Below are 55,527 nucleotides of genomic sequence, written 5' to 3'. Positions count from 1 at the left end.
AATTTCAATTGACACACCTCAAAAAGCCTTATCAGCCAACACAAAATACAAGCCCACTAATACCCCCAAACAACATTATCGATATACACTAGCTCGGAAGACTCATAATGCCTAAACGATACGTACTCAATGCCCCGCGCACTCTCAATCAAAACCTGCGCCGGCGGCTGAGTAATACCACCATTCCCAGGCCATCTAATGCCGATAGAATCAGGAATACCAACCTCCTTATAGAAATATACCGAATTACTTGAAACGGGTTGCCCAACCATGGAAAACGTAAATAATGAAACTGGAGTTGCAAATTTGAAGCGTACAGAACATTTACGAAGATTGAAGCAACGCTCCCCCCAACTTGGATCAGGGTTCGGCAAAGAATTCAGTGAGGCGCGCGCAATGGCATCAGACTGATAGGACATGCTTTCAATAATCACCCCATCACCCAAATCATATTGGTAAGGTTTTTCTAGAAGATCAAATTCTTCATTGAATTCAGCTCTACCAGTGCCCTCAACCTTCTTAACTGAATAGAAGACCGGAGGAATCTCTACAACGCTGCCTTCATCACTACATAGGGCGATTTCGCTTCTCACACTAAATTCGCTATTTGGTGCAAGTGCCTCGAACCAGCTTCGACGAAGGGCGCTACTCACACCTTCCTTAGCTTCCTCATCCGTAATCACCTCACCACTTCTAACTAGTAGCGGCTTAGCACCTTCGCTTTCAATGCGCACCGTTACACGCTGCCCTTTTTTACCACATGGAGGCCATGGACCAAATGTACAGGTAGGATCTCCGCTGAATGTATCGAGAATTAGTAGATCACCGAAAGCTTCATGAATTCGTGGCATCCAAGGGTAAATTGGTCTCGACGTAATTATCTGTTCTTTTACTTCAGCATTCTGCTTCATATAAAAAGTCCTTTGTGATAGCAACACCGACAAAGGTAGGTGTGCAGGCCACATTGAACTGCCACTATCATTTCTTCGTCTACTGTCATATATGACAGGTTCGACAAATGGTAGAAATCTCCTATTTAGGCGTTCTCTCTGGAACTCATGCTCACTCACATCCACTCAGCAATATGAGCTCTCCGATGTTTTCATGCTCTAATCCAACCCGTCGCGTCTTACAGAAGAATCGTTTTTGCCCATGGATATCAAACAGCTCTGGCTCAACGCCCAAGACCTTTGGGGTGCCCTTGACCAGCATCCGCTCGTGCATGCCAGCCTGGCACTGATGGTGTTGTTGGTCATTGCGCTGGCCCTCGGACGAGTGGCGCGCTACCTGATCCTGCACGCCAGCAAAATACTGGGCCGTCAGCCGGCGCTGCACTGGATCAACGATTTGCGTCACAACAAGGCCTTTCATCGACTCGCGCAGATCACGCCGTCGCTGGTGATCCAGTTCGGCCTGCACCTGGTACCGGAGCTGAGTAAAACCGCGATGGTATTTCTCGGCAATGTGGCGCTGGCGTTCACCATTCTGTTCCTGCTGCTGTCGATCGCGGCCCTGCTCAATGCCCTGCTGGACATCTATGCCCGCACCGAACACGCCCGCACGCGCTCGATCAAAGGCTATGTGCAACTGGCGAAAATGGTGTTGTACGTGTTTGGCGCGATCATCATCGTCGCCACATTGATCGACCGTTCGCCGCTGTTGCTGCTATCGGGCCTGGGCGCCATGTCGGCGGTGATCCTGTTGGTCTACAAGGACACCCTGCTGTCGTTCGTCGCCAGCGTGCAGCTGACCAGCAACGACATGCTGCGGGTCGGCGACTGGATCGAGATGCCACAGGTCGGTGCCGATGGCGATGTAGTGGACATCACGCTGCATACGGTCAAGGTGCAGAACTTTGACAAGACCATTGTTTCGATCCCGACCTGGCGTCTGATGTCCGAATCATTCAAGAACTGGCGCGGCATGCAACAGTCCGGTGGCCGGCGGATCAAGCGCAGCCTGTTCATTGACGCCAGTGGCGTGCGGTTCATCCGCAATGATGAGGAGCTGAAGCTGTCCCAGGTGCATCTGCTGACTGACTACATCAGCCGTAAACAGGCCGAACTCAAGGCCTGGAACGAAGCCCAGGGCAATGTCGCGGCGATGTCGGCCAACCGCCGGCGCATGACCAATATCGGCACTTTTCGCGCCTATGCACTGGCGTATCTGAAGAGCCACCCGGAGGTCCAGCCGAACATGACCTGCATGGTTCGGCAAATGCAGACCACGGCGCAGGGCATACCGCTGGAAATCTACTGCTTCACCCGCACCACGGCGTGGGCCGATTACGAGCGGATTCAGGGGGATATTTTCGATTACCTGCTGGCGGTGTTGCCGGAGTTTGGGTTGAGCCTTTATCAGCAGCCGAGTGGGACAGATCTTCGCGCCGGACTTTTGCCGGCGGTGTTGGGCGCGAGCCACATCCCCGAGCCGGAAAAACACGTCATGTAACACCGCAATCCCTGTAGGAGCGAGCTTGCTCCCACATGGGCTTAGTGTGCGATTGCTGGTTGGCGTACACCCAACCGGCTAATCCACACCGCCATCAGAATCACCGAACCACCCAGCAACAACCGACCCAGCTCTTCATGCTGATTCCAGATCAGCAGGTTAATCAGCAGCCCCACCGGCACATGCAGGTTGTTCATCACCGCCAGCGTCCCGCCGTTGACCAGACACGCGCCCTTGTTCCACCAGTACAACCCCAACGCGGTCGAGACCAGGCCGAGGAACAGCAGCACGCCCCATTGCAGCGGTGCTTCAGGCAGGAAGTTCTGTTTGCCGAACAGCAGGAACGCCGGCAACGCCACCGCCAATGCGCCCAGGTAGAAATAACCGAAGCGCCGGTAATGCGGCAGATCGCTTGGATGACGCGCCACCAGGTGTTTATAAAGCACCTGCCCGGCGGCGTAGGTGAAGTTGGCCAGCTGCAGCAACAGGAACCCCATGAAGAAATCCGGGTTGATCCGGTCGAAGCGAATCACCGCCGCGCCCATTACCGCCACCAATGCCGCCACCAACGCCCATGGATTGAAGCGCCGGTTCAGCGCGTCTTCGATCAGGGTCACGTGCAGCGGCGTGAGGATGGTGAACAGCAGCACTTCCGGTACCGTCAGCACGCGAAAGCTCAGGTACAGACAGACGTAGGTCACACCGAACTGCAACGCACCGATCAGCAACATGCCGCGCATGAACGCAGGCTCCACCGAACGCCAGCGGGTCAGCGGGATAAACACCAGTCCCGCCAGCAGCACGCGTATCAGCACTGCGAAGTAACTGTCGACATGACCGGCCAGGTATTCGCCGATCAGACTGAAGGAAAACGCCTGGATCAGCGTGACAAAAAGTAGATAGCCCATGCTCGCCTCGTTTCGAATGGCGGCGAAGATAACGGGTTTTGCCAGTTATCGCGAACAGTCAACCGATACAAAATCCCAGGCAAAAAAAAGCCCGATCTCGCTAAAGCGTTCAATCGGGCTAGAGCACTCAGGTGCAACAAGTGCAAAGGGAGGTTCGATGCGCGTGCAGGCTTGAAGGGTTGCGCGCCAGGTCACTAGACCATCCGGTGATTATCTGGCGATTAACGGCTCAGGCCACCTGGGAAAGCTTGGCGTTCGCCTGGTTCAGGCCTTTCTCCTGGAAGTCGCCGCCCAGGTTCATGCCTTCGGCGTGGATGAACGTCACGTCGTGGATGCCGATGAAGCCCATGACCTGACGCAGGTAGGGTTCCTGGTGATCCGCGGTACTGCCGGCGTAGATCCCGCCGCGAGCCGTCAGGACATAAGCGCGCTTGCCACTGAGCAAACCCTGCGGGCCGGTTTCGGTGTACTTGAAGGTCACACCGGCACGCAGCACATGGTCGAGCCAGGCTTTGAGGGTGCTCGGGATGGCGAAGTTGTACATCGGCGCGGCCATCACCAGCACGTCGGCGGCGAGCAACTCGTCCGTCAGCTGGTTGGAGCGTTCCAGGGAAATCTGTTCGATGTCGCTGCGCTGATCGGCGGGTTTCATCCAGCCGCCCAACAAGCTGATGTCCAGATGCGGCACCGGGTTGACGGCCAGGTCACGAACGGTGATCTGGTCGCCGGGGTGAGCGGCTTGCCACTGGCTGATGAAGGTCTGGGTCAGTTGACGGGAAACCGAATCTTGCTGACGGGCACTGCTTTCGATGATCAGAACGCGGGACATGGGCTGTAGCCTCCATCTGAGAATGCTGTAAGTCGATGGAGTGAAGGTTAAACAGAGTTATATCGATTAAAAAGCGCAAATAACTGCTATAACCGATCAAGAAATTCGTTTATAAGCGGAGCATCAGCGATTGGCGTGCTCCGCTGGATGTCATTTCGGCTTGCAGGTCATGGTGATGTACAGCTTGATGATCTTGCGGTTGAACTTGGCTGAAAGATCCGCGCTTCTACCCGCGTCGAGATTGACTCTGCGGGTTTTTGGCGATTCAGGACCGTTGCGAAACACCACCGCGCATTCGGCAGCGGTGTCGCCGTAGTTGTTCACGGTGATCGAGCCCATGTCGTAATCGGAGGCGTAGGTGGTGTAGTCGATCTTCAGTCCATTGAGCTCTTTCTGTACGTCGATCGGATAAGCAAACGCAGTCAGGGGCATCATCGCCAGTAACACACTACAGATTTTTTTCATTCAGCAGTCTCCAATAAGAACTGCGCAGCTTAGGACAACAGGAGCCCATCATGAAAGCGCCCCGCGTGACCCTTGATCAATGGCGAACGCTTCAAGCCGTGGTCGACCACGGCGGCTTCGCCCAGGCCGCCGAAGCGCTGCACCGCTCGCAATCGTCGGTCAGCTACACCGTGGCGCGCATGCAAGACCAGCTCGGCGTGCCGTTGTTGCGCATCGACGGGCGCAAAGCGGTACTCACCGAGGCTGGCGGCGTGTTGTTGCGCCGCTCCCGGCAGCTGGTGAAACAGGCCAGTCAGCTCGAAGACCTGGCCCATCACATGGAGCAAGGCTGGGAAGCCGAAGTGCGCCTGGTGGTCGATGCCGCCTACCCGAGCGCCCGTCTCGTCCGCGCGCTGACCGCGTTCATGCCGCAAAGCCGTGGCTGCCGCGTGCGTCTGCGTGAAGAGGTGCTGTCGGGTGTGGAGGAGGTCCTGCTCGAAGGTGTGGCCGACCTGGCCATCAGCGGTTTCAGCATTCCCGGTTACCTGGGCGCGGAATTGAGCGACGTCGAGTTCGTCGCGGTCGCCCATCCGGAACACCCCCTGCACCGCCTCAACCGCGAACTGAATTTCCAGGACCTGGAAAGCCAGCTGCAAGTGGTCATCCGCGACTCCGGGCGCCAGCAACCGCGGGACGTCGGCTGGCTCGGTGCCGAACAACGCTGGACCGTCGGCAGCCTGGCCACCGCCGCCACTTTCGTCGGCAGCGGCCTGGGGTTCGCCTGGTTGCCAAGGCACATGATTGAACGGGAACTCAAGGAAGGTACTCTCAAGCTGCTACCGTTGGACCAGGGCGGCAGCCGCAACCCGAGTTTTTACCTGTACTCGAACAAAGACAAACCGCTCGGCCCGGCGACGCAGATTCTTATCGAGCTGCTGCGCACGTTCGACACCGCACCACTGGACGCACCGTTCGCCGCCCCAGAACAAGCCTGACACGGAGGTAACGCATGGCCTACTTCGAACACGAAGGTTGCAACCTGCACTATGAGGAATATGGCCACGGCACGCCGTTGCTGCTGGTCCACGGCCTGGGTTCCAGTACCCTGGACTGGGAAGAACAGATCCCGACGCTGGCCGCCCGCTACCGGGTGATCGTCCCGGATGTGCGCGGCCACGGGCGCTCGGACAAACCCCGCGAGCGCTACAGCATCGCCGGGTTCAGCGCCGACCTGGTGGCGCTGATGGAGCACTTGAACCTGGAGCCCGCCCATTACGTAGGGTTGTCGATGGGTGGCATGATCGGCTTTCAACTGGGTGTGGATCAGCCGCAATTGCTCAAGAGCCTGTGCATCGTCAATAGCGCACCCGAGGTCAAGTTGCGCAGCCGCGACGATTACTGGCAGTGGTTCAAGCGCTGGAGCCTGATGCGTGTACTCAGTCTTCACACCATCGGCAAGGCCCTGGGTGGCAAACTGTTCCCCAAACCCGGGCAGGACGATTTGCGACAAAAGATGGCCGAGCGCTGGGCAAAAAACGACAAACATGCTTATCTCGCCAGCTTCGATGCCATTGTTGGCTGGGGGGTTCAGGAACGACTGTCGAAGGTCACCTGTCCAACCCTCATCGTCAGCGCCGACCGCGACTACACGCCGGTCGCGTTGAAGGAAAACTACGTAAGACTGCTGCCGAATGCGCGGCTGGCAGTGATCGCCGATTCGCGTCACGCCACCCCGCTGGACCAGCCCGAACGCTTTAACCAGACGCTGCTGGAGTTTCTCACCGCAGTCGACACCACCCATCAGGATCACTGACCCATGCTGAAAAAAATCGCCCTAGTCGCTGGCTCCGTTCTGTTTGCCGCCAACCTGATGGCGGCAACGCCTGCCAAGGCGCCGCACGTACTACTGGACACCACCAACGGCCAGATCGAAATCGAACTGGACCCGGTCAAGGCCCCGATCAGTACCAAGAACTTCCTTGAGTACGTGGACAGCGGCTTCTACAACAACACGATTTTCCACCGCGTGATTCCGGGCTTCATGGTCCAGGGTGGCGGTTTCACTCAACAGATGCAGCAAAAAGAAACCAAGGCGCCGATCAAGAACGAGCACAAGAACGGCCTGGTCAACGTTCGTGGCACCTTGTCCATGGCCCGTACTTCGGTACCTGACTCGGCCACCAGCCAGTTCTTCATCAACGTCAAGGACAACGATTTCCTCGACCAGGGTGATGGTTACGCGGTATTCGGCAAAGTGGTCAAGGGCATGGACGTGGTGGACATCATCGTCAACTCGCCCACCACCGTGCGTAGCGGCATGAAGGATGTGCCCGCCGACCCTGTGTTCATCAAGTCGGCCAAGCGCATCGACTGAGACTAAGCTGGACAAGGATGTCCGAGCCGTTGCCGGTGTTGCCGGCAACGCTCAAACCGTTTGAAGGAGAGCCCGTTCGCGGGTGAATAACCGATGCTTTATCGCCGTTTTGAAAAACTGATCGACGTATTCCGCGACGCCCCGACAGCCGCACCGCCGGATCGGGTCCTGCCTTTCTATACCTACTACCTCAAGCAGGTCTGGCCGAGTTTCGCCGCCCTGCTGTTCGTCGGCCTGTTCGGCGCATTGATCGAAGTGGCGCTGTTCAGCTACCTGAGCCGCATCATCGACCTGGCCCAAGGCACGCCAAACGTCGACTTCTTCAAGGAACACGGTCTCGAACTGACCTGGATGGTGGTAGTGGCGCTGTTCCTGCGTCCGCTGTTCGTCGGTCTTCATGACCTGCTGGTGCACCAGACCCTGAGCCCCAGTATGACCAGCCTGATCCGCTGGCAGAACCACAGCTACGTGCTCAAGCAGAGCCTGAATTTTTTCCAGAACGACTTCGCCGGTCGTATCGCCCAACGCATCATGCAGACCGGCAACTCCCTGCGCGATTCGGCGGTGCAGGCGGTGGACGCGCTGTGGCATGTGCTGATCTACGCCATCAGCTCGCTGGTGCTGTTCGCCGAAGCCGACTGGCGCCTGATGATCCCGCTGCTGACCTGGATCATCGCCTTCATCAGCGCGCTCTACTACTTCGTGCCACGGGTCAAGGAACGTTCGGTGGTGTCCTCCGACGCGCGCTCCAAACTCATGGGGCGGATCGTCGACGGCTACACCAACATCACCACCCTGAAGCTGTTTGCCCACACCCATTTCGAGCAGCAGTACGCCCGCGAAGCGATCAAGGAGCAAACCGAAAAAGCCCAACTGGCCGGCCGTGTCGTCACCAGCATGGACGTGGTCATCACCAGCATGAACGGCTTGCTGATCGTCTGCACCACCGGCCTGGCCCTGTGGCTGTGGACACAGTCGCTGATCACCGTGGGCGCCATTGCCCTGGCCACCGGGCTGGTGATCCGCATCGTCAACATGTCCGGCTGGATCATGTGGGTGGTCACCGGCATCTTCGAAAACATCGGTATGGTCCAGGACGGGTTGCAAAGCATTTCGCAGCCGGTCAGTGTCACCGACCGTGACCAGGCCAAGCCGCTGGCGGTGGCCCGTGGTGAAGTGCGTTTCGACAATGTGGATTTCCACTACGGCAAACAGAGCGGGATCATCGGCGGACTCAACTTGACGATTAAACCTGGCGAGAAGATCGGCCTGATCGGTCCGTCCGGCGCGGGCAAGTCGACCTTGGTCAATCTGCTGCTGCGCCTCTACGACGTTGAGGGCGGGCGCATCCTCATCGATGGCCAGAACATTGCCGACGTCAGCCAGGAAAGCCTGCGCGAACGCATCGGCATGATCACCCAGGACACCTCGCTGCTGCATCGCTCGATCCGCGATAACTTGTTGTACGGCAAACCCGACGCCACCGATGCCGAACTCTGGGAAGCGGTGCACAAGGCCCGGGCCGACGGGTTCATCCCGCTATTGTCGGACGCTGAAGGCCGCAGCGGTTTCGATGCCCACGTCGGGGAACGCGGGGTGAAGCTTTCCGGCGGCCAGCGCCAGCGCATCGCCATCGCCCGCGTGCTACTCAAGGACGCGCCGATCCTGATCATGGACGAGGCTACGTCGGCACTGGATTCGGAGGTTGAAGCGGCCATTCAGGAAAGCCTGGAAACCCTGATGCAGGGCAAGACCGTGATCGCCATCGCCCACCGGCTCTCGACCATCGCCCGGATGGACCGGCTGGTGGTGCTGGAGAATGGCAAGATCGCCGAGACCGGCACTCACGCCGAGCTGCTGGCCCATGGCGGTTTGTATGCGCGGTTGTGGCAGCACCAGACGGGCGGGTTTGTCGGGATCGACTAAGTTTCAGGTCCACGTCCCTGTAGGAGCGAGCATGCTCCGGGCGGCGCTCCGACGATGGTCGTCAACGATGACGCGGGGTGCCTGACACCCTGTGGTGATCTCGAGTTCATCGCGAGCATGCTCGCTCCTACAGGGGACTGGCGTTCAAGCTTGGCGATAAGGCAAGGCTGTCCTCGCATCCTCGGCATAGGCCAGCACACCCAGGCGCTCCTGGTGGAGGAAGTCCTTGACCGCGGCTTTCAACCCAGGATGGCGCAGGTAGTGCCAGGAATGGGTGATCACCGGTTCAAACCCGCGAATCAACTTGTGTTCGCCCTGGGCTCCGGCATCAAAGCGCTGATAACCGTTGGCAATCGCGTAGTCCATGCCCTGGTAGAAACACGTCTCGAAATGCAGGCGATCGAACTCCGCCAGGCAGCCCCAATAACGACCGTAGAAACTGTCGCCGCCGACCAGGCTGAAAGCCATCGCCACGGGACGTGAGCCTTGTTTGGCCAACACTACTCGAATCGCCTGTGGCATGCGTTCGGCCAACAGGCTGAAAAACTCCCGCGTCAGATAAGGTCGTTGCCGGCGAACTGCGTAAGTGTTGGCGTAGCAGGCGTAGACGAAATCCCACAGCGACTCAGTCAATTCCCGGCCTTCGAGCCATTCAAAATCGATACCCTGCCCCGCCACTTGCTCGCGTTCCTTGCGCATCTGCTTGCGCTTGCGTGAACTGAGTACGTCGAGAAAATCCTGGAAATCCCGATAGCCACGGTTCTGCCAGTGATACTGACAGCCGATGCGTTGCAGCCAGCCAGGTTGTTCGGCCAGTGCGGCGTCGGTGAACGGATCGCTGAAGTTGATATGGGCACTGGAGAGTTGTTCGATCTCCAGGTAGCCCGGCAGACTCTTGAGTAATTCGAAACCGTCTTCGACCCTGGCCGCCAGCAAACGCGGGCCGCTGACCGGGCTGAACGGCACGGCAGTCAGCAGTTTGGGGTAGTAATCGATCCCCGCACGCTCACAGGCATCAGCCCAGGCGTGATCGAACACATACTCGCCGTAGGAATGCCATTTGCGGTAGCTGGGCAACGCAGCGATCAGTCGATCGCCTTCGACGTGTAGCAAATGTTCGGGTTGCCAGCCGGAATGGGGGCCGACACTGCCACTGTCTTCCAACGCGCCGAGAAACCCATGACGCAGAAATGGCTGATTCTCGGGTACCAGCGCGTCCCACGTTTGCGGCTCGATTTCGGACAGACTTTGCAGGCGTTGCAACGGCATCACCATTCTCACTCTTCATGGCGTGAAAGCCCCGCGAGTATCGCCTATTGGTGCGCTTTGCACACGGGCGTTTGGACGACAGCGCTCTAGATCAATAGTTCGCAACGACTTTGTATCGTCACAGACATGCCATCATCTTGCCACCGCACTGTCATAAACCATCGCGATACTGGCGCCTGTTTTTAGAGCGCCGGGTTATATCCGGCCACTGTTTTCCGTCCACTCCATGGTCGGTTGTGCCCAGGATGGTCCAGCCATCCACTCTCATCTTCGGAGATTGATATGCGTCTTGCTTCCACGAAAACTGCGGCGGCCTTGTGTGGCGGCCTGCTGCTGGCCATGAGTGTTCCGGCCAGCGCCGCAGTCGACGCCAAACTGCTCGACATGCTCAAGGCTAACGGCTCGATTACCAACGCCCAGTACAGCGAATTGCAAGCCGAACTGGCAAGGGATCAGAAAGACCAGCAAATCGCCCGTCAGGCTCAGCAAGAGACCAACGAGCAGATCGCGGCCACCGCGAAGAAAACCAATGAGCTGAGCACCTTCGACCAGAAACTGGCGTGGGCTGCCAAGACCCAATTCAAGGGCGACGTGCGTTTCCGTCAGGAAAACGTTCACAACGATGGTGTTTCCAACAACAAAGACAGCGATCGCCAGCGCATTCGTGCCCGCCTGGGTGCGTTCAGCGAAATCAACCCGCAAGTGGACACCGGCATCCGTATTGCCACCGGCAGCAGCGACGACGCTCGCTCCACCAACCAGGACCTGAACAACTACTTCGACAAGAAGCAGATCTGGCTGGACCTGGGTTATGTCGATTACCACCCCAACGCCATCAAGAACCTGCACGTGATCGGCGGCAAGATGCTGCAACCGTGGGTGAGCATGGGCGACATCATCTGGGATAGCGATATCAACCCCGAAGGCCTGGCCCTGACTTACAAATACCCGCTGGGCAACACCGAACTGTTCGGTAGTGCCGGTCACTACACCCTCAAGGACAACGTCGACGGCGAAGGCGTGCAATTCAAGCACGACCTGCGTCTGTACGCTGGTCAGTTGGGTGCGCGTTTCGCCATTACCGACAACCTGAAAATGACCGTGGGCGGCAGCCTCTACAACTACGACAACGACGAAGACAGCACCTGCACCGCGACCACCTCGCCATGCGCACTGGCCGTCAACGGTAACAGCCCGGGCGAAGAGTTCCGTCTGTGGGAAGGTTTCAGCCAGATCGACATCGGCGGCCTGCCAATGCCGCTGTCGCTGTACGGCCAGTACGTACACAACGCCGAAGCCAGCAACGATCGGGACACTGGCTGGCTGGCCGGCGTCAAGACCAAGATCTACGGCTTCGGCCTGGACTACAACTACCGCGACGTGCAGCAGAACGCGGTGGTGGGTGCCTTCACCGACTCTGACTTCGCCAACGGCTTCACCGGTTCGCGCGGCAGCAAGCTGAAAGTCAGCTACGAGCTCGACAAGAACTTCACCCTGGGTGCGACGTACTTCATGGCGAACTCCGACTACACCAACGCCAGCGTCAACCTGAAAGACTCCGACATCAACACCCTGCAACTGGATGCCGAAGCGAAGTTCTGATTTACCCCGCTACACGACTCCGGCAAGGATGCCTGAGTTGCTTTTACAAACTCGCGTTGCTGTATCGGTCCCCATCATCCGTCCGATACAGCAACGCGAGTTTTTTCTGCGCAAAAAAAGATCGCAGCCTGCGGCAGCTCCTACAGGGGATTACGTAATCCTGTAGGAGCTGCCGCAGGCTGCGATCTTTTCAAGCCGCGAAATCAGCGTTTGCGCAACAGCACGCTACCAATCGAATAACCCGCGCCGAACGAGCTGAGCACCGCCAGCGAGCCGGCGGTCAGATCGTCCTGGTGCTTGTGGAACGCAATCACCGAACCTGCCGAGCTGGTGTTGGCATAGGTATCGAGAATTACCGGCGCTTCCTGCTCGGTGGCTTCACGGCCCAGCAGCTTCTTGACGATCAGGTGGTTCATGCTGAGGTTGGCCTGGTGCAGCCAGAAGCGCTTCACGTCGTTGACGTTGAGTTGATTCTCTTCCAGATGCGCAGCGATCAGCTCGGCGACCATCGGGCAGACTTCCTTGAACACCTTGCGGCCTTCCTGCACAAACAGTTTGTCCTTGGCACCGATGCCCTCTTCCCCTGCGCGGTTGAGGAAGCCGAAGTTGTTGCGGATGTTGTTGGAGAACTTGGTCAGCAGCTTGGTGCTGACAATGTCGAACTGGTGACTGGAGGTGGCCAGGTCGGCGCGCTCGATGATCACCGCGGTCGCGGCATCGCCGAAGATGAAGTGGCTGTCGCGGTCGCGGAAGTTCAGGTGACCGGTGCAGACTTCCGGGTTGACCATCAGGATCGCCCGGGCCTGGCCCAGCTGGACGCTGTTGGCGGCGGCCTGGATGCCGAAGGTGGCCGAGGAACACGCCACGTTCATGTCAAAACCGAAACCCTGGATGCCCAGCGCTTCCTGGACTTCGATGGCAATGGCCGGGTAGGCGCGTTGCAGGTTGGAGCAGGCGACGATCACGCCGTCGATGTCCGCGGCGGTTTTGCCGGCACGTTGCAAGGCTTGTTCGGCTGCGCCGATGGCCATCTGGCAAAGCACCGACCAATCGTCGTTGGAACGCTCCGGCAGGCGTGGCGCCATGCGTTGCGGGTCGAGGATGCCCTCCTTGTCCATGACAAAGCGGCTTTTGATACCGGAGGCTTTCTCGATGAACGCTGCGCTGGACTCGGTCAACGCCTCGACTTCACCGCGGGCAATAGCCTGGGCGTTGTCGGTGTTGAATTGAGCTACATAAGCATTGAAAGACTGCACCAGCTCTTCGTTGGAGATGCTGTTGGCCGGGGTGTAGAGGCCGGTGCCGCTGATGACGACGTTATGCATGGTCGTGTCTCTAATCTGTTCAAACAGAAAGCATTGGTACAGGCGTACCAACACACAAAGGGTCTATTTCCATCCGGGGGGACGCAAACCTGGCATCGCTTTATTCCGACACGAGACCTGGCCGAAGGCTGTGGGTCACGAAACCGGCGTTTATGGTCGCGAAGTTTGCCATAAACCTTGGGTTTCCGCCCCTTTTGCGAGAACAATTACATCCCCTGTCGGAGCTTGTGTGGCGAGGGGATTTAGCGAAACGTCGCACCGCCCCGTTCGGCTGCGAAGCAGTCGTAAAACCAGCGCACTCGTTGTAACTGATACATCGAGTACGGAGGTTTTGGGGCGGCTCCGCCACCCAGCGGGGATAAATCCCCTCGCCACAAAAAGCCAATTCCCACAGGGTCAGGGCTCGACTTGCGACCACTGTTTGTTCAGGCGCTTGTCGGAGATCGGCACCTTGGTCCCCAGCTGCTGGGCAAACAGCGAAACCCGGTATTCCTCCAGCCACCAGCGATACAGCTCCAGCTGCGGATCGCGCTTGCCTTCCTGGGCGTGTTTGTTGGCGCGGGTCTGGTATTGCGTCCAGAGGCCGGACAACTCGCCGCTCCAGACCCGATCCCTTTGCACCTGGGCGCCGATTTTTTCGAAACGCTGTTCGATGGCCTTGAGGTAGCGCGGCAGTTCCTTGAGCCACTGCATCGGCGTTTCCCGGACAAACCCCGGATACACCAGATGGCTGAGCTGCTGCTTGATGTCGTTCAGGGCCACGGCTTGCGCCAGGTCGATCTTGCCCTTGAAGCGTTTTTGCAGGCCGTGCCAGTGCTTGAGGATTTCCAGGGTCAGCCTGGCCACGCGTTCGGCATGTTCGGTCCAGGCGCCGCGCTTGCGTTCAGCCAACGATGCCAACCCGGCGCCGTCGCGTGGCAAGGGGTCTTCACCGTCGAGGATGCAGCTGTCGAGGCTGGCCAACAGTATGTCTTCGACCAGTGCATCGACACGCCCCAAGTCGCGATACAGCAGGCCCAGTTCGGTCAGGCCCGGCAACTTGCCGCGCAGGAACTTCGCCGGTTCCGCCAGTTGTTGCATCAGCAAGCGCTGCAGGGCGCGGCGATGTTGGAACTCGGCTTCGGCCGGTGTCGAGAAACGTCCTTCCTTGACCGTCCCCGCCTCTTCCACCAGCGCCGGATAGACCGTCATCGACAAACCGGCGATCTTCTGCTGGGTTTTCTCGGCGACGGCGGCAAACACTTTCGGTTCGACCGGCTGCTGGCTTTTCGCGGTTTGCGGCACGGCCAGGGCGGCCTGACTGGCCTCGGCGAAACGGGCAGTCAGCTCGGCCAGGTCGCGCCCTTCGCCGAGGAACTTGCCCTGGGCGTCGACGATTTCCAGGTTCATCCGCAGATGGCTTTCGACCTGCTGCGCCGCCTCGCTCCAGGCTTCATCGCTGACACGGGCGCCGGTCATGCGCAGCAACTCGCGACCCAAGGCCTGGGGCAACGAGCCTTCAGCGAAGGTTATGCGCTGTAACGCGGCTTTGACAAAATCCGGCACCGGCACGAAATTCTTGCGCAAGGCCTTGGGCAGGTTGCGCACCAGCGCAATGCACTTGGCTTCGATCACCCCCGGCACCAGCCACTCCAGGCGTTCCGGCGGCAGCATCGGCAACAGCGGTGCCGGTACACGCAGGGTCACGCCGTCGCGCGGATGGTTCGGTTCGAAGTGGTAGCTCAGGGCCAGTTCCAGGTCGCCGATGTGCAGCGTGTCCGGATAATGCTGGGCGGTGACTTCACTGGCTTCGCGGGCCAGCACGTCTTCTTCGCGCATGATCAGCAGTTGCGGGTCTTTCTGACTGTTGATCCGATACCAGCTGTCGAAGGTCGCGGTCTGGTGGATCTCTGCTGGCAACCGCGCATCGTAGAAAGCGTAGAGGGTTTCTTCGTCCGCCAGAATGTCCCGTCGACGGGCCTTGGCTTCCAGTTCGTCGAGTTGTTCCAGCAACTGCTTGTTGGCCGTCAGGCACTTGGCTTTCGACTGAATCTCGCCTCGCACCAATGCTTCACGGATGAACAGCTCACGGGACACCACCGGATCGACCGGACCGTAATGCACCGGCCGGCGGCCGACCACGATCAGCCCGAACAGGGTGATCTGCTCGAATGCCACGACCTGGCCACGCTTCTTCTCCCAATGGGGTTCGAAGTGGTTTTTCTTGATCAGGTGCCCGGCCAGCGGCTCGATCCAGTCGGCATCTATCTTGGCCACCATCCGTGCATACAGCTTGGTGGTTTCCACCAGTTCGGCGGTCATCAGCCATTGCGGGCGCTTCTTGCCGATACCCGACGACGGGTGAATCCAGAAACGTCGCTGACGCGCGCCGAGGTAATCGCCGTCTTCGGTTTTCTGGCCGATCTGGCTCAGCAACCCCACCAGCACCGCTTTATGCAGCTTCGGATAGTCCGCCGGCTCTTTATTGAGGCTTAACTGCATGTCGCGGCAGATCAGGCTCAACTGACGGTGGGAATCACGCCATTCGCGCAGACGCAAATAATTCAGGAAATTCTTGCGGCACCAATTGCGCAGCGGGCTCGCAGTCAGCGCCTGGCGCTGCTCTTCGAAACCGCGCCACAGGTTGACCAGCCCGGCGAAGTCCGAGTCGGTGTCCTTCCATTGCGCGTGGGCCTGATCCGCCGCTTGCTGGCGCTCTGGCGGACGTTCGCGCGGATCCTGGATCGACATGGCGCTGGCGACGATCAGCACTTCCTGCAGGCTGCCGAGTTTCGCCGCTTCCAGCAGCATGCGGCCCATGCGCGGGTCCACCGGCAGTCGCGCCAATTGGCGACCGAGCGGGGTCAATTGGCTATTGCGGTCCACTGCCGAGAGTTCTTGCAGCAGGTTGAAACCGTCGCTGATCGCCTTGCCGTCCGGCGGCTCGATAAACGGGAACGCGGTGATTTCGCCAAGGCGCAGATGCAGCATCTGCAAAATAACGGCGGCGAGGTTGGTCCGCAGGATTTCCGGATCGGTGAATTCCGGGCGCCCGAGGAAATCCTCTTCGCTGTAAAGGCGCACACAAATGCCCGGCTCGACCCGTCCGCATCGGCCTTTACGCTGGTTGGCGCTGGCCTGGGAAACAGCTTCGATGGGCAGGCGCTGGACCTTGGCGCGGTAGCTGTAGCGACTGATGCGCGCGGTGCCGCTGTCGATCACGTAACGGATGCCCGGCACGGTCAGCGAGGTTTCCGCAACGTTGGTCGCCAGCACCACGCGACGGCCCGGGTGCGACTGGAAAATCCGCTGCTGCTCGGCCGGCGACAGGCGCGCGTACAACGGCAGAATCTCGGTGTGCTTGAGCTGGGCCTTGCGCAGCATGTCGGCGGCGTCGCGAATCTCGCGCTCGCCGGGCAAGAACACCAGCACGTCACCGGGGCTGCGACGTTCGCTGCGCTCATAGGCGGCAATTTCGTCGAGGGTGGCGAGGATCGCCTGATCCACGGTCAAGTCGTCCTCGACACGGTTGCCCTCCTCGTCCTGTTCCAGGGTCAGCGGGCGATACCAGGTGTCCACCGGAAAAGTACGGCCGGACACTTCGACAATCGGCGCATCGTCGAAATGTTTGGAGAAGCGCTCCAGGTCGATGGTCGCCGAGGTGATGATGACTTTCAGGTCTGGACGACGCGGCAGCAGGGTTTTCAGGTAACCGAGCAGAAAATCGATGTTAAGGCTGCGTTCGTGGGCTTCGTCGACGATGATGGTGTCGTAGCGTTCCAGATAACGGTCGTTCTGGGTTTCCGCCAGCAGGATGCCGTCGGTCATCAGTTTGATCAGGGTATTGGAATCGCTCTGATCCTCGAACCGCACCTGATAACCGACCAGGGCGCCCAACGGCGTGCCGAGTTCTTCGGCCACCCGGGCGGCCACGCTGCGTGCAGCAATCCGCCGCGGTTGGGTGTGGCCGATCAGGCCATGTTGGCCGCGCCCGATTTCCAGGCAGATCTTCGGTAACTGGGTGGTTTTACCCGACCCGGTTTCGCCGGCAATGATCAGCACCTGATGCTGTTGCAGGGCCTTCTTGATTTCGTCGCGCTTGGCGGCGATTGGCAGGCTGTCGTCGTAACGAATCACCGGCAGGCTGGCCTTGCGTGCCAGCACCTGGTCACAGGACGCCTGCATCCGCGCCACCCACTGGGCCAGTTTGGCCTCGTCGGGTTTCTTGCGCAGCTCAAGCAACTGCCGCCGCAGCCGGTGGCGGTCGGCGAGCATGGCGTGATCGAGGTTTTTCAGCAGTTTGTCGATGGAGGGCGATTCGTCGGTCATCGGGTACGCAATTCAGTCGTCTAGTGGCGCAAGGGGGCGGATTGTCGCAGATTTGGTTGCGTCCCGACGAATGCAACCTGCTTTTGTGGCGAGGGGATTTATCCCCGTTGGGTGGCGAAGCCGCCCTAAAACCAGCACAATCGGTGTGTCAGTAACACCGAGCGTGCTGGCTTTACGACTGCTTCGCAGCCGAACGGGGATGAATCCCCTCGCCACAGAGTGTTCACTCAGGTTCGCTATTCGCTATCCAGACCCTTGCGGCGATAGGGGAATACATCGATTACCTTGCCGGCGCGAATGGCCTCTTGCAGGCTCTTCCAGTAATCGGCGTTGTACAACTCGCCATGCAGTTGATCAAACAACTTGCGCTGCCCCGAATCAGCAAATAGAAACGGCGGGAACTCCTCAGGGAACACATCCAGCGGCCCGATCGAATACCAAGGCTCAGAGGCCATCTCATCTTCCGGCGTACGCGGCTGCGGAATGTGGCGGAAGTTGGCTTCAGTCAGGAAGCAGATCTCGTCATAGTCATAAAACACCACCCGCCCATGACGCGTGACGCCGAAGTTCTTGAGCAGCATGTCACCGGGAAAGATGTTCGCCGCCGCCAGTTGCTTGATCGCCAGGCCGTAATCCTCCAGGGCCTCGCGCACTTGCGCCTCGTTGGCGTTTTCCAGGTACAGGTTCAGCGGCGTCATCCGCCGCTCGGTCCAGCAGTGACGGATCAGCACCGTGTCGTCTTCCACCGACACTGTGGACGGCGCGACTTCCAGCAGTTCCTCCAGGCACGCCGGGGCGAACTTGCTCAGCGGGAAGCGGAAGTCGGCAAACTCCTGGGTGTCGGCCAGGCGCCCGACACGGTCGACGCTCTTCACCAGCCGGTACTTCTCGATCACCGTGGCGCGGTCGACGTTTTTCGACGGCGAGAAGCGGTCCTTGATGATTTTGAACACGGTGTTGAAACCCGGCAGGGTGAACACGCTCATGACCATGCCGCGCACGCCGGGGGCCATGATGAACTGGTCATCGGTGTTGGCCAGGTGGTTGATCAGCGCCCGGTAGAACTCGGACTTGCCATGCTTGTAGAAACCGATCGAGGTGTACAGCTCGGCGATGTGCTTGCCCGGCAGGATGCGCTTGAGGAAGCCGATGAACTCCGCCGGCACCGGTACATCCACCATGAAATACGAACGGGTGAAGGAGAAGATGATCGACACATCCGCCTCGTCGGTGATCAGTGCATCGATCTGGATGCCCCGCCCCTCGAGGTGCAGCAGCGGGATCGCCAGCGGCCATTGCTCATCGGCGGTGTAGATGCGCCCCACCAGGTAGGCGCCCTTGTTACGGTAGAGCACCGAGGAAAACAGTTCGACGCTGAGTTGCGGATCCTTGCACACCCAATCCGGCAGGTTCTCGCGCAGTTGCGCTTCAAGGCGGCGCAGGTCGCCGGGCAGGTCGGCGTATTCCTCGCTGAAGCGATAATCGGAAAAGATGCTCGCCAGCATGCCCGACAGCTGGCCCTGGGGCTTGTAGGTGCGGGTTTGCGCGGCGCGGGCCCGGCGCAGGCTCGGCCGCGTGGTGTGGATGAACATGCAGCCGTCGCTGATCAGGTCATGGCTGAACAGCCCGCAGAAAATCGAGTTGTACCAGGTCTCGGACAATTCATCGTCGAAGCGCAGGTCGATCAAGGTGATGTACGCGCTCTTGACCAGCGGCCAGCAACTGACGTCCAGCGTGTCGGTGTCAAAGGCGGTGCGCAGTCGCTCCACCGTTTCACTGACTTTTTCTTCGTAGAGATTGATCCGCGCCGCCGACGCCGACTGCGTCTCCTGCCACTTGGCCTGCTCGAAGCGGGCCCGGGCGCCGTCGGTGATCTGGCGGAAATGCTCGCGGTAATCGTCAAAGCCATCGAGGATCAGGCGGGCGATGTCGGCGGCTGGCCATTGCTGCGGCATGGTGAGACCTCTGCGGGAATTCGTGAGCCCTGAGCTTAGCCAGTGAAGCGGGTGCAGGAGAAGTGTAATTTTCCAGACCAATGAAATGCTCGTTTTGCGGTTGCCATCATCCGGAGGCTCGGCAACACTCTCGCCCCCATCAAGCAAGGAACACGTCGTGAACCCCGTCGATCTATTGCGTTTACTGTCACTGGCGGCCATTTGGGGTGCGAGCTTTCTGTTCATGCGCATCATCGCCCCGGTGATTGGCACGATTCCCACGGCCTTTTTCCGCGTTTCGATCGCGGCGGTCGGGCTGCTGGTGATTCTCGGACTGATGCGCATCAGCTGGGACTTCAAGGGCAAACTCAAAACCGTGATGCTGCTCGGGGTGATCAACTCAGGGATTCCGGCAACACTCTACTCGGTGGCCGCGCAAGTGCTGCCGGCCGGTTATTCGGCGATTTTCAATGCCACCACACCGATGATGGGCGTGTTGATCGGCGGCCTGCTCTTCCATGAAAGACTCTCTGGCGCCAAGCTCGGTGGTGTGTTCCTCGGGCTGTTCGGCGTCGGCGTGCTGACCCGCGCAGGTCCGGTAGCGTTCGATCCGGAACTGTTGATGGGCGCCCTCGCCTGCCTGCTCGCCACCACCTGTTATGGCTTTGCCGGATTTCTTGCACGCCGCTGGCTCGATCAGGCCGGTGGGCTCGACAGTCGCCTGTCGGCGCTGGGCAGCATGCTCGGCGCCACGCTGTTCCTGCTGCCGTTGTTCGGCTACAGCGTGATCAGCCAGCCACCGGCGAGCTGGGGCGGCTGGAATGTCTGGTTGTCACTGTTGGGATTGGGGCTGGCGTGTACCGCGTTTGCCTACATCATCTACTTCCGCTTGCTCAGCGCGATCGGCCCGGTAAAGTCGTCGACCGTGACCTTCATGATCCCGCCGTTCGGTGTGTTGTGGGGGGCGATGTTTCTCGATGAACCGCTGTCGATGGCGCATATATATGGTGGGGTGTTGATTGCGGCGGCGTTGTGGTTGGTGTTGAAGCCGGGGGTGGTGAAGATGGCTGGCAAGTAGATTTGTGGCGCCTCAAGGGATGCAGGCATTGGGCTGATCTTTTTTGAGAGGTCGAGAAAGCAGGTCATGGAGACCTGCTTGTGCTGACTATCACCAGAGCTCGACACTCTTGGCAATGCGTTGGAAGGCGTGGCAGCATCAACCCGCTTGCAAAAGACGGTTGAGGTATTGGCCGTAACCATTTTTTGCCAAGGGTGCCGCCAGTTTTTGCAGCTGATCGGCATCAATCCATTTCTGCCGGAAGGCAATCTCTTCAGGACAAGCGACTTTAAGGCCCTGGCGACGCTCGAGCGTGGCAATGAACAGACTGGCATCGAGCAGTGAGTCGTGAGTCCCGGTATCCAGCCAGGCGTAACCGCGCCCCATGATTTCTACCGACAGACTGCCCTGTTCCAGGTAAAGACTATTGATATCGGTGATTTCCAGCTCACCACGCGCAGATGGCTTGATGCTCTTGGCCATCTCGACAACGTCCTGGTCATAGAAATACAGCCCGGTGACCGCAAAGTTCGACTTGGGCTTGAGTGGCTTTTCTTCGAGGCTGATCGCCTTGCCCTGGCCGTCGAACTCGACCACGCCGTAACGCTCCGGATCATTGACGTGATAGGCGAAGACACTCGCCCCAGCCTGACGCGCCATGGCACTTTGCAGAATATTGATGAAGTCGTGGCCGTGATAGATGTTGTCACCCAGGACCAGGGCGCTGGGGTCGTTGCCGATAAAGTCTTCGCCAATGATGAAGGCCTGCGCCAGGCCATCGGGCGAAGGCTGCACGGCATAGGAAATGTTCAGGCCCCAACGGGCGCCATCCCCCAGGAGCTGTTCGAAACGCGGAGTGTCCTGTGGCGTGGAGATGATCAGGATATCGCGAATACCCGCCAGCATCAGGGTGCTCAGTGGGTAGTAGATCATCGGCTTGTCGTAAACCGGCAGCAGCTGCTTGGAGATGGACAATGTCGCCGGATGCAGTCGAGTACCAGAGCCGCCGGCAAGGATGATGCCTTTACGATTGAGCATGTTCATTTCTCCAGTATTTCTGCGAGCATCCGTGTCACGCCAACTTTCCAGTCAGGCAAGCTCAGCGCAAAGGCCTTTTGCAGTTTTTGAGTATCGAGTCGGGAATTGCATGGCCGTCGTGCCGGCGTCGGGTACGCCTCGGTGCCGATCGCGTCGACCAAGGCCTGGGTAACCTTGAGGTTCATGCCTGCCCGCTCGGCTTGTTCGAGTACAAAACGAGCATAGCGACACCAGGTGGTTTCGCCAGTGGCGGCAAGATGGTAGATCCCGCCCAATTGTGGGTCGGCCATTACGCTACGGATGGCATGGGCGGTCACATCCGCCAGCAATTCGGCACCGGTTGGTGCGCCGAACTGGTCATCGATCACGGCCAGGCTTTCACGTTCCCGGGCCAGGCGCAGCATGGTCGTGGCAAAGTTGTTGCCCCGTGCGGAATACACCCAGCTGGTACGCAGGATCAGATGCGCACAGCCACTGGCGGCAATCGCCTGTTCGCCGGCCAGCTTACTGGCGCCATAGACACTCAATGGCGCTACCGGATCGTTTTCCTGCCAGGGCCTGTCGCCAAGCCCTGCGAACACATAATCGGTGGAGTAATGCACCAACAGTGCCTTTAGCCGTAACGCCTCTCGAGCCAGCACTGCCGGCGCATCGGCATTGACCCGATGGGCCAGTTGCGGTTCGCTTTCGGCCTTGTCGACAGCGGTGTAGGCCGCTGCGTTAACGATAACGTCAGGCGCGAAGCGCTGCACGGTCGCGGCCAGCCCCGGCAGATCATTCAGATCGCCGCAGTACTCCTGGCTTGCGGAATCCAGTGCCAACAATTCGCCAAGGGGCGCAAGGCTGCGTTGCAGCTCCCACCCCACCTGGCCATTTTTGCCGAGCAAAAGCAGTTTCATGCGCTGCGCCCGGCATAATTTTTCTCAACCCATTCGCGGTAGGCGCCGGACTGGATATTGCGCACCCAATCCTGGTTGTCCAGGTACCACTGGACGGTTTTGCGAATGCCGGTCTCGAAGGTTTCTGCCGGCTTCCAGCCCAGTTCACGTTCGAGTTTTCGGGCATCGATGGCATAACGGCGGTCGTGCCCGGGCCGATCGGTGACGTAGCTGATTTGTGCATGGTAGGGCTGGCCGTCGGCACGCGGACGCAGCTCATCGAGCAAGGCGCAGACGGTGTGCACGATCTCCAGATTGGTCTTTTCGTTCCAGCCACCGACGTTGTAGACCTCACCCACGCTGCCGGCCTCCAGCACGCGACGGATGGCGCTGCAGTGGTCCTTGACATACAACCAGTCGCGAATTTGCTGGCCATCGCCATAGACCGGCAATGCCTCGCCGGACAGCGCGTTGACGATCATCAGCGGAATCAGCTTTTCCGGAAAATGATAAGGCCCGTAGTTGTTCGAGCAGTTGGTGGTGAGTACGGGCAGGCCGTAGGTGTGATGATAGGCGCGCACCAGGTGGTCGCTGGCAGCTTTGCTGGCCGAGTAAGGGCTGTTGGGTTCATACGGGTGGCTTTCGTTGAACGCCGCTTCTTCTTTAGCCAGCGAGCCATAGACTTCGTCAGTGGAAACATGCAAGAAGCGAAAGGCTTGCCCCGCATCGGGCGCCAGGCCCTTGGTGTAGGCGCGCACGGCTTCCAGCAAGCGGAAAGTGCCAACGATGTTGGTGTCGATGAATGCTTGCGGCCCGTGGATGGAGCGATCGACATGCGACTCGGCGGCAAAATTGAGAATGGCACGGGGCCGGTGCTCTTCGAGCAAGCGCTCGACCAAGGCACTGTCACCGATATCGCCATGCACGAATACATGCTGCGCATTGCCCTTCAGGCTGCAGAGGTTATCCAGGTTGCCGGCATAGGTCAGCTTGTCCAGATTCACTACGGTTTCATCGGAGTGAGCCAGCCAATCCAATACGAAATTTGCCCCAATGAAGCCTGCACCGCCAGTTACCAGGATGGTCATGGATTCAGACCTTTTTTCAGTAAGGTTGCGAGGATCGGACCCAGGTTCTCAAAGACGGATTGCCCATTCAAACCGGCATGCTTGAAACCCGCGCAGCCCGGTTAAAACCCAATGGCGTTGCTGCCAAGGAAATTCTGTTGTGGCAAGGGTTGGATAAGGTTTTGAACATTCAGCGCACGCCAGCTCTGCGACCGGCTCTATATAGACTCCCCGACGCCCTGACGGCATTTGCGGGCGACATTCGTAATATAGCAAAGCTCCCAAAAATAAAAAAAAAGATCGCCTGATGGCGATCTGTTTTTCACCCGTGTAACCCAACATTCAGTCTTAAGGAATGCGTAACAAAGCTTTTTTAACACAAGGTGCCTGAACCATTCAGACTTCACCCAGCCGTTACTGCTGGTTCTCCTGCTCGGTAAACAAATCGCTGAACAGCATGCTCGACAGATAACGTTCACCGGAATCCGGAAGGATCACCACAATGGTCTTGCCCTGCATTTCCGGGGTCTCCGCCAGGCGTACCGCCACCGCCATCGCGGCGCCGCAGGAGATACCGCACAGGATGCCTTCTTCCTGCATCAAGCGCAGGGCCATGGCCTTGGACTCCTCGTCGGTGACCAGCTCCACCCGGTCGACAATCGACAGGTCGAGATTTTTCGGCACAAAACCGGCGCCTATGCCTTGGATCTTGTGCGGGCTCGGCTTGATTTCTTCACCAGCCAACGCCTGGGAAATCACCGGTGATACGGCGGGCTCCACCGCTACCGAGACGATAGGTTTGCCTTGGGTATTCTTGATATACCGTGAAACGCCGGTAATGGTTCCGCCTGTTCCAACACCTGCCACTAATACATCCACGGCACCGCCGGTATCGTTCCAGATCTCGGGCCCTGTGGTTTTTTCGTGGATGGCGGGGTTGGCCGGGTTGTCGAACTGCGCCGGCATGAAATAGCGCGCCGGATCACTGGCGACTATTTCCCCGGCCTTCTCGATCGCGCCTTTCATGCCCTTGGCCGGCTCGGTCAGCACCAGTTCTGCCCCCAGCGCCTTGAGTACCTTGCGGCGCTCGATGCTCATGGATGCCGGCATGGTCAGCATCAATTTGTAGCCACGTGCGGCGGCAACGAAGGCCAGGCCGATGCCGGTGTTGCCGGAAGTCGGCTCGACGATGGTCATGCCCGGCTTGAGTCTGCCTGTGCTTTCGGCGTCCCAGATCATGTTGGCGCCGATCCGGCACTTGACCGAGTAGCCGGGGTTGCGCCCCTCGATCTTGGCCAGGATGGTGACGCCGCGCGGGGCGATTCGGTTGATCTGCACCAACGGCGTATTGCCGATGGAATGGGCATTGTCAGCGAAGATACGGCTCATGGCTGGGTCCTTAACGACAGCATTGAATAGGGCATCAAGGTAAGCCTCTTGCCCGTAGGCGTCCAGTCAGGTCGAACGTCCGGTTACAAACGCAGTCAATGGTTTTAGATCGCCAGAGAATTACCACCATGAAGCGTCGTTACCGCTGGCCGTTGTGGAGCTTCGCCGGCCTCGTTGTGCTGCTGATTGCCCTGCACTTCGCCCTGCCCTACCTGGTGCGCGACTACCTGAATGACAGGTTGGCGAACATGGGCGATTACCGCGGCCAGATCACCGACGTGGACCTGGCCCTGTGGCGCGGTGCCTACAAGATCAACGGCCTGAAAATCGTCAAGGTCGAGGGCAAGGTGCCGGTTCCCTTCGTCAATGCGCCACTGATCGACCTCTCGGTCAGCTGGCATTCCCTGTGGTACGACCACGCGGTGGTCGCCGAAGTGAAGTTCGTCAAGCCTGAGGTCAACTTCGTCGATGGCGGGGCCAACAAGAAAAACTCGCAAACCGGCGAAGGCACCGACTGGCGCGCCCAACTGGGTAAATTGCTGCCGATCACCCTGAACGAAGTGCGGATCGACGATGGCAAGATCAGCTTTCGCAACTTCAACTCCAAACCACCGGTGAACATGAATGCCACCAACGTCGACGCGAGCATTTACAACCTGACCAACGTGGTCGATACCAAAGGCAAGCGCGACGCCCGCTTCGAAGGCAAGGCGCTGCTGCTGGGGCACGCCCCCCTGGAAACCACGGCCACTTTCGATCCACTGAGTAACTTCGAGGATTTCGAGTTCCGCATGCGGGCCCGGAACATTGAGCTCAAACGCATGAACGACTTCGCTTCGGCCTATGGCAAATTCGATTTCAATGCCGGCCACGGCGATGTAGTGATCGAAGCCCAAGCCAAAAAAGCCAAATTGACGGGTTACATCAAACCGCTGCTCAGGGATGTTGACGTGTTCAACTGGCAACAGGACGTGGAAAACAAGGACAAAGGGATTTTTCGTTCCATCTGGGAGGCTATCGTCGGCGGCTCCGAAACCGTGTTGAAAAACCAGGGCAAGAACCAGTTTGCGACCCGAGTCGAGCTGCGCGGCAATGTCCATCAAAAAGATATCAACGCGTTCGAGGCGTTTTTGCAGATTTTACGCAATGGTTTCATTCAGGCTTTCAATGCCCGCTATGAACGACCCAAGCCGGATGCCGATTAACGTTTGCGCGTGACGGTGTAACGACCGGTTTCTTCGGCTGCCCGTAGCGGATTGGCTTGCTGTTGCAAGAAATCCCATCCCAGGCAGGCCAGGGCCAGTGATCGCGGTACCGCCTCTCGACCACTGCTGTAGCGGCTGATGCTGCGGGCGCTGACCCCCAACGCCTCAGCGGCCTGATTCAGCGGCAATCCGGTGCGAGCGCGCCAGTCGATGAAGATTCGGGTATTTTCGTCCGAAGCGTTTTGCGCGAGGGCATCCAGATACAAGGTATCGGCACCGATTTGGATGTCCAACTCAGGCCACTCTACACACCAGCCATCATCACCTAGCGCAGCACCCTCGAAAGCGCTTCCCTGCAAGGGTTGCAAGCCCGCGAAGGCCTGCAGGTCGCGACTCAGGTCCAGGGTCAGTTGTTGACCATCGATAAACGCAAGCGCCAGCCGATAGTCCGGCAATGCCCGCACCGCCGATAGCCGTGGTCGTTTCATGGGTAACATCGTTTCCAATCCTCCAGCAATTGCGCCTGATGGGCCCTGACCCACTGCAGCGCTTCCTTGATAATCAGCGGCGGTGCCTTGCCTACCATCACTTCGACGGTTTCCAGGCTCAGCATGACGTCCAACCCGCCACCCGTCAGATGAACGTGGGGCGGCGGATGATCCTTCTCGCGCAACTGGATGCGGTACGTATCTCGAAATCGATATTTAGTAGACATGCCCGACAAGCTATCGCCAAAATGGCGATAGCTCAATACTGGCCAGCCGCCGAGTCTGAGTCAAGATGTGACGCTCCATTCAGAGACTGAATAAGCCATCTGCGTTCACAGTCGACCGGACTGCGCGTTATAGTCGGGGCTGACCATTTTATTGCACCTTTATTGCACCCCGCGCCCTGCCTCGCTCAGGCCGGCGTTACCGTTCGAGGATTAGCAGATGAAGTTCGAAGGCACCCAGGCCTACGTCGCCACCGATGACCTTAAGCTGGCGGTCAACGCCGCCATCACCCTGGAGCGGCCGCTGCTGGTCAAGGGCGAACCAGGCACCGGCAAGACCATGCTCGCCGAGCAACTGGCCGAATCCTTTGGCGCCAAGCTGATCACCTGGCACATCAAATCCACCACCAAGGCTCACCAGGGCCTGTACGAGTACGACGCGGTCAGCCGCCTGCGCGATTCGCAACTCGGCACGGAAAAGGTCCACGACGTTCGCAACTACCTGAAGAAGGGCAAGCTCTGGGAAGCTTTCGAGTCCGAAGAGCGAGTGATCCTGCTGATCGACGAAATCGACAAGGCCGACATCGAGTTCCCCAACGACCTGTTGCAAGAACTCGACAAGATGGAGTTCTACGTCTACGAGATCGACGAGACCATCAAGGCCAAGAAGCGCCCGATCATCATCATCACCTCCAACAACGAGAAAGAGCTGCCGGACGCCTTCCTGCGCCGCTGCTTCTTCCACTACATCGCGTTCCCGGATCGCACCACGATGCAGCGGATCGTCGACGTGCACTACCCGGACATCAAGAAAGACCTGGTCAGCGAAGCGCTGGATGTGTTCTTCGACGTGCGCAAGGTGCCGGGCCTGAAGAAGAAGCCATCGACCTCCGAGCTGGTGGACTGGCTGAAGCTGCTGATGGCCGACAACATCGGCGAAGCGGTGCTGCGCGAGCGCGATCCGACCAAGGCCATTCCGCCGCTGGCCGGTGCGCTGGTGAAAAACGAACAGGACGTGCAACTGCTGGAGCGTCTGGCGTTCATGAGCCGTCGCGGCAGTCGTTGATCATCTGGGGCAAAAGCCATGCTGCTCAATCTGTTCAATGAAATGCGTGCAGCCAAGGTGCCGGTCTCGGTGCGCGAGCTGCTGGACCTGATCAACGCGCTGAAACAGCGCGTGACCTTCGCCGACATGGACGAGTTCTATTACTTGTCCCGGGCGATCCTGGTGAAGGACGAAAAGCATTTCGACAAGTTCGACCGAGCGTTCGGTGCCTATTTCAATGGCCTGGAAAAGCTCGACGATCACCTTCAGGCCTTGATTCCGGAAGACTGGCTGCGCAAGGAATTCGAGCGCTCGCTGACCGATGAAGAGCGGGCCGCTATCCAGTCCCTCGGCGGCCTGGACAAGCTGATCGAAGAGTTCAAGAAACGCCTGGAAGAACAGAAGGAACGCCATGCCGGCGGCAACAAGTGGATCGGCACCGGTGGTACCAGCCCGTTCGGTTCCGGTGGTTTCAACCCGGAAGGCATTCGGGTCGGCGATGCCGGCAAGCGCCAGGGCAAGGCCGTGAAAGTCTGGGACCAGCGCGAGTACAAGAACCTCGACGACTCGGTCGAGCTGGGCACGCGCAACATCAAGGTCGCCCTGCGCCGCTTGCGCAAATTTGCCCGTCAGGGTGCAGCGGAAGAACTCGATATCGATGGCACCATCGACCACACCGCCAAGGATGCCGGGTTGCTGAACATCCAGATGCGTCCGGAACGGCGCAACACGGTCAAGTTATTGCTGCTATTCGACATCGGCGGCTCGATGGACGCTCACGTGAAGATCTGCGAAGAGCTGTTCTCGGCGTGCAAGACCGAGTTCAAGCATCTGGAGTATTTCTACTTCCACAACTTCATTTATGAATCGGTGTGGAAGAACAACATGCGTCGCAGCTCCGAGCGTACCTCGACCCAGGATTTGCTGCACAAGTACGGCGCCGACTACAAAGTGATCTTCATCGGTGACGCCGCCATGGCGCCCTACGAAATCACCCAGGCCGGTGGCAGCGTCGAGCACTGGAACGAAGAGCCCGGCTATGTGTGGATGCAGCGGTTCAAGGAGAAGTACAAGAAGCTCATTTGGATCAACCCGTACCCGAAAGATACCTGGGGTTACACCTCGTCGACCAATATCGTTCGCGATTTAATTGAAGACCAGATGTATCCGCTGACCCTTCGCGGGTTGGAGGAAGGGATGCGGTTTCTCTCCAAGTAAGACGCCGATCGTTCCCACGCTCTGCGTGGGAATGCATCAAGTGACGCTCCGCGTCACAGGGACGCGGAGCGTCCCGGGGGGCATTCCCACGCAGAGCGTGGGAACGATCATTGTGAGGCAAATCGGCGCAAATACTCGACTTGTTCACGATGCGCGACCTCCTGCACCACCGGCCGCAACCGCACCTGCGCCCCCGGCAGGCATTGCGCCAATCGCGCCAGCGCCAACGGCGTCAACGCCCCCAAGCGTGGATAACCGCCAATGGTCTGCCGATCATTGAGCAGCACAATCGGCTGCCCGTCCGGCGGCACCTGAACGGCCCCAAGCGGAATGCCTTCGGAAATCATCGGATTTCCCTGGTACTGCAAGGGTGTGCCCAACAAGCGAATGCCCATGCGGTCGGCCCGGCTGTCGAGGCTCCACACGCTGTTGAACGCATCGAACAGACTCTGCCCGCTGAACTCACCGACCTGCGCACCGAGTACCAGGTCCAACGGAGCATCGAGATTCAGGTCCGAACGCTGCTCTGCGGTCAATTCGCGCAGCAACATCACCGAATTGCCCGAATAACACAAACACTCGCCTTTGCTCAGCGCACGCCCCATGCCATCCAGTCCGCCGAGTTCCTCACGAACCACCGTCGCGCTGCTGCCCAACACCTTAGGCGCATCGAAGCCACCCGGCGCGGCCAGATAGGCCCGGGCGCCGAGCAATGGCTGGGTGAATTGCAATTGCTGGCCCTTATGCAGCCTGAAGCTGCGCCACGGCGCCAGCGGCTCGCCGTCCACCCGCGCGCCAAGATCCGCTCCGGCCAGGGCCAGCACGCAATCTTCCTCGGCCACTACGGTGAACCCACCGAGGGTGATTTCGATCACCGGCGCATCCAGCCTGTTACCCAGCAACCAATTGGCCCACGACATCGAACGCCAATCAGCCGCGCCGCCCTGGGTCACGCCCAGATGCCGCACGCCGAATCGGCCAGCGTCCTGCAACAGGCACAGCGGTGTACTCGCTTCAATCGTCAGACGGCTCATGCCTGGGCCTCCTGTGGCGTGTCGTCACCGCCCAGGTTGATGAACTCGGCATGGCCGACCGCTTCGAAACGCACGGTGTCGCCCGGTTGCATCAAGCTGTAGCCGTCACGGTTGCGGTCGAACAAATTGGCCGGTGTGCGGCCGATCAGGTTCCAGCCGCCGGGAGATACCACCGGATAGGCGGCCGTCTGCCGTTCGGCGATGCCGACACTGCCCGCGGCGACCTTCTTGCGCGGCGTGCTCAGGCGCGGTGCGGCGAGTACTTCTTCCACCAGGCCCATGAACGCGAACCCCGGTGCGAAGCCCAGGGCGAACACCTGATACTCACGTTCGCTATGACGGCGGATCACCTCTTCCACCGCCAGCCCACTGCGTTGCGACAACAAGCTCAGCTCCGGGCCGACACTCAAGTCGTACCACACCGGCAGCACATGACATTTGCCACGGGTGCGAGCATTGGGCGACAGATCGATCAGCGCCTGGGCAATCAACTCCCGGGCCTGAGCCGGGCTCAGCGCGGTCAGATCGTAATGCACCATCAAGGTTGTATAGGACGGCACCAGATCGATCAGCTGCTCACCGAACGCCGCCCGCAGACTTTCACTGGCGGCGAGCATCCAAGGCATGTTGGCTTCGGCGATCTCATCGAACAGGCGCACCATCAGGCAATCGAGCGCGACCACTTCTACCCGCAGTTTCATGACGCGCTCTGCTGATTCAAGGCTTCACGAATGCGCCGCACGGCGGCCACCGAACTGGCATTGTCGCCGTGCACGCACAGGGTGTTGGCCTGCAAGTGCAAGGCGCTGCCGTCACTGGCGGTGAGGTGATCGCCACGGGCAATGATCAACGCCTGCTCGATGATTTTCTCCGGATCGTGATGCACCGCCCCCGGCAGTTGCCGCGAGACCAGCATGCCGGCGCTGTCGTAGGCACGATCGGCGAAGGCTTCGAACCACAGGGTCACGCCGTACTCTTCGCCCAACTGCTGCGCGGCACTGTTGTCGCGGGTGGCCATCAGCATCAACGGCAGGCTGCGATCATAGGACGCCACCGCTTGCAGCACCGCGCGCAGTTGCGCTGGGTTGGCCATCATGTCGTTGTACATCGCGCCGTGGGGTTTGACGTAACTGACCCGCCCGCCCTGGGCCCGGCAGATGCCGTCGAGGGCGCCGATCTGGTAATGCAGGATGTCCTGCAGTTCCTGGGTGGCATAGGCCATGGAACGGCGGCCAAAACCGACCAGATCCTGATAGGCCGGATGGGCCCCGATCTGCACACCGTGGCTGAGGGCCAGGCTGACGGTCTTGCGCATGATGCTCGGGTCGCCGGCATGGAAACCGCAGGCGATGTTGGCGCAATCGATGAAGGGCATGACTTCCGCGTCCAGACCCATGGTCCAGTTGCCAAAGCTTTCGCCAATGTCGCAGTTCAATAGCAGGCGGCTCACGCTGAACACTCCTGTAGGCTTTATTCTTTTTAGCTGCGGGACATATCCGTAGGACGTGCCCGCAGGTTATCAGTTACTGGGCGTCGAGTTGCTTGCCGCGGGTTTCCGGCAAACTCAGGGCCGCGAGGATCACCACGCCGTAGGACACCGCCGCAAAGGCACCGATGCCGACGCTCAGCGGCACCGTCTGGCTGAGCAGGCCGATCAGCAGCGGGAACAGCGCCGCCAGCGCCCGGCCGATGTTGTAGCAAAAGCCTTGGCCAGAACCACGAATCCGCGTAGGGAACAGCTCGGTCAGGAACGAACCCATACCGCTGAAAATCCCCGAAGCGAAGAAGCCCAATGGAAAGCCCAGCCACAGCATCACGCCGTTGCTGACCGGCAATTGGGTGTACAGCAAAACGATGGTGAACGAGCCGACGGCGAACAAGATGAAGTTCTTTTTGCGACCGAGGATGTCGGTCAAATAGGCGCTGATGACATAACCGACGTAGGAACCGACGATCACCATCGCCAGATAACCGCCAGTACCGAGTACGCTCAAACCGCGTTCGTTCTTCAGGAACGTCGGCAGCCAGGACGTGATGGCGTAGTAGCCGCCCAATGCACCGGTGGTTAGCAGCGAAGCGCGAATCGTGGTGAAGAGCATGCCAGGAGCGAAGATCTCGTAGAACTTCGACGGATTGCTCGGTTCCTGTTTGGCTTTGGCCTCACGGTAGATTTCCGGGTCCTTGACCAGTCGACGAACGAAGATCACGAAAATCGCCGGCACGATGCCAAGGATGAACAGCGCGCGCCAGGCGTCTTCCGGCGGCATTATCGAGAACAGCAGCGCATACAGGATTGCGGTCAGGCCCCAGCCCAGCGCCCAGCCGGATTGCACCATGCCCACCGCCTTGCCGCGGTCCTGGGCGCGGATGACTTCGCCGATCAGCACCGCGCCAGCGGTCCACTCGCCGCCGAAACCGAAGCCCATCAGGGTGCGCGCAATCAGCAGTTGTTCGTAGTTTTGGGCGAAACCGCAAAGGAAGGTGAAGAAGGCAAACCAGAGCACGGTCAGTTGCAAGGTGCGCACGCGACCGATGCGATCAGAAAGAATCCCCGCCACCCAGCCACCAATGGCCGAAGCGATCAGCGTGCTGGTGTGAATCAGCCCGGCCTGGCCGGTGGTGATGCCCCACATGGCAATCAGGGTCGGCACCACGAAGCTGAGCATCTGGGTGTCCATGCCATCCAGGCCATAGCCGATCTTGCAGCTCCAGAAGGTGCGGCGTTCCTGCTGATTGATGTTGCGATACCAGTCGAAAGGTCCCGGGCGAGCCGTGGTTTTCGGAATGAAGGGGGTGTCGGGCGCACTCATGGCAATTCTCCGCGCTGATTTTATTGGTATTGTTCTGAGCCCCGACGACGCCTATCGTGGGAACCGGATGTGTCGATTTTTGGACGCGCCAGCCCTCAGCGTCCAACTAATAAAAACCCGCCCTAGCCATAAGAAAAACTTGATCACATGAACCTGAAGTTTCTCGAGACATTCGTCTGGGTCGCCCGGCTCAAGAGTTTCCGCCTCACCGCCGACAAGCTCTTCACCACCCAGGCGTCGATTTCCAGCCGCATCGCCGTACTCGAAGGCGAGCTTGGGGTGAAGCTGTTCCTGCGCGACTCGCGCGGTGTGAGCCTGACCCCGGAAGGCTTGAAAGTGCTCGAATACGCCGAGCAGATGATGGACACCATGCAAGCGCTCAAGCAGTCGATCGAGACCCGTTCGAGTAAGGCCGGTCGCGTGCGCATCGGTGTGATGGACACGGTGATCCACACTTGGCTGAGCCCGTTGGTGGCGCAGATGACCGATCACTACCCGCTGGTGGAAATCGAACTGGTGGCCGATACCTCGCTCAACCTCTGCGATCAGCTGCAAAAAGGCTTTCTCGATGTGATCCTGCAAACCGATCTGCTGCGCCAGGAAAGCGTGCGCAGCCTGGAACTGGCCAGCCACCCCATGGGCTGGATCGTCGCCAGCAATTCGCTCTACAACCGCGACTACTCAGGCATCGCCGACCTTGCGAATGAGCGGATCATTACCTACTCGAAAAACTCCCATCCCCATCAGGAAGTGCTCGCGCTAATGCAGGCCAACGGCGTCATGGCGCCACGGCTGAACTGCGTGAACTCGGTCTCGGCGATCACCCGGTTGCTGCGCGACGGCTTTGGCATCGGTGCATTGCCGCCGGTGCTGGTGGCCGAGGAACTGGCACGGGGTGAATTGACCTTGCTGGATATCGACCAGCGACCGCCGGACCTGCAAGTGGTGGTGTCGTGGCGGGTGGGCGTGGAATGGGTCGAGGAGATTGTGGCGTTGTGTCAGCAGGTGCTGGAGGGGTATGCGCGTCGGGTGGGTGAGCATTACATCATCCTGGCTGGCTGACCGCATCCTGTGGCGAGGGGATTCATGTGGTAATGGGATTTTTGTGGTGAGGGGATTTATCCCCGTTGGGTTGCGAAGCAGCCCCAAAACCTGCCACCCCGGAAACTCAGGTAAATCGCGTTCGCCAATTTTACGGCTGCTGCGCAGCCGAACGGGGATGAATCCCCTCACCACAATCGTTACAACCCGCGCAAATCCCGCTCTTCGATCGGCCGGCTCTGGCGCAATCGCTTGCCGCCCAACACCACCCAATCGATCAGGCGGAACAGGCACTCAATCCCGAACGACAGCAGCAACGCGCCGCTCATGCCCCAGATCATCGCCTCCGGGGTCAACAGGATCTGGTAGCTGTAGCCATTCCAGGTTTCCTTGCGAATGTCCGGATCCGCGGCCAGCACCACTTGCAGGAAGCGGATGTACCACGGCCCTTGCATCGCCTGGAACTGCTTGTCCAACGCCACCTGGCGAGTCAGCAGGTTGCCCAGGCTGTCGGCGTCGCTGCGAAAGATCGGGTCTTCACTGGCGCGATAGTGGGCGACCAGGGCCTGCATGTCCCCCTTGAAGAATTGATTGGCGGTGTTCTGGAATCCACTCAGCCCGGCCTGCGCTTCAATCAGGTGCGCTTCGACCCGCTTGGCGTAATCATTGATGAACCCCGGCACCTGGACACCGATCAACAGGCCCGCCGCAAACAACACCAGCCGTAGATAACTGAGCAACATGGGGGATGATCCTTATTCGGTCTTGCCCTGACTGACGCATTCACCGCGTCGCCACAGGCTCCATTGGCCTGGCTCATAGCGGGTCCAGGTTTCATTTTCGGTCAAGGGCTCGGTGGCGATCACCGTGACCACATCGTTGGGCGTGGTTTCGGCCTGGAAGTCGACGATCACATCGACGTCCTTCAGGCGCGCCGGGCCGAACGGGGCACGACGGGTGATCTGCGCCAGTTTGGTCGAGCAATAGCAGAACAGCCAGTCGCCATCGCTGAGCAGGCAGTTGAACACGCCCTTGCTGCGGTATTCGGCGCAGGCAGCGACCAGGTCCGGCAGCAGTTCTTCGACCTCCACTGGCTCGGGAAACGCGGCCCGTACGCGGTTGAGCAAGTCACAGAACGCCGCTTCGCTGTCGGTATCGCCAACGGGGCGGTAGAAACTGGCGGTTGGCTGCAGATCCGCCAACTGGCCATTATGGGCGAAGCACCAGTTACGCCCCCACAACTCGCGCACGAAGGGATGGGTGTTGGAAAGGCAAACCTTGCCGACGTTGGCCTGACGGATATGCCCGATCACCACTTCGCTCTTGATCGGGTAGCGTTGCACCAGGTTCGCGACCTCCGACTCGCAGCTCGCCGCCGGGTCCTGAAACAAGCGCAAACCCCGGCCTTCGTAGAAAGCGATGCCCCAACCGTCCCGGTGCGGACCGGTACGCCCACCGCGCTGCATCAGCCCGGTGAAGCTGAACACGATATCGGTCGGGACATTGGCGCTCATGCCCAATAACTCACACATGCTCGGACTCTCGCTTTATGGCAGGGGCACGGTTACAGACGGGGTTCGACGCGCATGCGCTGGGGGTTGCCCGGCACTGGCGGACGACCGTAACGATCGTCACCGGCACCGCCGAAAGGATGTTCCTCTTCCGGTTCATCGGCGTGGGCAGCGGCGTGGGCGGCGACCGCCTGTTCCTTGCGGGCCCTGGCGCCACGCTCGAGGACGAAACGAATCGCCACGAACACCAGGTAGAGGCCGAAAGCGATCATGCCGTACATGAACAGGTCGGAAATAGCCCGCCACGCGTTGTTGCCGACCTTGAACAACAGGTCAAGGGCGGTAATGGCAAGGGCCGGGGCCACTTTTTCCTTCACCGGGTCGATGATGGTCGGGCTGAACAGCAGCACCGCCACCAGTAAACGCAGGGGTTCGCGCAGCCAACGCCACATCCAGCGGGTGATGCGCATCCACACCAGCAGGCAGCCCAAAGCGGCAAAGGCGTAGAGGCCCCAAGCGATCAGATAGTCGTTCTCGGTCATGGTGTCCATGGCAAGGCAGGCAAAGAGGCGCTTATAGTAACGACTTTTCGCCCGTCAGGCTGCTTCAATGCCAGTCGGGCAAAACACAAACCCTGTGGGAGCGAGCCTTTGTGGTGAGGGGATTTATCCCCGTTCGGCTGCGAAGCAGTCGCAAAGCCAGTGCACGCGGTGTATCTGATACTCCGCTGTTGCAGGTTTTGGGGCCGCTGCGCGACCCAACGGGGATAAATCCCCTCACCACAAAAGCTCGCTCCCAGATTATCAACCCCGTTTCGTACATTGTTCGAGAATCCTTCATGCCCCTATCCGCCAACGTTTCCGACGCCCCGATTGCCCGCAAGGCCGAAGGATCCGACCCGTACGCCTGGCTGCAGGAGCGCGACAGCGCTGCGGTGCTCGACTACCTCAACGCTGAAAACCGTTATCAGGAGGCGCAAACCGCCGATCAGGCCGGGTTGCGTGAAACCCTGTTCGAGGAAATCAAGGGCCGGATTCTCGAAACCGACCTGTCCCTGCCCTCGCCGTGGGGACCGTACCTGTACTACACGCGCACCACAGCGGGTGACGAATACGCCCGCCACTACCGCTGCCCGCGCCCGGCCGACGACAGCCTGGTCCTCGACCAAAGCCGGGAACAACTGCTGCTGGACCCTAACGAACTGGCCAAAGGCGGCTTCTTTTCCCTCGGCGCGTTCAGCATCAGCCCCGATCACCAGCGCCTGGCCTACAGTATCGATTCCACGGGAGACGAGGTTTACACGCTGTTCGTCAAAGAGCTGTCCGATGGTCGCGTGAGCGAACTGGAGTTCCAGGACTGCGACGGCAGCATGACCTGGGCCAACGACAGCCTGACCCTTTTTTTCGGCGAGCTGGACGACACCCATCGCCCGCACAAGCTGTTGCGTTATCGCCTGGACGGCACGGCGGCCGAAGAAGTGTTCCATGAAACGGACGGCCGCTTCTTCATGCACTGCTACCGTTCGAGCTCCGAACAGCAATTGCTGCTGTCCGTGGGCAGCAAGACCACCAGCGAAGTCTGGGTGCTCGACGCCAACCACCCGCAACGGCCCTTTAGCTGCATAGCGCCACGATTGGAAAACCATGAGTACGACGTCGACCACGGCGCGCTCGATGACCAATGGACCTGGTTCATCCGCACCAATCGCGACGGCATCAATTTTGCCCTGTACACCGCCGTTGATAGCGGCGTGGCGCCAGCCGAGGCCGACTGGCAGAACCTGATCCCCCACAGCGACACAGTGATGATCGATGGCATGAGCTTGAACGCCGGCGCCATGACCCTGAGCTTGCGGGTCGGCGGTTTGCCGGTGATCGAAGTTCACCCGCAGGACCTCCCGAGCTATCGTGTGCAGCTGCCGGACGCGGCCTACAGCCTGCATGTGCAGAACAGCCTGGAATTCGTCAGCGAGCGGATTCGCCTGCGCTACGAAGCGTTGAACCGTCCGGCACAAATCCGCCAGCTGGAACTGGTCAGCGGCGAACAGAAAGTGCTCAAGCAAACCCCGGTGCTTGGCCCGTTCGACGCCGACGCCTACGTCAGCCATCGCCTGTGGGCCACGGCGCCCGATGGCACGCAAGTGCCGATCAGTCTGGTGGTCAAGCGCGAAGCGCTCGGCAAGCCGGTTCCGCTTTACCTGTACGGTTACGGCGCCTATGGCGAAAGCCTCGACCCGTGGTTCTCCCACGCCCGCCTGAGCCTGCTCGATCGCGGCATGGCGTTCGCCATCGCTCACGTGCGCGGCGGCGGTGAACTGGGCGAAGCCTGGTATCGCGCCGGCAAGCAGGAGCACAAGCAGAACACCTTCAGCGACTTCATCGCCTGCGCCGAACACCTGATCGCCAATGGCTTGACCACTGCGCCACAATTGGCGATCAGCGGCGGCAGTGCCGGTGGCCTGTTGATCGGGGCGGTGCTCAACCAGCGCCCGGAGCTGTTTGGCGCGGCGATTGCCGAAGTGCCGTTCGTCGATGTGCTCAACACCATGCTCGACCCGGAGCTGCCATTGACCGTCACTGAATACGACGAGTGGGGCAATCCTCAAGAACCGGACGTCCATGATCGGATCAAGGCCTACGCCCCTTACGAAAACGTCACCGCGCAAGCCTATCCGGCGACGCTGGTGATCGCCGGCTACAACGACAGCCGCGTGCAGTACTGGGAAGCGGCCAAATGGGTGGCGAAATTGCGCGCCACCAAGACCGACAGCAATCCGCTGCTGCTCAAGACCGAACTGGGCGCCGGGCATGGCGGGATGAGCGGTCGATACCAGGGATTGCGTGACGTAGCGCTCGAATATGCATTTTTGTTCAAGGTATTGGGTGTTGCCTGAGGAACTTGGTGTGGCGCGTCGGTCTTAAGGCTAGATGCAAGACACCCCTTGTAGGAGCAAAGCTTGCTCGCGATAACGCCACAACATTCAAACTCAATGTTGACTGACACACCGCCATCGCGAGCAAGCTTTGCTCCTACAGGGCGATGCCAAATCCCGGAAACAGACATAACAAAAAAGACCGCACGACATGTCAGAACCCACCTTACTGAACAACGAAATTCGCAACTGGCTGATGGACTGCGGCCTGTTCAACCAATTGCTACCGGCGGAATTCGCCGCGGCCTCGGGCTATTTCAGCCTCAGCACCATTGCCCAGGGCGAAGAAATTTTCCACGAGGGCGATGCCGGCAGCTTCATGTGCATCATCCACACCGGCCAGGTGGCAGTGCAAAAGACCGCCAGCGACGGCCAGCAGGTGACCATCGCGACGCTGCGCAGCGGTCGTTCGTTCGGCGAAATGGCCGTGCTCGACGGCGAACGGCGCTCGGCCAGTTGCGTGGCCGCGAGCAACTGCCAGTTGCTCAACCTGGGCAAGGATTCGCTGGAAAAGATGCTCAACGACGCGCCGAAAATCGCTGCCAAGATCATCCGCGCCCTCGCCGTCTCGCTCTCCAGGCGCTTGCGCATGGCCGACGGGCAATTGCTGTCGCAGCAGGTTTAACCGCCGGGCGACTTGACCTTCGGCGGGTTCTGCTCGATCCCCGGAACCGGCTGGTCCTTGGTCGGCGGACTCGGCATCTCGATCGGCACCAACGGAGGGCCACCACTGCCCGGGCCCACTTTCGGCAGCGGTGCCGGGCTGATCTGCGGATACGGCGTGGGCGTTGCGGTGCCCGGCGAACCGGGCATTGGCGCGGGACTGATCGGCGTTATCTGTAGCTGCTGGGCCTGCACTGCAGTTATCGAGAGCGCGGCCAGGGCAATGGCCGTTAGAATGGTGCGCTTCATCAATGGCTCCGTTGGCCTTGTGGTCGTTTGCAGGCTACTCCCAACCGCGCCCGTTTGCCTTCCCCTGTGCTGCCATTTTTCCTCAAGTGAGCCCCATGAAACGTTTTGTTCTGCTCGATACCGCCCCTATTCCCGAGAACGGCGGTGCCCTGTGCCTGTTCGAGTACGGCGAGGATTTCGTCATCAAGATCCAGGGCGGTGACGGCGGGCAATTGATGAATACGCGCATGCACGGCTCCGAGGATGCCCTGGCCGAAATCCCCTGCCGCAAGGTCGCAGGACGGCCGAACTCGCGGGTGTTGATCGGTGGCCTGGGCATGGGCTTCACCCTTGCCTCGGCACTCAAGCACCTGGGCAAGTCCGCCGAAGTGGTGGTCGCCGAACTGGTGCCGGGCGTGGTGGAGTGGAACCGCGGAGCGCTGGGCGAAAAAGCCGGAAACCCGCTGCAAGACCCGCGCACGGTGATCCGCCTGGAAGACGTGGCTAAGGTCCTGCAGGCAGAGCCGCAAGGTTTCGACGCGATCATGCTCGACGTCGACAACGGCCCCGAAGGCCTGACCCAGAGGGCCAACAGCTGGCTCTACTCCGCCGGGGGCCTGAGCGCCTGCGCCAAGGCCCTGCGCCCCAAAGGCGTGCTGGCGGTCTGGTCGGCCAGCGCCGACCGACAGTTTTCCGACAAACTGAAAAAAGCCGGTTTCAAGGCCGAGGAAGTGCAGGTCTTCGCCCACGGCAACAAGGGCACCCGCCACACCATCTGGATTGCCGAGAAGCTCAAGGGCTGAGCTAAACTGCGTTTATACCGTCATTAGTCATTCAACAAAGGTGAACCCATGAGTTCGTCCACCCCGACCAACACCTCGAAGCTGGACCGCATCCTCGCCGACAACCAGCGCGACAAGGAAATGGGCTACCGCGACAAGGCCCTGAAGATGTACCCGCACGTGTGCGGCCGCTGCGCCCGTGAATTCTCCGGCAAGCGCCTGAGCGAACTGACCGTGCACCACCGCGACCACAACCACGACAACAACCCCCAGGACGGGTCGAACTGGGAATTGTTGTGCCTGTACTGCCACGATAACGAACACTCGCGTTATACCGACCAGCAGTATTTCGGCGAGGGCTCGCTGAGCACGCCGAAAATCGCCAAGGCGACGCACAACCCGTTTGCTGCTTTGGCCGGACTGATGAAGAAAGACGAGTAATCTTCATTTCCTGACCCGGCCTCTTCGCGAGCAGGCTCGCTCCCACATTGGATCTATGTTGCACCGAAGATCTCCTGTGGGAGCGAGCCTGCTCGCGAAAGCAATTGCCCAGGCACCACCAATCTGTGAACTGACCGCTGCCGCCCAATCCCCGTATAATCGCGCTTTTTTCCCAAAGGCACCCCGCTCGTGGCAGACAAACGGTACAGCTGCATTGGTTTGTATAACCCCAAGTCACCGGAGAACGTCGGTTCGGTGATGCGCGCCGCTGGCTGTTATGGCGTGGCGTCAGTGTTCTACACCGGCAAGCGCTATGAGCGCGCCGCCGACTTCGTCACCGATACCAAGCGGGTCCATTACGACATCCCGCTGATCGGCATCGACGACCTGAAGAAAATCCTGCCTCTCAACTGTGTACCCGTTGCCGTGGAACTGGTCGAAGGCGCCCGCCCGTTGCCGGAGTACACTCACCCGGACCGTGCGCTGTACATCTTCGGCCCGGAAGACGGCTCGCTGGACAAAGAGATCCGTGACTGGTGCGAAGACGTGGTCTACATCCCGACCACCGGCTGCATGAACCTCGCTGCCACGGTCAACGTCGTGCTCTACGACCGCATGGCCAAGGGCCTCAACACCCGTTCGGGGCCGAAATTCCGCTGAATCGCCGCACATCCGATGGAACAAGTGGCCTGCTCCGGCAGTCATCTGATCTATCCATTACTCAAGCCTGGAGTCAGATCATGAGCGAACTCAAACACGTAGAGCGCGTCGAATCCACCCCGTTCCAGACCCCTTCCGATCAGAATGTCCATGGCTGGGAACGCATCGGCTCACTGGCTGGCGGCGTAGTAATGGTCGGCAAGGGGTTGCGTCGCGGCGGCCTGTTCGGCCTGATTCAGGTGGCCATCGGCGGTGTGGCCCTGGCCCGTGGCATCACCGGCCACAGCTCGGCGAAAAGCCTGCTGGAAAAAAGCCGTCAGGACATGAATAACGTGCGGGCGAAGATTCAGCGTGCGGGGGAAGAGTTGAGCCAATTGAAGGCTAACGCAGAGGCGGCGACCAAAACTGCAACCGTGACTGGGAATGATTCTTTGAAATCGCCTAAAACCGGGGTTTGATCCTGAATTTTCGCGGGGGCTGATGACCTCATCGCGAGCAAGCTTTGCTCCTACAGGAGTTGCGTCGTTCACACATGTTGCAATCGACTCCTGTAGGAGCAAAGCTTGCTCGCGATAGCGGTATTACTGAAGCAACCCGGTATCAAGAACTTTGGAAGCCTCGCCAATAACGCTCTCACTGAGCTGCACGAATTCCTTGGTATCAATGCTCCCCAGATGCATCGCCCCGCGCAACACATCATCCAGCGAACGCTTGTTACGGGTCTTCAAGCGAATCTCGCGATCCAGCTCCTGTAGCAACACCACCGCTTTGGCCACCTGCGCAGAATTGATCTGCTCGCCCCGCAAACTGGTGACTTTCTGGCTGTCCTTGAGCAGCTTCTTGTGCAGGTCCTCATACCGCTCATCACTCATACCGCCGGCCCGGCGCACCAGTTCGATGGCGTAGTATTCGGCAAACCCTTCGCTGATCCAGTCGCTGCGCTGCTGATCGTTGATCCGACCGAATACTTGGGCCAACTCGCGCACCAACGCACTCGTACCGCTTTCACTGACCAGCGGCAGGTGGGTATTCAGGTAAATCGATTCATGCGCCGACAGGCTACCGCGCCACATCGGATCGTTGGCGCCGACAATCAGCAACTTGGTCGGGTGACGAGGAAACACGGCCTGCACCTGCGGCCAGACAAATGTCAGCAGCGTCAGCACGTCCATGCGCCGCATGCCCTGGCCTCGTGGTGAGGTGACAGTGACTTCGGTTTCGCCCAGTCGGGTGCGTCGACTACCGAGGTGCCCGGCGAGCATCCAGCCCGTGGGCCGGTCGAACAAGCGGGAAACGTTATCGATGCGAAACTTGTTCTTGCCGATGCGCGGCCAGGCGGTTTCGACGCTTTGCCAGCCATTGGGCAACTCGAATTCAAGGCGTGACACCAGCTCGATGCCGTCCTGCTGATCGAGTTTGGCGGGCGGCACCAAATCCTCGCCGCGCATCAGCGCCCAGGCCGGGGTCATGCGCGTGTCGAAGCTGCCACTCTTGCGCCCATGGCTGATGCGCACGCGGAAAGTCAGGCTGGCCTTGTCCTCGGCCGGGCGCCATACGCCACGGGTGAGTTTGCCCGATGTCAGCTGCCATTGGCCGTCAGCCTTGAAATCGCTGTAATGGCTGCCGTCGCCGAGGTTGAAATCCAGGCTGCGTACGGCCGAGCCCTTGGACAGGGTCAGGCGCACCTCAGCCTGATCGCTTTGCGGCAACAGGCGCACGTGGTAATCCAGATCAATCTTCTTCGTCGCCGCCCACACGGGAGAACTCAGGGTCAATAACCCAACGGCCAGCGCCCGCCGCCATCCCACAGCCATACACACTCCTTTGTAAAACCCTAACCCGCGCGGAAAATCAGATGATCTTCCCAATCATCTTCAGCCACGCTGCCTTCGGCAAGCATGCGCCCGGACTGGGAAATACGTTCGTGGTGCACCGCGTCGCGATCACCGCACACCAGGTGATGCCACAACGGCAGGTCCTTGCCCTCGCTGACCAGGCGATAGCCGCAGGTCGGTGGCAGCCATTTGAACTCGTCGGCCTTGCCCGGTGTGAGCTGGATGCAGTCCGGCACCGAGGCGCGACGGTTGGGGTAATCGCTGCACTGGCAGGTTTTCAAGTCCAGCAGTTTGCAGGCGATGCGCGTGTAATAGACGCTGTTGTCGTCTTCGTCTTCGAGCTTTTGCAGGCAGCACAGGCCACAGCCATCGCACAGCGATTCCCATTCCTGCTGATCAAGTTGATCGAGGGTTTTGCGTATCCAGAACGGTTCTACTTTGGCGGCCATCGTTCGAGCATCGACATCAGGTGGTGAAAAGGCCGCCAGTCTAGTGCCCGCAGCCCCGCGGGCCAAGCATTGGCGACTGTCGGTAGAACACGCTTGTCAGTTATCGCGCCTCCAAGTAGGGTTTTGCATCGCTCCCACTTTCAAACCTAGCAAGGAATCTCTTGATGAGTGCAAACCCACGCATTGCCGATCATGCCATCCATCCTCAGTTTACCGATCGTTGGTCGCCCCGTGCCTTCACCGGCGAAACCATTCCTGAAGAAACCCTGCTGAGCTTCTTTGAAGCCGCGCGTTGGGCACCGTCGGCGTACAACTCGCAGCCTTGGCGGTTTCTCTATGCCCGTCGCGATACGCCGAACTGGGAGCGTTACCTGGGCCTGCTGAACGAATTCAACCGCAGCTGGGCGCAACACGCCTCGGCACTGGTGATCGTGATCTCGAAAACCACCTTCGCCGCGCCCGGCGCCACTGAAGAAACCCCGGCGCTGTGGCACACTTTCGACACCGGTTCCGCCTGGGGGCACCTGGCGCTGCAAGCCAGCATCAGTGGCTGGCATACCCACGGCATGGCCGGTTTCGATCAGGAACTGACCCGCAAGGAGCTGAACATCCCTGAAGGCTACGCCCTGCATGCAGCCGTGGCAGTGGGCAAATTGGGGGATAAAGCGACGCTGGCGGATTACCTGCAAGCGCGTGAAGAGCCAAGCCCGCGGCGTCCGCTGAGTGAGTTGGCCGCCGAAGGCGATTTCACCCTCTAACCGTGCTGAACCTGATCGTTCCCATGCTCTGCGTGGGAATGCCTCTTGTGACGCTCTGCGTCACGCTGTTGGGACGCGGAGCGTCCCGGGCTGCATTCCCACGCAGAGCGTGGGAACGATCAGCGTGGGAACGATCATTCAATACCCGCGATTGAAATCCACTTCCCCGCGCAACGCTTCACTCGCCTGATACGCCCGCAGGTTCTCGACAAACAGATTCACCATCAGCGATGGCGAGGTCGGTGCCGAGCTGTGGCCCGTCAGCAACAGGCCGAAGGCCGTCCAGAACGGATGACGTTGCGGCAGAGGCTCCTGGCGACAAACGTCGATCACCGCACCCACCAGATGCCCTTCCTTCAAGGCCTCTACCAGATCCGCGTCCACCACCGCCACACCCCGCCCGACGTTGATGAACAGCCCGGTCGGCTTGAACTGCTTGAACAGCGCCGCATCGTAGATATCGTGGGTGTTCGGGGTATTTGGCAGCAGATTGACCACGTAATCCACTTCACCGACCAATCGTGGAAGATCCGCCAGCGAACCGACTTCGATAAAGGGTGCCTGCTCACGGGACTCACTGGCGATGCCATACAACTGCACACCAAAAGGTACGAGAAACTGCGCCACCGTCTGCCCGATATCACCGGTACCGACGATCAATACCTTGCGCCCCGCCAGACTCTGGCCGTGACGGCTGTCCCATTTGCGCTCGACCTGGCTGACCAGCCGTGCCAGCACCTCACGTTCGTGGCCGAGCATGTAGGTGAGCACATACTCGGCCATGACCTGTCCGAAAATCCCCACCGCGCGGGTCAGGCGATAGTGCCGAGGCAAACCATCGGCCAGCAGTGGCGTGATCCCGGCCCAGGTCGATTGCAGCCATTGTGGCTGATGACCCTGACGCAACAGGGTCGCCAGCAAGTCGGGTTGGCCGAGCCAGACCGGGCAATCGGCAGCCAGACGCGCCAGTTCGGCGGAATCGCCGCTGGTCAGTACTTCTACGTCGGGCGCCGCCTCTTGCAACAGTCGGGCGTACACCGGGTGGTCGTGTTCAGCAATCAGAACGCGCATGCTTCAAACCTTTCGAAAAACAGTGCAGACGGCCGCCGACAGAGTCCTGCTCCGTCCATGCGGCCATCGCCAAAATCATTCCAATGTTCATCCAGGCTTTGAACAGAGCCTGTCTGTCGATCACATGGGGTCGTTGCGTCGCAGCAATTCTTCCGGCAAGTGTTCGATGTATTCCTCTTCCGCTGGCGGCATTTGCAGGTGATAGCCCTGCTTTTCGAGGTTTTCCAGCACGACGGTGATGTCCTCGCGCGACAGTTTGCGCTCGGGGCTCAACACCAGGTCGAACGCGTGGATAGCTTTGCCGAAGGCGGCCATCAAGGGTTCCGGTACACGCTCCAGAGCATCGCTCTTGAGCACATAGAGGTACATCTCGTTTCTCTTCGAACTGCGGTAGATGGAGCAAATACGTTTCAAGGCTGTTCTCCGGCGGTGGCCAGGCTGTCGAGCAGCGCCTGGCCCATCAATTCGCGGCGCCAGCCACGCAGCGAATCAGGCAATTGGTAGGGACCATTGGGGAAGCCGCTTTTGAGCAGGGCTTCCAGGGTTTTCTTGCGCAGCATCAGTTCAGGCGCGATGTTCAGGCGCTCGGCCTCGGCCTGGCCGATGGCTTTGAGCCGCTTGAGCAGCGCGGCGGCGTCCACTGGCAACGGCTCAGGCACGGCGGGCGGCCATTGCTCTGGCGACACACTGCCAGAGCGCTTGATCAGATCAAGCAGGAACTCGCCGTCCTGACGCACGGTACGCGGGTGCATGTCTTCGATTTTCGCCAATGCGCCGAGATTGTCCGGTTGCGTGCGCGCCAGCGGCCACAGCGAATGCTCGCGGATGATGCGGTTGCGCGGCAGGTCACGGGCACGCGCCTCTTGCTCGCGCCAGGCGCAGAGTTCACGCAACACGGCGAGCTGCGCGCGGGACAGTTTCCAGGCCAGCTTGGCGTCGCGATAGACCTCGAACGGGTCGATTTCGCGGCGCAGGTTGGCCACCAGCTCCGCACCGTCCTCCAGGACCCAGGCGTATTTGTCGTCCGAGAGTTGCGGACGCAATTTTACGAAAACTTCCGCCAGGTGCACGGCATCTTCGGCGGCGTAGCTGATCTGGGTCTCGGAAAGCGGACGTTGCAGCCAGTCGGAACGGGTTTCGCCCTTGGGCAGGTCGATACCCAGCACTTCCTGCACCAGCCGCGAATAGCCCATGGAGAAACCCAGGTTCAGGTAAGCGGCGGCCAGTTGCGTATCGAACAGCGGTGCCGGCAGGCTGCCGGTCAGGCGTAGCAGGACTTCGAGGTCTTCGCTGCACGCATGGACAACCTTGACCACCGCCGGATTTTCCAGCAAGGCGGCCAGGGGCTGCCAGTTGTCGATGGTCAGCGGATCGATCAGGTAGGCACGTTCGCCATCGCCGACCTGCAACAGGCCTGCGATCGGGTAGAAGGTGTCAACCCGCATGAATTCGGTGTCGAGGGCAACGAACGGCAGCTGCTGCCACTCGGTGCAAAACCGACCGAGGCTATCGTTGTCGCGAATCCAGTGAATATCGATGGCCACACGGCTCTCCCTTGAAGAATGGCGCGCAGTATATATCGCCCCCGACGATTTCCGCGCATTCACTGAACAAGAGCTTTAGCGAAAATGCCTGCCTGACAGTAAGAATAGTCCGACAAACACGGCCTAACCGACCTTACCCAGCACGTAAACCCGCCTCGGTGCGCAACCGGGCAGAAAATCCTGATGGCTGAGCACGCGCAATCCCGCCTGCTTGAATTCAGCCTCGACCTGGGTCTTGCTGACCAGCGGCCCCGCTGCGGCCCCCTGCCCGTCGGTGCGCCATCCCTTGAAACGGCCACCGACACGCACCGCCACAATCACCGTATCGCGACTGACCCGGTAAAATTCGCCCAACATCGCTAAACGAAGCTCGGGACAGGCAATATGCTGAAACAGCTGCATGCAAAAAATGCAGTCAACCGCATTCTCCGACAAACCAATGTTGAAGGCGGAGCTTTGAAAGGTCCTGACTCGCTTCATCAGGCTCTGCGGATGGTGGGTCCGGGCATGTTCGAGAATGCCTTGGGACGGATCCATGGCAAGGATCACCCGGTTCGCACGCTCGCCCAGCACCGACCAGAAGCGCCCGACACCGCAAGCCACATCGAGAATCAAACCCGGTTCGCCGGCGACCTTGAGCGCCCGGCGCACCATTTGCTCGTCACGCCAGAACGCCAGGCGCTCGCCCAGGCTTTGCGCTCGCGGCTGCAGGCAGACGCGGGCGTGCTCCTGGTGATAATGCCGGGCGAACTCGAGCTCGATGGCGGAAGGGGACTGAGCAGTCATGTGCAAGGGCTCTTGAGCGTAGATGTGCCGGCCGCGGGCCGTCGTATGAATAGAGGTCGCAGCACTCAATCTTTGGCCAGTACGCCGTCAATCGCTGCCCTGCGGCACCCGGAAAACATATCCAGGTCCTGGTTATAAACCTTGCTGTTGACCTCCAGCAGCCCCAGCACCGAATGGAACAGGTTGTCCTGGCTCAAGGGCTTTTCACGACTCAGTTGCAGGCAATGGGTGTCCACCGAGAACGACTTCTGATAGCTGTCGGAGAACCAGGCCAGCATCGCCACATGCTTCTGCTGTTCCGGTGCCAGCATGTAAGGCGTGCCATGGAGGAACAGGTTGTATTCGCCCAGGGATTCGCCGTGGTCCGACAGATAAAGCATCGCGGTATCAACTTTGTCCTGGTTGCTGCGCAACAGATCGATCAGGGTCGACAGCACATGGTCGGTATACACCAGCGTGTTGTCATAGCCATTGATGATGCTTTCGCGGCTGCAATTGTTCAGTGCATTACTTTTGCAGACCGGAGTAAAGCGCTCGAACTCCTTCGGATAGCGTTTGTAGTACTCCGGACCGTGACTGCCCATCTGGTGCAATACCAGTACCGTGTCTTTATCCAGGGTATCGATGAAATGTTGCAAACCTTGCAGCAGGATTTCATCGCGGCATTCACTGTTGGCGCACAGCACCGGGTCTTTCAGATTGCTGACGTCGTCGAGGGTGACGCGATCGCAGGTACCCTTGCAGCCAGACTGGTTATCACGCCAGATCACATCGAGGCCGGCACGCTTGAGTACATCCAGCAGGCCTTCTTCGTTCTTGGCCTTGCTTGCGTTGTAATCCTTGCGCCCCATATTGGAGAACATGCAGGGCACCGACACCGCTGTTTCAGTGCCGCAAGATTTCACATCGGTAAACGCGATCAGCCCGGCTTCCTTATCCAGTTTCGGCGTGGTGTCGCGGTTGTAGCCGAGGACGCCGAAGTTCTCTGCCCGGGCACTTTCGCCCACCACCAGCACGGTCAGGGATTTACGGCCATGGGTTTGCCAGGCCGGATTGCGCTGCGCATCTTCACCGACTTTGACAAAGGGCTGGTGTGCTGATGCGACCTGCTCGCGCAAGTAACCGGCGGATGCACCAATGTAGTTGCTCGGAACCACCATCAGGCGCAGTTCATGGTGATTACGAAACAGCGAAGAAAGGCCCTGATAGTTAACCAGCGCGACACCACCAATGACCGCCGCTGAGGCAAACGTCACCAGTGCCTTGCTCAATAACTCACGATGCCAGCGGCGATAATTAACCGGGGTTTTCCACAACAACCAGGAAGGCAGCACACCGAGGAAAACAATATACGCAAGCAACTTGATTGACAGTAAGTCACGCACTTCCGTGGCATTGGTTTGAGCGAAGTTGCGCAACATGCCTATGTCGATCAAGACACCGTATTGGCCCATGAAATAAGCCACACCCGCACTGATCATGAACAGCAGGGTCAGCACGAGTTTCAGCACCGGCCGGAAAGCCAGCAGGGTCAGGATAATGTTGAAAGCCGCGAGGATCATCGCTCCGAACGCCACGCGCATGACGATGCCTTTACCGTCCGCTGCGGTGATTTCGAAGAGGTGCTGCCACAATACAAAATTGAAGGCAGTCAACAAAAAGGCGCTGGCAATCAGTGTCACCCATTCCGGGCGCACGGCTTTAATCTTCAACATGGTGATCGGCTATCCCTGAAAAGAAGTGCCCTCGATAAATGTGAAAATATCATTTATCGCGACAGCACTAACTCTAGGCAGCCGTCCATCAATTTTTCGTGAAAAAGAAGCCAACGATTAGTTGACCACCTTACACTCGATGAAACTTTCTACTTATTTGAGAATGGTTCAGGTCTGGTTCAGCAAGGTCAGAAACTGAACATCTCAAGGGTGCTCGATGTTGGCCATGCCAGCCCTATTTAATTTCCCGATACTGCCCAAGACTTTCTGATTTGCCCCCTGCCAACTACTCGCGCCTAATCGGCTCCTGATTTATCAAGGTCCGATCATGGAAAACATTCGCGCAACCTCTCGCCCTGCCCTGTGGTTGATGTTCAGCATCATGCTGGTCGCCCTGAACCTGCGACCCTCCATGGCCGCGGTCGGTCCTTTGCTGTCGGCGATCCGCGGCGACATCCCGCTGAGTTTCAGTCTGGCATCGTTGCTGACCCTGCTGCCGGTGATGACCATGGGGCTGGCGATGTTCTTTGGCCTGGCGATCAGCCAACGCCTCGGCGAGCGACGCACGGTCGTGTTGTCGCTGCTGGTCATCGGCCTGGCCACGGCTTCGCGATTGTTCCTCGATTCTGCCCTGGAACTCATCCTCAGCGCCGTGCTGGCCGGCATCGGCATCGCGCTGATCCAGGCACTGATGCCGACGCTGATCAAATCCCGATTCAGCGACAACGTGGCCCTGTGCATGGGGCTCTACGTCACGTCGATCATGGGCGGTGCCGCCATTGCAGCCTCCTTCGCCCCGCTGGTGATGGTCCATACGGGCAGTTGGCGCATGGGCCTGGCAATCTGGGCGGTACTGGCCGTGGTCGCACTGCTGTTCTGGTGCAGCCAACGCACGGCAGCGACGACGCAGGGCACAACGAGCAACCGCCACTTCTTTAGCCATTCCCGCGCCTGGTTGCTCGCGGCTTTTTTCGGCCTGGGCACGGCGTCCTACACCTGCGTACTGGCCTGGCTGGCGCCGTACTACGTAGAAAAGGGCTGGAGTGAACAAAACGCCGGGTTGCTGTTGGGCTTCCTGACCGCCATGGAGGTGTTGTCCGGCCAGCTGACACCGGCCATCGCCAACCGTAGCCGTGATCGGCGCCTGGTGCTGGTGGTGCTGTTGGCGCTGATCATGGCCGGTTTTTGCGGGTTGATTCTTGGCCCGGCAAACCTCGGTCTGCTGTGGCCATGTCTGTTGGGGCTGGGAATTGGCGGGCTGTTCCCGATGAGCCTGATCGTGTCGCTGGATCATCTGGACGATCCCCGGCGCGCGGGTGGGCTCACGGCGTTTGTGCAAGGCATCGGCTATCTGATCGCCGGTCTTTCGCCACTGGTTGCCGGGATGATCCGCGATCAGCTTGGCAGTTTCGAATGGGCCTGGTGGTCGCTCACCGGGGTCATGACACTGATGATCCTGATGGCCTTGCGCTTCGATCCGCGGCATTACGCCAAACACATTCACTGACTCGCAGCCCACCTCGAAGGCCTGCGGGACATTCTCCTGTTGCCTTCATTGCGCTAGGATCATTCGCACAAGTTTGCGCATGAGCCAGAAAGGATGCTGAACAGTAACGTGCTACGAAAGCTCGACATGCAGGACCTGATGGTGTTCGTCGCCGTGTATGAGCAAAACAGCGTCTCCGGCGTTTCCGAGACGCTGTGCGTCAGCCAGTCCACCGTGAGTTACTGCCTGAAAAAACTGCGCGCCGGGTTTGAAGACGAATTATTCATCAATACCCGCACCGGGATGCGCCCCACTTACAAAGCCGGCAGCATGTACCCCCTCGTGCTGAAGATCCTGGACAGCATCAACTTGTGCCACGCCGCTGCGTCGGCGTTCGATCCGACCGTGCAACCGACAGTTTTCAACCTCTGCGCACCGGAATACTTCGAGCAACTGGTTCTGCCGCGCCTGCTGAAGAGCTTCGCGCTCGCCGAGCTTGCGGTGACGGTCAATGTGCATAAGCTCGAAACCGAGATCCCGGCCGAAGCTCTGCGTGATGGCAGCCTCGATCTGGCGATAGGTTTCGGGCCGAGCTTTCATCGAGGCCACGGTGACTTCAATGTGCGGACGCTGCTGCAAGACGATCTCGTCTGCGTCTTCGACAAACGCGCCACCCCGCCGCAACCACGCCTGAGCCTGCAAACCTTCATCGAGCGCCGACATGTGTTCCCGACACCTTGGACATCCACCAGCAACATGGTCGACGGCTGGTTGGCGCAGCAAGCCCGACAACGGCAGATCGTTGCACGGGCCAATAGCTACAGCGCAGCCCTGAAGATGATCACCGGCACCGACTTCATCCTCACCCTGCCCCGGCGCATCCAGCAATTGCTGGCCAATCAGACCGACTTCGATCGCTGTGAAGCGCCCAATGGCTTGCCGGGATTCACCCTCGACATGCAGTGGAGCCAAGGCGCCGATCAGGACAGCGCCAACACCTGGTTGCGTGAGCAAGTGATCGAGGCGTGTGCCGAAGCGGATAGTGCTCCGACGCACCCAGCAACGCTCAATTACTGTGGCGCTCCGTCTAAACGGCGACACACATAAGCTCGGGTTTGATACGGGAACTCAATGGTTTCACGCCCGCGAAGAGACGGGTGGGTTTGGATCAACCTCTGTAGCTGCTCGGAAACTTTCGCCTTTTCGGCAGGAGGTAGAGCAGCGATAAAACTCACCGACAGAAAGCGATCCATGATGACTTCCGTGGCGCTACCTGTATGCGTGTATGGGAAACAGGTAAGTTCAGGTTCAGAAAAGTAGCGCCCCGTGAATGGCAATTTCCAATCCCCGGTATGAAAACGTGGGGTATCGCCTTCGTACGGCGTAATGATGTCAGTGATGGCTGCAACCCAGTCCACCGACTCATCGCGCACGTTCCAGATCAAGCCCAGCCGAGCGTCCGGTTCAAGCACTCGGTGAATCTCGGCAAGGGCCGCTTCATCTGCAAACCAGTGGAAAGCTTGGGCGCATACCAGTGCTTGCGCTGCTCCGGAGTTGAGCGGTATGGATTCGGCCGTTCCCTCCAGGATCGTGATGTGCGGGAGATTCCTGGCAAACTCGGATCGCATCGCTTCTATGGGTTCAACCGCTACAACATCGATCTCCATTGATCCCAGTAACTGAGTAAATTTACCTGTGCCGGCTCCTAAATCAACAACCGTCGATCCCGGATGAATTTCAAGCGCTTCTCTAAGCCAGGCATCCAGTTCCCCTGGATAGCTAGGGCGACCCTTGGCATAGGTTCCAGCTTGCGATGAGTAGCCTAGCTGAGCAACTTTCTGAATACCTGCCATGAGTCGTGACCCGCTTTTTGTTAAGAGACACCCGGTCAACCTGACCAGTGACGCGATACAGCTCAGTGACCAACAGATGTCTTCGAATAAGATTCGCGATCGATGTCGAGAATCTCAACGCACAACTGCACCTCCACCCCTGCCGGCCATTCACACAAATCCTTGACCACTGCCAGCAGGCTTTCGGACAGCTGTTTCTTGATCTGCTCCGAGCGCCCGCTCAGCAGCGCCAGTTTCACATGCACGAACGCCCGTTCGGCCAATGCCGTGCCGACCTTGAACGTCTCGACCTTCACCGCGCGACTCTTGATGTCGAATTCGGCACCGAACTGACCAGACCCCACCAGCGTATTGTTCAGACGCATCAACGCCACATCAGCGTTCAGATCAGGCAGGTTGGCGGTGTATTCCAGGTGCAGGTGAGGCATGGCGTAACTCCTGTAGGTCGGCGGAAAGTTCTTACATATAGCACAGCGCTGCCTTGCTCACTGGGGCAGCGACAACAGATTGCGCTCGCCCATGAACGCTTCAATTCGTGAGCGCAACCAGCGTTCGGCAGGGTCGCTGTCGACATGGCTGAGCCAGACCATGGACAACTCAAGGGTCGGCGTCTTGAACGGAAACGGCTCCTTGAACAACTGACCGGACGTCGCCATGGCCTCTGCGGTGTAATCCGGCAGGCTGGCAATCAGATCGGTCCCGGAGAGCAAGGCCGGCAACGAACTGTATTGCGGCACCGAGAGCACCAACTGGCGCGTGCGGCCGATTGCTGCCAGCCACTCGTCAGCGAAACCACTGACGTTGGCAATATGGGACACCAGCACATGCGGGCGCGAGCAGTACTCATCGACCGTTAGCGGCGTATCGCTGGCATCAGCTCGTAAAACGCAGGGATGGATGTGCCGCAACAACTTGCGCTTGGCGTTGGCTGGCAGACCACCGGTCTGGCTGACGCCGACCGTTATGTCGCCAGACGCCAGCAAGTCGGGAATGCGCCAGTAATCGATATTCTGCACCACGAACACCACCTTCGGCGCTTCTTGGCGCAACGCCCGCAGCAACGGCGGCAACAGGGCGAATTCGACATCGTCCGACATCCCGATGCGAAAGGTCATGGTGCTGCTGCTCGGGTCGAAATCATGGGTCAGGCTCAACGCCACCGACAACGAATCCCGCGCCGGCGACAAGTGCCGAAAGATCTCTTCAGCCCGCGCCGTTGGCTCCATGCGATGGCCGACGCGTATGAACAACGGATCGTTGAACATGGTACGCAAGCGATTGAGCGCCGAACTGATGGTCGGCTGACCGAGAAACAGCTTCTTCGCCACCTTGGTGACGTTACGTTCCAGCATCAGCGCTTCAAACACCACCATCAGGTTGATGTCGGCCTTGCGTAGTTCGTTGCGATTCATCCATTGCCCCCGCGCTCAAAAAACTATCGACAGTTTAGGGAGCTGTAACAATTGGCGTCTACGCGACTGAACGAATGCCTCGAGGGATTTGCGTTTAATGCCAACAGGCTCACGCGCCGGGTCCTACATCCCCTTCCTGATTTTGTCGTGCCTCTGGCGGGACAGCCCCGCGCCCCTAAGCTCAGGAGGCTTCGGGCAAAAACGGTCCGGACGAAAACCTTCAAACACAATAGGAGAATTTCAATGGCTAGAGACAAAGCGAAAGACGACGAGCACTTCAACTGCACCCAGACGCATGAAGCCGACTACGTCGCCGGCCTCTATCCTCACGCCAAGGACGAAGTGAAAGACTTCCTGGCATCGGCCTGCAAGGACAACTCCCTGCATAACTCAACCCACAAGGACGTTTATGACCTGATCAAGAGAAAACTGGGCCACTCGCAACCGTAAGACGGGCCAGTTAGAACGAAGCTGCTCTGACTGAGCAGCTTCCCCCTGTCGACGGAGGAGGCAAACATCGCGACACAGTCCAACGGGTGATAAAGAAGCGCAGTTGCTCCAGAATTTCCCTGCGTCATCCAATCCGGATGACGGGAGCACATCCGCTCATTCAATTATCGCAAGGAAGCTATACATGACTATGGATTTGAATCAACACTTGGACACTGCCAAACAATACATCGGTCGGCAATACACCGAGGAGCTTCGCGCAGAACTCGCCAAGAAGACCTGCCTGGCAGTACGACCGACGGGTGTTGGGTACATCATGACCAAGGATTACAACCCTGCACGAATCAACCTGCTGGTCGAGAATGAAATCATCACCCACGTCACCATGGGCAATTGATTCGCCGAGTGTATTTCGTGCGGCTAAAAACCTGACAGGTTACTGCACAATCGCAGGAGGGGGCGGCCTTCATAGGCCGCCCCCCCCTGCTACACCGCACTGCTGGTTACCAGCCCCCCCCTAATTGGTTGACGCGAGTATCGACTCTCGATAATCTGAAACCAACACACTCGCCACACGTCCTGCCCAACGGGTAGGGTCCTGCCTCAAAGCAGGCGTGCAAAAGGCGAGTTTTTTTTTGCCTGGAATTTGAGCATGACCAAGAAGGCGCCCGTAACAAAGCCCCCCTTTGCAAAGTCGGCCTTCACTCCACAGGCACTGCTCGCCAAGCTGAAAACACAAGGTCTGATCGTCAACGATGACGATATGGCTCTCAAATACATCTCGTATGTTGGTCATTTCCGACTGAAAGGGTATTGGTACCAGCTACAAGATCCCGCGACCAAAAATTTCCACCCAAACACCACGTTTGACCATATTTGCCAGCGTTATGAATGCGATTGCGGATTCCACGCCATCCGGCCACCCAGCCCACCAACATCCGGCCACCTGTTCCACGATCATCCGGCCGGGCAGTCGGAGCGCAGCGACGCAGGTTTGCATTGTTAGTCTGAAGTCTCTGTCGCCGTCAATTTCGTTGCGCGTCTGCGCATCGATTCGCCCTTCAGTTCGATCCGATAAGCGTTGTGC

At 59.3% G+C, this 55,527-nt stretch carries 56 protein-coding genes and 1 pseudogene (1 of these 57 cut by a window edge); 24 read left to right on the top strand and 33 right to left on the bottom strand.

Annotation, left to right across the window (positions count from 1 at the left end; all coding sequences use genetic code 11):
- Window positions 1-56: 56 nt before the first annotated feature.
- Window positions 57-911: a hypothetical protein gene (locus ACA058_RS07305; RefSeq protein ID WP_497638501.1), complete on the bottom strand. Its 855-nt coding sequence runs from the start codon at window positions 909-911 to the stop codon at window positions 57-59.
- Window positions 912-1,152: 241 nt separating this feature from the next.
- Between ACA058_RS07305 and ACA058_RS07300 the strand changes: the two genes are divergently transcribed.
- Window positions 1,153-2,451 (top strand): mechanosensitive ion channel family protein, encoded by a 1,299-nt coding sequence (locus ACA058_RS07300; RefSeq protein WP_497638500.1) that lies wholly within the window; start codon window positions 1,153-1,155, stop codon window positions 2,449-2,451.
- Between the two features lie 41 nt (window positions 2,452-2,492).
- Here ACA058_RS07300 and ACA058_RS07295 read toward each other — a convergent pair whose 3' ends face one another.
- The 3 genes from ACA058_RS07295 to ACA058_RS07285 all read right to left on the bottom strand — a co-directional run bounded on the left by ACA058_RS07295 (window position 2,493) and on the right by ACA058_RS07285 (window position 4,653).
- Window positions 2,493-3,359, bottom strand: a complete 867-nt coding sequence (locus tag ACA058_RS07295; protein ID WP_497638499.1) for a carboxylate/amino acid/amine transporter — start codon at window positions 3,357-3,359, stop codon at window positions 2,493-2,495.
- A 229-nt stretch (window positions 3,360-3,588) separates the two neighbouring features.
- The gene (locus ACA058_RS07290) at window positions 3,589-4,188 is read right to left on the bottom strand and encodes an FMN-dependent NADH-azoreductase (protein ID WP_497638498.1); all 600 of its coding nucleotides are present in this window, start codon (window positions 4,186-4,188) and stop codon (window positions 3,589-3,591) included.
- A 150-nt stretch (window positions 4,189-4,338) separates the two neighbouring features.
- A complete protein-coding gene (locus ACA058_RS07285) occupies window positions 4,339-4,653 on the bottom strand; it encodes a 3-phosphoglycerate kinase (RefSeq protein ID WP_497638497.1) in 315 nt (104 codons plus the stop codon).
- 50 nt (window positions 4,654-4,703) lie between these two features.
- Here ACA058_RS07285 and ACA058_RS07280 point away from each other — a divergent pair, with 50 nt between their 5' ends.
- The 4 genes from ACA058_RS07280 to ACA058_RS07265 all read left to right on the top strand — a co-directional run bounded on the left by ACA058_RS07280 (window position 4,704) and on the right by ACA058_RS07265 (window position 8,932).
- Window positions 4,704-5,627, top strand: coding sequence for a PA3225 family LysR-type transcriptional regulator (locus ACA058_RS07280; protein ID WP_110964427.1), 924 nt, complete (start codon window positions 4,704-4,706; stop codon window positions 5,625-5,627).
- A gap of 14 nt (window positions 5,628-5,641) precedes the next feature.
- Entirely contained in the window at window positions 5,642-6,445 is an 804-nt protein-coding gene (locus ACA058_RS07275) for an alpha/beta fold hydrolase (RefSeq protein ID WP_497638496.1), read from the top strand.
- Window positions 6,446-6,448: 3 nt separating this feature from the next.
- Window positions 6,449-7,006 (top strand): peptidylprolyl isomerase, encoded by a 558-nt coding sequence (locus tag ACA058_RS07270; RefSeq protein ID WP_497638495.1) that lies wholly within the window; start codon window positions 6,449-6,451, stop codon window positions 7,004-7,006.
- A gap of 93 nt (window positions 7,007-7,099) precedes the next feature.
- On the top strand, window positions 7,100-8,932 hold the full coding sequence (locus ACA058_RS07265; protein WP_497638494.1) for an ABC transporter ATP-binding protein: 1,833 nt from the start codon (window positions 7,100-7,102) through the stop codon (window positions 8,930-8,932).
- 144 nt (window positions 8,933-9,076) lie between these two features.
- Here ACA058_RS07265 and ACA058_RS07260 read toward each other — a convergent pair whose 3' ends face one another.
- Window positions 9,077-10,201: a GNAT family N-acetyltransferase gene (locus ACA058_RS07260; protein WP_497639876.1), complete on the bottom strand. Its 1,125-nt coding sequence runs from the start codon at window positions 10,199-10,201 to the stop codon at window positions 9,077-9,079.
- A 282-nt stretch (window positions 10,202-10,483) separates the two neighbouring features.
- Here ACA058_RS07260 and ACA058_RS07255 point away from each other — a divergent pair, with 282 nt between their 5' ends.
- Window positions 10,484-11,803: a putative porin gene (locus ACA058_RS07255; protein WP_497638493.1), complete on the top strand. Its 1,320-nt coding sequence runs from the start codon at window positions 10,484-10,486 to the stop codon at window positions 11,801-11,803.
- Window positions 11,804-12,006: 203 nt separating this feature from the next.
- On the opposite strand, the gene ACA058_RS07250 is transcribed toward ACA058_RS07255, so the two are convergent.
- The 3 genes from ACA058_RS07250 to aceK form a co-directional block, all read right to left on the bottom strand.
- Window positions 12,007-13,128, bottom strand: coding sequence for a beta-ketoacyl-ACP synthase III (locus ACA058_RS07250; RefSeq protein WP_497638492.1), 1,122 nt, complete (start codon window positions 13,126-13,128; stop codon window positions 12,007-12,009).
- Window positions 13,129-13,524: 396 nt separating this feature from the next.
- Entirely contained in the window at window positions 13,525-17,436 is a 3,912-nt protein-coding gene (gene hrpA, locus ACA058_RS07245; protein ID WP_497638491.1) for an ATP-dependent RNA helicase HrpA, read from the bottom strand.
- A gap of 236 nt (window positions 17,437-17,672) precedes the next feature.
- Complete coding sequence (gene aceK, locus ACA058_RS07240; RefSeq protein ID WP_497638490.1) at window positions 17,673-19,391, bottom strand: bifunctional isocitrate dehydrogenase kinase/phosphatase; 1,719 nt, start codon at window positions 19,389-19,391, stop codon at window positions 17,673-17,675.
- A 157-nt stretch (window positions 19,392-19,548) separates the two neighbouring features.
- On the opposite strand from aceK, the gene ACA058_RS07235 reads away from it, so the two are divergent.
- Complete coding sequence (locus ACA058_RS07235; protein WP_497638489.1) at window positions 19,549-20,448, top strand: DMT family transporter; 900 nt, start codon at window positions 19,549-19,551, stop codon at window positions 20,446-20,448.
- Between the two features lie 138 nt (window positions 20,449-20,586).
- Here the strand turns inward: ACA058_RS07235 and rfbA are convergent, their stop codons facing one another.
- Genes rfbA through rfbB form a run of 3 tightly spaced genes read right to left on the bottom strand, consistent with a single transcriptional unit; the run spans window position 20,587 to window position 23,431 of the window.
- Window positions 20,587-21,465 carry a glucose-1-phosphate thymidylyltransferase RfbA gene (gene rfbA, locus ACA058_RS07230; RefSeq protein WP_497638488.1) on the bottom strand — a complete coding sequence of 293 codons (879 nt, stop codon included), beginning with the start codon at window positions 21,463-21,465 and terminating at the stop codon, window positions 20,587-20,589.
- Between the two features lie 2 nt (window positions 21,466-21,467).
- A complete protein-coding gene (gene rfbD, locus ACA058_RS07225; protein WP_497638487.1) occupies window positions 21,468-22,364 on the bottom strand; it encodes a dTDP-4-dehydrorhamnose reductase in 897 nt (298 codons plus the stop codon).
- Window positions 22,361-23,431 (bottom strand): dTDP-glucose 4,6-dehydratase, encoded by a 1,071-nt coding sequence (rfbB, locus tag ACA058_RS07220; protein WP_497638486.1) that lies wholly within the window; start codon window positions 23,429-23,431, stop codon window positions 22,361-22,363. Before rfbB ends, rfbD begins: the two co-directional genes overlap by 4 nt.
- A gap of 59 nt (window positions 23,432-23,490) precedes the next feature.
- Between rfbB and ACA058_RS07215 the strand changes: the two genes are divergently transcribed.
- Window positions 23,491-23,718: a hypothetical protein gene (locus tag ACA058_RS07215; protein WP_497638485.1), complete on the top strand. Its 228-nt coding sequence runs from the start codon at window positions 23,491-23,493 to the stop codon at window positions 23,716-23,718.
- A 106-nt stretch (window positions 23,719-23,824) separates the two neighbouring features.
- On the opposite strand, the gene cysK is transcribed toward ACA058_RS07215, so the two are convergent.
- Window positions 23,825-24,799, bottom strand: coding sequence for a cysteine synthase A (gene cysK / locus ACA058_RS07210; protein WP_497638484.1), 975 nt, complete (start codon window positions 24,797-24,799; stop codon window positions 23,825-23,827).
- Between the two features lie 98 nt (window positions 24,800-24,897).
- Here cysK and ACA058_RS07205 point away from each other — a divergent pair, with 98 nt between their 5' ends.
- The gene (locus tag ACA058_RS07205) at window positions 24,898-26,004 is read left to right on the top strand and encodes a DUF748 domain-containing protein (RefSeq protein ID WP_497638483.1); all 1,107 of its coding nucleotides are present in this window, start codon (window positions 24,898-24,900) and stop codon (window positions 26,002-26,004) included.
- Here ACA058_RS07205 and ACA058_RS07200 read toward each other — a convergent pair.
- Both ACA058_RS07200 and ACA058_RS07195 read right to left on the bottom strand, forming a co-directional pair.
- Entirely contained in the window at window positions 26,001-26,501 is a 501-nt protein-coding gene (locus ACA058_RS07200; RefSeq protein ID WP_497638482.1) for a DUF2442 domain-containing protein, read from the bottom strand. The genes ACA058_RS07205 and ACA058_RS07200 overlap by 4 nt on opposite strands.
- On the bottom strand, window positions 26,489-26,719 hold the full coding sequence (locus ACA058_RS07195) for a DUF4160 domain-containing protein (RefSeq protein ID WP_497638481.1): 231 nt from the start codon (window positions 26,717-26,719) through the stop codon (window positions 26,489-26,491). The genes ACA058_RS07200 and ACA058_RS07195 overlap by 13 nt, the downstream gene beginning before the upstream one ends.
- A gap of 217 nt (window positions 26,720-26,936) precedes the next feature.
- On the opposite strand from ACA058_RS07195, the gene ACA058_RS07190 reads away from it, so the two are divergent.
- A complete protein-coding gene (locus ACA058_RS07190; RefSeq protein ID WP_060541285.1) occupies window positions 26,937-27,782 on the top strand; it encodes an AAA family ATPase in 846 nt (281 codons plus the stop codon).
- Window positions 27,783-27,800: 18 nt separating this feature from the next.
- Complete coding sequence (locus ACA058_RS07185; RefSeq protein ID WP_497638480.1) at window positions 27,801-28,979, top strand: vWA domain-containing protein; 1,179 nt, start codon at window positions 27,801-27,803, stop codon at window positions 28,977-28,979.
- A gap of 107 nt (window positions 28,980-29,086) precedes the next feature.
- On the opposite strand, the gene ACA058_RS07180 is transcribed toward ACA058_RS07185, so the two are convergent.
- The 4 genes from ACA058_RS07180 to ACA058_RS07165 all read right to left on the bottom strand — a co-directional run bounded on the left by ACA058_RS07180 (window position 29,087) and on the right by ACA058_RS07165 (window position 32,823).
- The gene (locus ACA058_RS07180) at window positions 29,087-30,013 is read right to left on the bottom strand and encodes a 5-oxoprolinase subunit C family protein (protein ID WP_497638479.1); all 927 of its coding nucleotides are present in this window, start codon (window positions 30,011-30,013) and stop codon (window positions 29,087-29,089) included.
- A complete protein-coding gene (gene pxpB / locus ACA058_RS07175; protein ID WP_497638478.1) occupies window positions 30,010-30,714 on the bottom strand; it encodes a 5-oxoprolinase subunit PxpB in 705 nt (234 codons plus the stop codon). Before pxpB ends, ACA058_RS07180 begins: the two co-directional genes overlap by 4 nt.
- Window positions 30,711-31,463, bottom strand: a complete 753-nt coding sequence (locus ACA058_RS07170; protein WP_497638477.1) for a 5-oxoprolinase subunit PxpA — start codon at window positions 31,461-31,463, stop codon at window positions 30,711-30,713. Before ACA058_RS07170 ends, pxpB begins: the two co-directional genes overlap by 4 nt.
- 73 nt (window positions 31,464-31,536) lie before the next feature.
- A complete protein-coding gene (locus ACA058_RS07165; protein WP_497638476.1) occupies window positions 31,537-32,823 on the bottom strand; it encodes an MFS transporter in 1,287 nt (428 codons plus the stop codon).
- Window positions 32,824-32,970: 147 nt separating this feature from the next.
- Here ACA058_RS07165 and ACA058_RS07160 point away from each other — a divergent pair, with 147 nt between their 5' ends.
- Window positions 32,971-33,885, top strand: coding sequence for a LysR family transcriptional regulator (locus ACA058_RS07160; RefSeq protein ID WP_497638475.1), 915 nt, complete (start codon window positions 32,971-32,973; stop codon window positions 33,883-33,885).
- 179 nt (window positions 33,886-34,064) lie between these two features.
- Here ACA058_RS07160 and ACA058_RS07155 read toward each other — a convergent pair whose 3' ends face one another.
- Genes ACA058_RS07155 through ACA058_RS07145 form a run of 3 tightly spaced genes read right to left on the bottom strand, consistent with a single transcriptional unit; the run spans window position 34,065 to window position 35,926 of the window.
- Window positions 34,065-34,607 (bottom strand): DUF2937 family protein, encoded by a 543-nt coding sequence (locus ACA058_RS07155; protein WP_020797831.1) that lies wholly within the window; start codon window positions 34,605-34,607, stop codon window positions 34,065-34,067.
- Window positions 34,608-34,619: 12 nt separating this feature from the next.
- On the bottom strand, window positions 34,620-35,396 hold the full coding sequence (locus ACA058_RS07150) for a class II glutamine amidotransferase (protein ID WP_497638474.1): 777 nt from the start codon (window positions 35,394-35,396) through the stop codon (window positions 34,620-34,622).
- A gap of 32 nt (window positions 35,397-35,428) precedes the next feature.
- Window positions 35,429-35,926, bottom strand: a complete 498-nt coding sequence (locus tag ACA058_RS07145) for an MFS transporter (protein WP_497638473.1) — start codon at window positions 35,924-35,926, stop codon at window positions 35,429-35,431.
- A gap of 287 nt (window positions 35,927-36,213) precedes the next feature.
- Between ACA058_RS07145 and ACA058_RS07140 the strand changes: the two genes are divergently transcribed.
- Complete coding sequence (locus ACA058_RS07140; protein ID WP_497638472.1) at window positions 36,214-38,268, top strand: S9 family peptidase; 2,055 nt, start codon at window positions 36,214-36,216, stop codon at window positions 38,266-38,268.
- Window positions 38,269-38,458: 190 nt separating this feature from the next.
- Window positions 38,459-38,932, top strand: a complete 474-nt coding sequence (locus ACA058_RS07135) for a cyclic nucleotide-binding domain-containing protein (protein ID WP_497638471.1) — start codon at window positions 38,459-38,461, stop codon at window positions 38,930-38,932.
- Here ACA058_RS07135 and ACA058_RS07130 read toward each other — a convergent pair.
- Window positions 38,929-39,219, bottom strand: coding sequence for a hypothetical protein (locus ACA058_RS07130; protein WP_497638470.1), 291 nt, complete (start codon window positions 39,217-39,219; stop codon window positions 38,929-38,931). The genes ACA058_RS07135 and ACA058_RS07130 overlap by 4 nt on opposite strands.
- A gap of 95 nt (window positions 39,220-39,314) precedes the next feature.
- Here ACA058_RS07130 and ACA058_RS07125 point away from each other — a divergent pair, with 95 nt between their 5' ends.
- From ACA058_RS07125 to ACA058_RS07110, 4 genes are all read left to right on the top strand, one after another.
- Window positions 39,315-40,001, top strand: a complete 687-nt coding sequence (locus ACA058_RS07125; RefSeq protein WP_497638469.1) for a spermidine synthase — start codon at window positions 39,315-39,317, stop codon at window positions 39,999-40,001.
- Window positions 40,002-40,049: 48 nt separating this feature from the next.
- Complete coding sequence (locus ACA058_RS07120) at window positions 40,050-40,421, top strand: YajD family HNH nuclease (protein ID WP_110966870.1); 372 nt, start codon at window positions 40,050-40,052, stop codon at window positions 40,419-40,421.
- A gap of 189 nt (window positions 40,422-40,610) precedes the next feature.
- Entirely contained in the window at window positions 40,611-41,081 is a 471-nt protein-coding gene (locus ACA058_RS07115; protein WP_007911337.1) for an RNA methyltransferase, read from the top strand.
- An 80-nt stretch (window positions 41,082-41,161) separates the two neighbouring features.
- Window positions 41,162-41,539: a YgaP family membrane protein gene (locus ACA058_RS07110; protein ID WP_497638468.1), complete on the top strand. Its 378-nt coding sequence runs from the start codon at window positions 41,162-41,164 to the stop codon at window positions 41,537-41,539.
- Window positions 41,540-41,662: 123 nt separating this feature from the next.
- Here the strand turns inward: ACA058_RS07110 and ACA058_RS07105 are convergent, their stop codons facing one another.
- Window positions 41,663-42,895 carry a hypothetical protein gene (locus ACA058_RS07105; protein ID WP_497638467.1) on the bottom strand — a complete coding sequence of 411 codons (1,233 nt, stop codon included), beginning with the start codon at window positions 42,893-42,895 and terminating at the stop codon, window positions 41,663-41,665.
- 20 nt (window positions 42,896-42,915) lie between these two features.
- Window positions 42,916-43,365 (bottom strand): YcgN family cysteine cluster protein, encoded by a 450-nt coding sequence (locus ACA058_RS07100; RefSeq protein WP_497638466.1) that lies wholly within the window; start codon window positions 43,363-43,365, stop codon window positions 42,916-42,918.
- 164 nt (window positions 43,366-43,529) lie between these two features.
- On the opposite strand from ACA058_RS07100, the gene ACA058_RS07095 reads away from it, so the two are divergent.
- Window positions 43,530-44,123: a nitroreductase family protein gene (locus ACA058_RS07095; protein ID WP_497638465.1), complete on the top strand. Its 594-nt coding sequence runs from the start codon at window positions 43,530-43,532 to the stop codon at window positions 44,121-44,123.
- Window positions 44,124-44,261: 138 nt separating this feature from the next.
- On the opposite strand, the gene ACA058_RS07090 is transcribed toward ACA058_RS07095, so the two are convergent.
- The 5 genes from ACA058_RS07090 to ACA058_RS07070 all read right to left on the bottom strand — a co-directional run bounded on the left by ACA058_RS07090 (window position 44,262) and on the right by ACA058_RS07070 (window position 49,239).
- Entirely contained in the window at window positions 44,262-45,194 is a 933-nt protein-coding gene (locus ACA058_RS07090) for a D-2-hydroxyacid dehydrogenase (protein ID WP_497638464.1), read from the bottom strand.
- 120 nt (window positions 45,195-45,314) lie between these two features.
- A complete protein-coding gene (locus tag ACA058_RS07085) occupies window positions 45,315-45,608 on the bottom strand; it encodes a YcgL domain-containing protein (RefSeq protein ID WP_180203027.1) in 294 nt (97 codons plus the stop codon).
- The gene (rnd, locus tag ACA058_RS07080) at window positions 45,605-46,738 is read right to left on the bottom strand and encodes a ribonuclease D (RefSeq protein ID WP_401308820.1); all 1,134 of its coding nucleotides are present in this window, start codon (window positions 46,736-46,738) and stop codon (window positions 45,605-45,607) included. The genes ACA058_RS07085 and rnd overlap by 4 nt, the downstream gene beginning before the upstream one ends.
- A 123-nt stretch (window positions 46,739-46,861) precedes the next feature.
- Window positions 46,862-47,524 (bottom strand): class I SAM-dependent methyltransferase, encoded by a 663-nt coding sequence (locus ACA058_RS07075; RefSeq protein ID WP_497638463.1) that lies wholly within the window; start codon window positions 47,522-47,524, stop codon window positions 46,862-46,864.
- Window positions 47,525-47,589: 65 nt separating this feature from the next.
- Window positions 47,590-49,239: a phosphoethanolamine transferase gene (locus ACA058_RS07070; RefSeq protein WP_497638462.1), complete on the bottom strand. Its 1,650-nt coding sequence runs from the start codon at window positions 49,237-49,239 to the stop codon at window positions 47,590-47,592.
- A gap of 328 nt (window positions 49,240-49,567) precedes the next feature.
- On the opposite strand from ACA058_RS07070, the gene ACA058_RS07065 reads away from it, so the two are divergent.
- Both ACA058_RS07065 and ACA058_RS07060 read left to right on the top strand, forming a co-directional pair.
- The gene (locus tag ACA058_RS07065; protein ID WP_497638461.1) at window positions 49,568-50,746 is read left to right on the top strand and encodes a cyanate transporter; all 1,179 of its coding nucleotides are present in this window, start codon (window positions 49,568-49,570) and stop codon (window positions 50,744-50,746) included.
- 93 nt (window positions 50,747-50,839) lie between these two features.
- Window positions 50,840-51,772 (top strand): annotated as a pseudogene (locus ACA058_RS07060) (LysR family transcriptional regulator); the annotation flags it as partial.
- Between the two features lie 23 nt (window positions 51,773-51,795).
- Here the strand turns inward: ACA058_RS07060 and ACA058_RS07055 are convergent.
- From ACA058_RS07055 to ACA058_RS07045, 3 genes are all read right to left on the bottom strand, one after another.
- Complete coding sequence (locus ACA058_RS07055; protein WP_497638460.1) at window positions 51,796-52,578, bottom strand: class I SAM-dependent methyltransferase; 783 nt, start codon at window positions 52,576-52,578, stop codon at window positions 51,796-51,798.
- 62 nt (window positions 52,579-52,640) lie between these two features.
- Window positions 52,641-53,006, bottom strand: coding sequence for a 5-carboxymethyl-2-hydroxymuconate Delta-isomerase (locus tag ACA058_RS07050; protein ID WP_497638459.1), 366 nt, complete (start codon window positions 53,004-53,006; stop codon window positions 52,641-52,643).
- Window positions 53,007-53,063: 57 nt separating this feature from the next.
- Complete coding sequence (locus tag ACA058_RS07045; protein ID WP_497638458.1) at window positions 53,064-53,990, bottom strand: LysR family transcriptional regulator; 927 nt, start codon at window positions 53,988-53,990, stop codon at window positions 53,064-53,066.
- 243 nt (window positions 53,991-54,233) lie between these two features.
- Here ACA058_RS07045 and ACA058_RS07040 point away from each other — a divergent pair, with 243 nt between their 5' ends.
- From ACA058_RS07040 to ACA058_RS07030, 3 genes are all read left to right on the top strand, one after another.
- The gene (locus tag ACA058_RS07040) at window positions 54,234-54,440 is read left to right on the top strand and encodes a hypothetical protein (protein WP_497638457.1); all 207 of its coding nucleotides are present in this window, start codon (window positions 54,234-54,236) and stop codon (window positions 54,438-54,440) included.
- 184 nt (window positions 54,441-54,624) lie between these two features.
- Window positions 54,625-54,837 carry a hypothetical protein gene (locus ACA058_RS07035; protein WP_497638456.1) on the top strand — a complete coding sequence of 71 codons (213 nt, stop codon included), beginning with the start codon at window positions 54,625-54,627 and terminating at the stop codon, window positions 54,835-54,837.
- Window positions 54,838-55,092: 255 nt separating this feature from the next.
- Window positions 55,093-55,446, top strand: coding sequence for an Abi family protein (locus ACA058_RS07030; protein WP_497638455.1), 354 nt, complete (start codon window positions 55,093-55,095; stop codon window positions 55,444-55,446).
- Here ACA058_RS07030 and istB read toward each other — a convergent pair.
- Window positions 55,443-55,527 carry the final stretch of an IS21-like element ISPsy14 family helper ATPase IstB gene (gene istB / locus ACA058_RS07025; protein WP_024264899.1) on the bottom strand. It continues 671 nt past the right edge of the window, so 85 of the gene's 756 nt are visible here — the last part of the coding sequence; the start codon falls outside the window, past its right edge — the gene reads right to left on this strand; its stop codon occupies window positions 55,443-55,445. The genes ACA058_RS07030 and istB overlap by 4 nt on opposite strands.

The sequence above is a fragment of the Pseudomonas sp. LBUM1649 genome (genome assembly GCF_059716155.1).
The sequence above is the reverse complement of the archived record's forward strand: the minus strand, read 5'-3'. Positions and strand labels throughout refer to the sequence as shown.

Excerpts from the sequence above, each read along its gene's own strand:
- ACA058_RS07305 (WP_497638501.1), bottom strand. The coding sequence starts at position 911 with ATGAAGCAGAATGCTGAAGTAAAAGAACAGATAATTACGTCGAGACCA.
- ACA058_RS07300 (WP_497638500.1), top strand. The coding sequence starts at position 1,153 with ATGGATATCAAACAGCTCTGGCTCAACGCCCAAGACCTTTGGGGTGCC.
- ACA058_RS07295 (WP_497638499.1), bottom strand. The coding sequence starts at position 3,359 with ATGGGCTATCTACTTTTTGTCACGCTGATCCAGGCGTTTTCCTTCAGT.
- ACA058_RS07290 (WP_497638498.1), bottom strand. The coding sequence starts at position 4,188 with ATGTCCCGCGTTCTGATCATCGAAAGCAGTGCCCGTCAGCAAGATTCG.
- ACA058_RS07285 (WP_497638497.1), bottom strand. The coding sequence starts at position 4,653 with ATGAAAAAAATCTGTAGTGTGTTACTGGCGATGATGCCCCTGACTGCG.
- ACA058_RS07280 (WP_110964427.1), top strand. The coding sequence starts at position 4,704 with ATGAAAGCGCCCCGCGTGACCCTTGATCAATGGCGAACGCTTCAAGCC.
- ACA058_RS07275 (WP_497638496.1), top strand. The coding sequence starts at position 5,642 with ATGGCCTACTTCGAACACGAAGGTTGCAACCTGCACTATGAGGAATAT.
- ACA058_RS07270 (WP_497638495.1), top strand. The coding sequence starts at position 6,449 with ATGCTGAAAAAAATCGCCCTAGTCGCTGGCTCCGTTCTGTTTGCCGCC.
- ACA058_RS07265 (WP_497638494.1), top strand. The coding sequence starts at position 7,100 with ATGCTTTATCGCCGTTTTGAAAAACTGATCGACGTATTCCGCGACGCC.
- ACA058_RS07260 (WP_497639876.1), bottom strand. The coding sequence starts at position 10,201 with ATGCCGTTGCAACGCCTGCAAAGTCTGTCCGAAATCGAGCCGCAAACG.
- ACA058_RS07255 (WP_497638493.1), top strand. The coding sequence starts at position 10,484 with ATGCGTCTTGCTTCCACGAAAACTGCGGCGGCCTTGTGTGGCGGCCTG.
- ACA058_RS07250 (WP_497638492.1), bottom strand. The coding sequence starts at position 13,128 with ATGCATAACGTCGTCATCAGCGGCACCGGCCTCTACACCCCGGCCAAC.
- hrpA (WP_497638491.1), bottom strand. The coding sequence starts at position 17,436 with ATGACCGACGAATCGCCCTCCATCGACAAACTGCTGAAAAACCTCGAT.
- aceK (WP_497638490.1), bottom strand. The coding sequence starts at position 19,391 with ATGCCGCAGCAATGGCCAGCCGCCGACATCGCCCGCCTGATCCTCGAT.
- rfbA (WP_497638488.1), bottom strand. The coding sequence starts at position 21,465 with ATGCTCAATCGTAAAGGCATCATCCTTGCCGGCGGCTCTGGTACTCGA.
- rfbD (WP_497638487.1), bottom strand. The coding sequence starts at position 22,364 with ATGAAACTGCTTTTGCTCGGCAAAAATGGCCAGGTGGGGTGGGAGCTG.
- rfbB (WP_497638486.1), bottom strand. The coding sequence starts at position 23,431 with ATGACCATCCTGGTAACTGGCGGTGCAGGCTTCATTGGGGCAAATTTC.
- cysK (WP_497638484.1), bottom strand. The coding sequence starts at position 24,799 with ATGAGCCGTATCTTCGCTGACAATGCCCATTCCATCGGCAATACGCCG.
- ACA058_RS07205 (WP_497638483.1), top strand. The coding sequence starts at position 24,898 with ATGGTTTTAGATCGCCAGAGAATTACCACCATGAAGCGTCGTTACCGC.
- ACA058_RS07200 (WP_497638482.1), bottom strand. The coding sequence starts at position 26,501 with ATGTTACCCATGAAACGACCACGGCTATCGGCGGTGCGGGCATTGCCG.
- ACA058_RS07195 (WP_497638481.1), bottom strand. The coding sequence starts at position 26,719 with ATGTCTACTAAATATCGATTTCGAGATACGTACCGCATCCAGTTGCGC.
- ACA058_RS07190 (WP_060541285.1), top strand. The coding sequence starts at position 26,937 with ATGAAGTTCGAAGGCACCCAGGCCTACGTCGCCACCGATGACCTTAAG.
- ACA058_RS07185 (WP_497638480.1), top strand. The coding sequence starts at position 27,801 with ATGCTGCTCAATCTGTTCAATGAAATGCGTGCAGCCAAGGTGCCGGTC.
- ACA058_RS07180 (WP_497638479.1), bottom strand. The coding sequence starts at position 30,013 with ATGAGCCGTCTGACGATTGAAGCGAGTACACCGCTGTGCCTGTTGCAG.
- pxpB (WP_497638478.1), bottom strand. The coding sequence starts at position 30,714 with ATGAAACTGCGGGTAGAAGTGGTCGCGCTCGATTGCCTGATGGTGCGC.
- ACA058_RS07165 (WP_497638476.1), bottom strand. The coding sequence starts at position 32,823 with ATGAGTGCGCCCGACACCCCCTTCATTCCGAAAACCACGGCTCGCCCG.
- ACA058_RS07160 (WP_497638475.1), top strand. The coding sequence starts at position 32,971 with ATGAACCTGAAGTTTCTCGAGACATTCGTCTGGGTCGCCCGGCTCAAG.
- ACA058_RS07155 (WP_020797831.1), bottom strand. The coding sequence starts at position 34,607 with ATGTTGCTCAGTTATCTACGGCTGGTGTTGTTTGCGGCGGGCCTGTTG.
- ACA058_RS07150 (WP_497638474.1), bottom strand. The coding sequence starts at position 35,396 with ATGTGTGAGTTATTGGGCATGAGCGCCAATGTCCCGACCGATATCGTG.
- ACA058_RS07145 (WP_497638473.1), bottom strand. The coding sequence starts at position 35,926 with ATGGACACCATGACCGAGAACGACTATCTGATCGCTTGGGGCCTCTAC.
- ACA058_RS07140 (WP_497638472.1), top strand. The coding sequence starts at position 36,214 with ATGCCCCTATCCGCCAACGTTTCCGACGCCCCGATTGCCCGCAAGGCC.
- ACA058_RS07135 (WP_497638471.1), top strand. The coding sequence starts at position 38,459 with ATGTCAGAACCCACCTTACTGAACAACGAAATTCGCAACTGGCTGATG.
- ACA058_RS07130 (WP_497638470.1), bottom strand. The coding sequence starts at position 39,219 with ATGAAGCGCACCATTCTAACGGCCATTGCCCTGGCCGCGCTCTCGATA.
- ACA058_RS07125 (WP_497638469.1), top strand. The coding sequence starts at position 39,315 with ATGAAACGTTTTGTTCTGCTCGATACCGCCCCTATTCCCGAGAACGGC.
- ACA058_RS07120 (WP_110966870.1), top strand. The coding sequence starts at position 40,050 with ATGAGTTCGTCCACCCCGACCAACACCTCGAAGCTGGACCGCATCCTC.
- ACA058_RS07110 (WP_497638468.1), top strand. The coding sequence starts at position 41,162 with ATGAGCGAACTCAAACACGTAGAGCGCGTCGAATCCACCCCGTTCCAG.
- ACA058_RS07105 (WP_497638467.1), bottom strand. The coding sequence starts at position 42,895 with ATGGCTGTGGGATGGCGGCGGGCGCTGGCCGTTGGGTTATTGACCCTG.
- ACA058_RS07100 (WP_497638466.1), bottom strand. The coding sequence starts at position 43,365 with ATGGCCGCCAAAGTAGAACCGTTCTGGATACGCAAAACCCTCGATCAA.
- ACA058_RS07095 (WP_497638465.1), top strand. The coding sequence starts at position 43,530 with ATGAGTGCAAACCCACGCATTGCCGATCATGCCATCCATCCTCAGTTT.
- ACA058_RS07090 (WP_497638464.1), bottom strand. The coding sequence starts at position 45,194 with ATGCGCGTTCTGATTGCTGAACACGACCACCCGGTGTACGCCCGACTG.
- ACA058_RS07075 (WP_497638463.1), bottom strand. The coding sequence starts at position 47,524 with ATGACTGCTCAGTCCCCTTCCGCCATCGAGCTCGAGTTCGCCCGGCAT.
- ACA058_RS07070 (WP_497638462.1), bottom strand. The coding sequence starts at position 49,239 with ATGTTGAAGATTAAAGCCGTGCGCCCGGAATGGGTGACACTGATTGCC.
- ACA058_RS07065 (WP_497638461.1), top strand. The coding sequence starts at position 49,568 with ATGGAAAACATTCGCGCAACCTCTCGCCCTGCCCTGTGGTTGATGTTC.
- ACA058_RS07055 (WP_497638460.1), bottom strand. The coding sequence starts at position 52,578 with ATGGCAGGTATTCAGAAAGTTGCTCAGCTAGGCTACTCATCGCAAGCT.
- ACA058_RS07050 (WP_497638459.1), bottom strand. The coding sequence starts at position 53,006 with ATGCCTCACCTGCACCTGGAATACACCGCCAACCTGCCTGATCTGAAC.
- ACA058_RS07045 (WP_497638458.1), bottom strand. The coding sequence starts at position 53,990 with ATGAATCGCAACGAACTACGCAAGGCCGACATCAACCTGATGGTGGTG.
- ACA058_RS07040 (WP_497638457.1), top strand. The coding sequence starts at position 54,234 with ATGGCTAGAGACAAAGCGAAAGACGACGAGCACTTCAACTGCACCCAG.
- ACA058_RS07035 (WP_497638456.1), top strand. The coding sequence starts at position 54,625 with ATGACTATGGATTTGAATCAACACTTGGACACTGCCAAACAATACATC.
- ACA058_RS07030 (WP_497638455.1), top strand. The coding sequence starts at position 55,093 with ATGACCAAGAAGGCGCCCGTAACAAAGCCCCCCTTTGCAAAGTCGGCC.